This is a genomic window from Pseudomonas sp. R37(2017) (genome assembly GCF_002113375.1).
Taxonomy (GTDB): Bacteria; Pseudomonadota; Gammaproteobacteria; order Pseudomonadales; family Pseudomonadaceae; genus Aquipseudomonas.
The window spans coordinates 1-57,671 of record NZ_NEHO01000012.1 but is presented as its reverse complement, the minus strand read 5'-3'; the positions used below and the strand labels follow the sequence as shown (position 1 = coordinate 57,671).

The 57,671-nt window shown below is 60.3% G+C and carries 53 protein-coding genes and 1 pseudogene (1 of these 54 running past the window's edge); 24 read left to right on the top strand and 30 right to left on the bottom strand.

Going from position 1 to position 57,671, the window contains the following annotated elements; translation table 11 throughout:
- Together cysD and CAG47_RS19075 are read right to left on the bottom strand one after the other, a co-directional pair.
- A protein-coding gene (gene cysD, locus CAG47_RS19080) for a sulfate adenylyltransferase subunit CysD (protein WP_085726391.1) crosses the window boundary here: on the bottom strand, window positions 1–824 show its 5' portion. Its footprint begins 94 nt before the window's first position; 824 of the gene's 918 nt are visible here — the first part of the coding sequence; its start codon is at window positions 822–824; its stop codon lies off the left edge, out of view.
- Window positions 825–1,070: 246 nt separating this feature from the next.
- The gene (locus tag CAG47_RS19075) at window positions 1,071–1,829 is read right to left on the bottom strand and encodes a Nif3-like dinuclear metal center hexameric protein (RefSeq protein WP_008046198.1); all 759 of its coding nucleotides are present in this window, start codon (window positions 1,827–1,829) and stop codon (window positions 1,071–1,073) included.
- 103 nt (window positions 1,830–1,932) lie between these two features.
- Here CAG47_RS19075 and algW point away from each other — a divergent pair, with 103 nt between their 5' ends.
- Window positions 1,933–3,093, top strand: coding sequence for a Do family serine endopeptidase AlgW (algW, locus tag CAG47_RS19070; protein WP_085726390.1), 1,161 nt, complete (start codon window positions 1,933–1,935; stop codon window positions 3,091–3,093).
- A gap of 123 nt (window positions 3,094–3,216) precedes the next feature.
- On the opposite strand, the gene hisC is transcribed toward algW, so the two are convergent.
- The 10 genes from hisC to CAG47_RS19020 form a co-directional block, all read right to left on the bottom strand.
- Window positions 3,217–4,269 (bottom strand): histidinol-phosphate transaminase, encoded by a 1,053-nt coding sequence (gene hisC / locus CAG47_RS19065; protein ID WP_085726389.1) that lies wholly within the window; start codon window positions 4,267–4,269, stop codon window positions 3,217–3,219.
- 2 nt (window positions 4,270–4,271) lie between these two features.
- Complete coding sequence (gene hisD / locus CAG47_RS19060) at window positions 4,272–5,609, bottom strand: histidinol dehydrogenase (RefSeq protein ID WP_085726388.1); 1,338 nt, start codon at window positions 5,607–5,609, stop codon at window positions 4,272–4,274.
- A 126-nt stretch (window positions 5,610–5,735) separates the two neighbouring features.
- Entirely contained in the window at window positions 5,736–6,371 is a 636-nt protein-coding gene (gene hisG / locus CAG47_RS19055) for an ATP phosphoribosyltransferase (RefSeq protein ID WP_085726387.1), read from the bottom strand.
- A 125-nt stretch (window positions 6,372–6,496) separates the two neighbouring features.
- On the bottom strand, window positions 6,497–7,762 hold the full coding sequence (murA, locus tag CAG47_RS19050; protein WP_085726386.1) for a UDP-N-acetylglucosamine 1-carboxyvinyltransferase: 1,266 nt from the start codon (window positions 7,760–7,762) through the stop codon (window positions 6,497–6,499).
- Between the two features lie 22 nt (window positions 7,763–7,784).
- On the bottom strand, window positions 7,785–8,024 hold the full coding sequence (locus CAG47_RS19045; protein WP_085726385.1) for a BolA family protein: 240 nt from the start codon (window positions 8,022–8,024) through the stop codon (window positions 7,785–7,787).
- Window positions 8,025–8,138: 114 nt separating this feature from the next.
- Complete coding sequence (locus CAG47_RS19040) at window positions 8,139–8,444, bottom strand: lipid asymmetry maintenance protein MlaB (RefSeq protein ID WP_085726384.1); 306 nt, start codon at window positions 8,442–8,444, stop codon at window positions 8,139–8,141.
- Window positions 8,441–9,082, bottom strand: a complete 642-nt coding sequence (locus CAG47_RS19035; RefSeq protein WP_085726383.1) for a phospholipid-binding protein MlaC — start codon at window positions 9,080–9,082, stop codon at window positions 8,441–8,443. Before CAG47_RS19035 ends, CAG47_RS19040 begins: the two co-directional genes overlap by 4 nt.
- A gap of 11 nt (window positions 9,083–9,093) precedes the next feature.
- The gene (gene mlaD, locus CAG47_RS19030) at window positions 9,094–9,561 is read right to left on the bottom strand and encodes an outer membrane lipid asymmetry maintenance protein MlaD (RefSeq protein WP_085726382.1); all 468 of its coding nucleotides are present in this window, start codon (window positions 9,559–9,561) and stop codon (window positions 9,094–9,096) included.
- Window positions 9,561–10,358, bottom strand: a complete 798-nt coding sequence (gene mlaE / locus CAG47_RS19025; protein ID WP_085726381.1) for a lipid asymmetry maintenance ABC transporter permease subunit MlaE — start codon at window positions 10,356–10,358, stop codon at window positions 9,561–9,563. Before mlaE ends, mlaD begins: the two co-directional genes overlap by 1 nt.
- Window positions 10,358–11,167: an ATP-binding cassette domain-containing protein gene (locus tag CAG47_RS19020; RefSeq protein WP_085726380.1), complete on the bottom strand. Its 810-nt coding sequence runs from the start codon at window positions 11,165–11,167 to the stop codon at window positions 10,358–10,360. Before CAG47_RS19020 ends, mlaE begins: the two co-directional genes overlap by 1 nt.
- A 276-nt stretch (window positions 11,168–11,443) precedes the next feature.
- Here CAG47_RS19020 and CAG47_RS19015 point away from each other — a divergent pair, with 276 nt between their 5' ends.
- The 10 genes from CAG47_RS19015 (at window position 11,444) to CAG47_RS18970 (ending at window position 18,529) form a co-directional block, all read left to right on the top strand.
- Window positions 11,444–12,418, top strand: coding sequence for a KpsF/GutQ family sugar-phosphate isomerase (locus CAG47_RS19015; protein ID WP_085726379.1), 975 nt, complete (start codon window positions 11,444–11,446; stop codon window positions 12,416–12,418).
- Window positions 12,418–12,942: an HAD family hydrolase gene (locus CAG47_RS19010; protein WP_008018712.1), complete on the top strand. Its 525-nt coding sequence runs from the start codon at window positions 12,418–12,420 to the stop codon at window positions 12,940–12,942. The genes CAG47_RS19015 and CAG47_RS19010 overlap by 1 nt, the downstream gene beginning before the upstream one ends.
- Before the next feature lie 7 nt (window positions 12,943–12,949).
- Window positions 12,950–13,522, top strand: coding sequence for an LPS export ABC transporter periplasmic protein LptC (gene lptC / locus CAG47_RS19005; protein ID WP_085726378.1), 573 nt, complete (start codon window positions 12,950–12,952; stop codon window positions 13,520–13,522).
- Complete coding sequence (gene lptA, locus CAG47_RS19000) at window positions 13,509–14,057, top strand: lipopolysaccharide transport periplasmic protein LptA (protein WP_085726377.1); 549 nt, start codon at window positions 13,509–13,511, stop codon at window positions 14,055–14,057. Before lptC ends, lptA begins: the two co-directional genes overlap by 14 nt.
- Window positions 14,057–14,782, top strand: coding sequence for an LPS export ABC transporter ATP-binding protein (lptB, locus tag CAG47_RS18995; RefSeq protein WP_085726376.1), 726 nt, complete (start codon window positions 14,057–14,059; stop codon window positions 14,780–14,782). The genes lptA and lptB overlap by 1 nt, the downstream gene beginning before the upstream one ends.
- Before the next feature lie 245 nt (window positions 14,783–15,027).
- On the top strand, window positions 15,028–16,521 hold the full coding sequence (locus tag CAG47_RS18990) for an RNA polymerase factor sigma-54 (RefSeq protein WP_085726375.1): 1,494 nt from the start codon (window positions 15,028–15,030) through the stop codon (window positions 16,519–16,521).
- A gap of 74 nt (window positions 16,522–16,595) precedes the next feature.
- Entirely contained in the window at window positions 16,596–16,904 is a 309-nt protein-coding gene (gene hpf, locus CAG47_RS18985) for a ribosome hibernation-promoting factor, HPF/YfiA family (protein ID WP_007941242.1), read from the top strand.
- A 12-nt stretch (window positions 16,905–16,916) separates the two neighbouring features.
- Entirely contained in the window at window positions 16,917–17,381 is a 465-nt protein-coding gene (gene ptsN, locus CAG47_RS18980) for a PTS IIA-like nitrogen regulatory protein PtsN (protein WP_085726374.1), read from the top strand.
- A 2-nt stretch (window positions 17,382–17,383) separates the two neighbouring features.
- Window positions 17,384–18,241: an RNase adapter RapZ gene (rapZ, locus tag CAG47_RS18975; protein WP_085726373.1), complete on the top strand. Its 858-nt coding sequence runs from the start codon at window positions 17,384–17,386 to the stop codon at window positions 18,239–18,241.
- Between the two features lie 15 nt (window positions 18,242–18,256).
- Window positions 18,257–18,529, top strand: a complete 273-nt coding sequence (locus tag CAG47_RS18970; RefSeq protein ID WP_085726372.1) for an HPr family phosphocarrier protein — start codon at window positions 18,257–18,259, stop codon at window positions 18,527–18,529.
- 120 nt (window positions 18,530–18,649) lie between these two features.
- Here CAG47_RS18970 and pmbA read toward each other — a convergent pair whose 3' ends face one another.
- Window positions 18,650–19,996 carry a metalloprotease PmbA gene (gene pmbA, locus CAG47_RS18965; protein ID WP_085726371.1) on the bottom strand — a complete coding sequence of 449 codons (1,347 nt, stop codon included), beginning with the start codon at window positions 19,994–19,996 and terminating at the stop codon, window positions 18,650–18,652.
- Window positions 19,997–20,104: 108 nt separating this feature from the next.
- Here pmbA and yjgA point away from each other — a divergent pair, with 108 nt between their 5' ends.
- The gene (gene yjgA, locus CAG47_RS18960; RefSeq protein ID WP_085726370.1) at window positions 20,105–20,629 is read left to right on the top strand and encodes a ribosome biogenesis factor YjgA; all 525 of its coding nucleotides are present in this window, start codon (window positions 20,105–20,107) and stop codon (window positions 20,627–20,629) included.
- Between the two features lie 60 nt (window positions 20,630–20,689).
- On the opposite strand, the gene tldD is transcribed toward yjgA, so the two are convergent.
- The 8 genes from tldD to mreB all read right to left on the bottom strand — a co-directional run bounded on the left by tldD (window position 20,690) and on the right by mreB (window position 31,911).
- A complete protein-coding gene (gene tldD, locus CAG47_RS18955) occupies window positions 20,690–22,132 on the bottom strand; it encodes a metalloprotease TldD (protein WP_085726369.1) in 1,443 nt (480 codons plus the stop codon).
- Between the two features lie 18 nt (window positions 22,133–22,150).
- Complete coding sequence (locus tag CAG47_RS18950) at window positions 22,151–22,999, bottom strand: carbon-nitrogen hydrolase family protein (RefSeq protein WP_085726368.1); 849 nt, start codon at window positions 22,997–22,999, stop codon at window positions 22,151–22,153.
- 69 nt (window positions 23,000–23,068) lie between these two features.
- Window positions 23,069–26,872 (bottom strand): YhdP family protein, encoded by a 3,804-nt coding sequence (locus CAG47_RS18945; protein ID WP_085726367.1) that lies wholly within the window; start codon window positions 26,870–26,872, stop codon window positions 23,069–23,071.
- A 75-nt stretch (window positions 26,873–26,947) separates the two neighbouring features.
- Window positions 26,948–28,405, bottom strand: coding sequence for a ribonuclease G (rng, locus tag CAG47_RS18940; protein ID WP_007970246.1), 1,458 nt, complete (start codon window positions 28,403–28,405; stop codon window positions 26,948–26,950).
- A 57-nt stretch (window positions 28,406–28,462) separates the two neighbouring features.
- Window positions 28,463–29,059 carry a nucleoside triphosphate pyrophosphatase gene (locus tag CAG47_RS18935; protein WP_085726366.1) on the bottom strand — a complete coding sequence of 199 codons (597 nt, stop codon included), beginning with the start codon at window positions 29,057–29,059 and terminating at the stop codon, window positions 28,463–28,465.
- 37 nt (window positions 29,060–29,096) lie between these two features.
- Complete coding sequence (mreD, locus tag CAG47_RS18930; protein ID WP_085726365.1) at window positions 29,097–29,588, bottom strand: rod shape-determining protein MreD; 492 nt, start codon at window positions 29,586–29,588, stop codon at window positions 29,097–29,099.
- Complete coding sequence (mreC, locus tag CAG47_RS18925) at window positions 29,588–30,730, bottom strand: rod shape-determining protein MreC (protein WP_085726364.1); 1,143 nt, start codon at window positions 30,728–30,730, stop codon at window positions 29,588–29,590. The genes mreD and mreC overlap by 1 nt, the downstream gene beginning before the upstream one ends.
- Window positions 30,731–30,873: 143 nt before the next feature.
- Window positions 30,874–31,911, bottom strand: coding sequence for a rod shape-determining protein MreB (gene mreB / locus CAG47_RS18920; protein ID WP_002555108.1), 1,038 nt, complete (start codon window positions 31,909–31,911; stop codon window positions 30,874–30,876).
- 211 nt (window positions 31,912–32,122) lie between these two features.
- Between mreB and gatC the strand changes: the two genes are divergently transcribed.
- From gatC to CAG47_RS18890, 6 genes are all read left to right on the top strand, one after another.
- A complete protein-coding gene (gatC, locus tag CAG47_RS18915) occupies window positions 32,123–32,410 on the top strand; it encodes an Asp-tRNA(Asn)/Glu-tRNA(Gln) amidotransferase subunit GatC (protein WP_085726363.1) in 288 nt (95 codons plus the stop codon).
- Between the two features lie 16 nt (window positions 32,411–32,426).
- Window positions 32,427–33,878, top strand: coding sequence for an Asp-tRNA(Asn)/Glu-tRNA(Gln) amidotransferase subunit GatA (gatA, locus tag CAG47_RS18910; RefSeq protein WP_085726362.1), 1,452 nt, complete (start codon window positions 32,427–32,429; stop codon window positions 33,876–33,878).
- A gap of 10 nt (window positions 33,879–33,888) precedes the next feature.
- Window positions 33,889–35,334 (top strand): Asp-tRNA(Asn)/Glu-tRNA(Gln) amidotransferase subunit GatB, encoded by a 1,446-nt coding sequence (gatB, locus tag CAG47_RS18905; protein WP_085726361.1) that lies wholly within the window; start codon window positions 33,889–33,891, stop codon window positions 35,332–35,334.
- 166 nt (window positions 35,335–35,500) lie between these two features.
- Complete coding sequence (locus tag CAG47_RS18900; protein ID WP_085726360.1) at window positions 35,501–35,875, top strand: septal ring lytic transglycosylase RlpA family protein; 375 nt, start codon at window positions 35,501–35,503, stop codon at window positions 35,873–35,875.
- A 50-nt stretch (window positions 35,876–35,925) separates the two neighbouring features.
- A complete protein-coding gene (locus CAG47_RS18895) occupies window positions 35,926–36,987 on the top strand; it encodes a calcium/sodium antiporter (RefSeq protein ID WP_085726359.1) in 1,062 nt (353 codons plus the stop codon).
- Window positions 36,984–37,364, top strand: coding sequence for a carboxymuconolactone decarboxylase family protein (locus CAG47_RS18890; RefSeq protein ID WP_085726358.1), 381 nt, complete (start codon window positions 36,984–36,986; stop codon window positions 37,362–37,364). The genes CAG47_RS18895 and CAG47_RS18890 overlap by 4 nt, the downstream gene beginning before the upstream one ends.
- A gap of 106 nt (window positions 37,365–37,470) precedes the next feature.
- Here the strand turns inward: CAG47_RS18890 and CAG47_RS18885 are convergent, their stop codons facing one another.
- The 9 genes from CAG47_RS18885 to CAG47_RS18845 form a co-directional block, all read right to left on the bottom strand.
- The gene (locus tag CAG47_RS18885) at window positions 37,471–38,412 is read right to left on the bottom strand and encodes an AEC family transporter (protein ID WP_085726357.1); all 942 of its coding nucleotides are present in this window, start codon (window positions 38,410–38,412) and stop codon (window positions 37,471–37,473) included.
- A 184-nt stretch (window positions 38,413–38,596) separates the two neighbouring features.
- Complete coding sequence (gene garD, locus CAG47_RS18880) at window positions 38,597–40,150, bottom strand: galactarate dehydratase (protein WP_085726356.1); 1,554 nt, start codon at window positions 40,148–40,150, stop codon at window positions 38,597–38,599.
- A gap of 11 nt (window positions 40,151–40,161) precedes the next feature.
- Window positions 40,162–41,529 carry an MFS transporter gene (locus CAG47_RS18875; protein ID WP_085726355.1) on the bottom strand — a complete coding sequence of 456 codons (1,368 nt, stop codon included), beginning with the start codon at window positions 41,527–41,529 and terminating at the stop codon, window positions 40,162–40,164.
- Between the two features lie 199 nt (window positions 41,530–41,728).
- Window positions 41,729–43,174: an aldehyde dehydrogenase family protein gene (locus CAG47_RS18870; protein ID WP_085726354.1), complete on the bottom strand. Its 1,446-nt coding sequence runs from the start codon at window positions 43,172–43,174 to the stop codon at window positions 41,729–41,731.
- Between the two features lie 69 nt (window positions 43,175–43,243).
- Window positions 43,244–44,155 (bottom strand): 5-dehydro-4-deoxyglucarate dehydratase, encoded by a 912-nt coding sequence (kdgD, locus tag CAG47_RS18865; protein ID WP_008018738.1) that lies wholly within the window; start codon window positions 44,153–44,155, stop codon window positions 43,244–43,246.
- 418 nt (window positions 44,156–44,573) lie between these two features.
- Window positions 44,574–45,323 (bottom strand): FadR/GntR family transcriptional regulator, encoded by a 750-nt coding sequence (locus tag CAG47_RS18860; RefSeq protein ID WP_177409037.1) that lies wholly within the window; start codon window positions 45,321–45,323, stop codon window positions 44,574–44,576.
- Window positions 45,324–45,502: 179 nt separating this feature from the next.
- A complete protein-coding gene (locus CAG47_RS18855; RefSeq protein WP_085726352.1) occupies window positions 45,503–47,230 on the bottom strand; it encodes an ABC transporter ATP-binding protein/permease in 1,728 nt (575 codons plus the stop codon).
- 97 nt (window positions 47,231–47,327) lie between these two features.
- Window positions 47,328–47,888: a response regulator transcription factor gene (locus tag CAG47_RS18850; protein ID WP_007981466.1), complete on the bottom strand. Its 561-nt coding sequence runs from the start codon at window positions 47,886–47,888 to the stop codon at window positions 47,328–47,330.
- On the bottom strand, window positions 47,881–49,143 hold the full coding sequence (locus tag CAG47_RS18845) for an ATP-binding protein (protein ID WP_085726351.1): 1,263 nt from the start codon (window positions 49,141–49,143) through the stop codon (window positions 47,881–47,883). The genes CAG47_RS18850 and CAG47_RS18845 overlap by 8 nt, the downstream gene beginning before the upstream one ends.
- Before the next feature lie 344 nt (window positions 49,144–49,487).
- Between CAG47_RS18845 and CAG47_RS18840 the strand changes: the two genes are divergently transcribed.
- From CAG47_RS18840 to CAG47_RS28220, 6 genes and pseudogenes are all read left to right on the top strand, one after another.
- Entirely contained in the window at window positions 49,488–50,204 is a 717-nt protein-coding gene (locus CAG47_RS18840) for an SIMPL domain-containing protein (RefSeq protein ID WP_085726350.1), read from the top strand.
- A 449-nt stretch (window positions 50,205–50,653) separates the two neighbouring features.
- Complete coding sequence (locus CAG47_RS18835) at window positions 50,654–52,279, top strand: ABC transporter substrate-binding protein (protein WP_085726349.1); 1,626 nt, start codon at window positions 50,654–50,656, stop codon at window positions 52,277–52,279.
- A gap of 304 nt (window positions 52,280–52,583) precedes the next feature.
- On the top strand, window positions 52,584–54,185 hold the full coding sequence (locus CAG47_RS18830; protein ID WP_085726348.1) for an ABC transporter substrate-binding protein: 1,602 nt from the start codon (window positions 52,584–52,586) through the stop codon (window positions 54,183–54,185).
- 174 nt (window positions 54,186–54,359) lie between these two features.
- Complete coding sequence (locus CAG47_RS18825) at window positions 54,360–55,793, top strand: OprD family porin (protein WP_085726347.1); 1,434 nt, start codon at window positions 54,360–54,362, stop codon at window positions 55,791–55,793.
- A 79-nt stretch (window positions 55,794–55,872) separates the two neighbouring features.
- Window positions 55,873–57,468, top strand: coding sequence for an ABC transporter substrate-binding protein (locus CAG47_RS18820; protein ID WP_085726346.1), 1,596 nt, complete (start codon window positions 55,873–55,875; stop codon window positions 57,466–57,468).
- A 73-nt stretch (window positions 57,469–57,541) separates the two neighbouring features.
- Window positions 57,542–57,671 (top strand): annotated as a pseudogene (locus tag CAG47_RS28220) (peptide ABC transporter permease); the annotation flags it as partial.

Below are 57,671 nucleotides of genomic sequence, written 5' to 3'. Positions count from 1 at the left end.
ATTTCCTGAATGATGTCCGTGAGGCTTTCGGCCTCGGACTCCACCGCGCCCGTCAACGGGTAGCAACCAAGGGTACGGAAACGCACTTTCTTTTTGACGATGCGGGCTTTTTCTTCATCGCTCAGGTGTTCGAGGATGCGCTCGTCGTCGATCATGATCAGCGTGCCGTTCTTCTCGATGACTTCACGTTCGGCGGCGAAGTACAGCGGGACGATCGGGATGCCTTCCAGGTAGATGTACTGCCAGATGTCCAGCTCGGTCCAGTTCGACAGAGGGAAGACGCGGATCGACTCACCCTTGTTGACCTTGCCGTTGTAGACGTTCCACAGCTCGGGACGCTGGTTTTTCGGATCCCAGCGGTGCTTGCTGTCGCGGAACGAGTACACGCGCTCCTTGGCGCGGGACTTCTCTTCATCGCGACGGGCGCCGCCGAACGCTGCGTCGAAACCATGCTTGTCGAGTGCCTGCTTCAGGCCCTCGGTTTTCATGATGTCGGTGTGCTTGGCGCTGCCGTGGGTGAACGGGTTGATGTTCTGCGCCACGCCATCCGGATTGACGTGGGTGATCAGGTCCAAGCCCAGATCCGCAACCATCTTGTCGCGGAAGGCGTACATTTCCTGGAATTTCCAGCGAGTGTCGACATGCATCACCGGAAACGGCAGCTTGCCCGGGAAGAACGCCTTGCGTGCCAGATGCAGCATCACGGCGGAGTCTTTACCGATGGAGTACAGCATCACCGGGTTGTCGAACTCGGCGGCCACCTCGCGGATGATGTGGATGCTTTCCGCCTCCAGCTGTTTCAGATGCGTCAGTTTGTCGACCATGGCTACTCACGAAAGCTTTCTTATGAACGGCCAGCGGGCCGTGTTCGAGCGGGGATCCTAGCACAGCGACCTCTTCTAATCAGGACGCCAACTAGACCGAAAGAGCATATGAATATGCCCCTGCGTTTGGGCGCCCCTGTAGGAGCGAGCACGCTCGCGATGGTCGTCAACGATAACGCCGGGTACCTGATGCCCCGCGGTGTTCTTGCGTTCATCGCGAGCGTGCTCGCTCCTACAGGGTGAGTGTCAGATCGGGTTCGGGCAATCGATGAAGATGTGCTCCAGCGCAAAGCGTCGCGCCAGGTAATCTCCCAGCGCCTGAACGCCGTAACGCTCGGTGGCATGGTGACCGGCGGCGATGAAACTGATGTCGTTTTCCCGGGCACTGTGGAAAGTCTGCTCGGAAGCCTCGCCGCTGAGGTACAGATCGACGCCGGCCAGAATGGCCTGATCGATGTAACCCTGGCCACCGCCTGTGCACCAGCCGACGCGACGGATCATGGCGCTGCCTTCGATCAGCAGCGGCTCACGGCCCATGACTTCCTGGACGCGACGGGCGAAATCCCGGGGCATCATCGGCTCATTCAGCGAGCCGACCAGGCCGACAATTTTCAGGTTGTCCGGGTCCAGCGGGCCTTCGACGGTGATGTCGAGCTGCCGTGCGAGCTGCACGTTATTGCCGACATCCGGGTGCAGATCCAGCGGCAGGTGATAGGACAACAGGCTGATATCGTGCTTGAGCAAGGTCTTCAAGCGGCGCTGTTTCATGCCGGTGATACAAGGGTTCTCGCCCTTCCAGAAGTAACCATGATGCACCAGCACCAGGTCGGCATTGGCCTCCACGGCGGCGTCGAGCAAAGCCTGGCTGGCGGTGACGCCACTGACAATGCGCATCACTTGCGGACGGCCTTCGACCTGCAGGCCATTCGGGCAGTAATCGGCGATTTTGGCGCTGTTGAGGTAACGGTCGGCTTCTTCGACGAGGGTGCTCAGGGCGACGGCCATAAAAGACTCCTAAATATCCCGTTCAGAGGCGCGTGCGGCCTCGTATAATGCGCATCATTATGAGCGGTCTCATACCGCCTGCAACTCTCTCAGGAACTGCTTAATGCTCAAGGCGCTGCGTTTTTCCGGCTGGCCGCTGTTGGCCGGCGTGCTTGTCGCTCTTTTGATAATCCAGCGTTACCCGCAGTGGGTCGGGCTCCCGAGCCTCGACGTCAACCTGCAACAAGCGCCGCAAACCACCAGCATGCAGCAGGGTCCGGTGTCCTATGCCGACGCAGTGACCACCGCCGCGCCGTCGGTGGTGAACCTGTACACCACCAAAGTCATCAACAAACCCAATCATCCGTTGTTCGAAGATCCACAGTTCCGGCGTTTCTTCGGCGATAACTCGCCCAAGCAGAAGCGCATGGAATCGAGCCTCGGTTCCGGCGTGATCATGAGCCCGGAAGGCTACATCCTGACCAACAACCATGTGACCAGCGGCGCCGACCAGATCGTGGTGGCGCTCAAGGACGGCCGGGAAACCCTGGCACGGGTGATTGGCAGCGACCCGGAGACTGACCTCGCGGTTCTGAAAATCGACCTGAAAAACCTGCCGTCGATCACCGTGGGGCGCTCCGACAACATCCGTATCGGCGATGTCGCGCTGGCCATCGGCAACCCGTTTGGCGTCGGCCAGACCGTGACCATGGGCATCATCAGCGCCACCGGACGCAATCAACTGGGCCTGAACAACTACGAAGACTTCATCCAGACCGACGCCGCAATCAACCCCGGCAACTCCGGCGGTGCGCTGGTGGATGCCATTGGCAACCTGACCGGCATCAACACGGCGATCTTCTCCAAGTCCGGCGGTTCCCAGGGTATCGGTTTCGCGATTCCGGTGAAGCTGGCGATGGAAGTGATGAAGTCGATCATCGAGCACGGCCAGGTGATTCGTGGCTGGCTGGGTATCGAAGTGCAACCGATGACTCAGGAGTTGGCCGAATCGTTCGGTTTGTCCGGGCGCCCTGGCATTGTCGTGGCGGGGATTTTCCGCGATGGTCCGGCACAGAAAGCCGGCCTGCAACTGGGTGATGTGATTCTTGCCATCGATGGCGAACCGGCGGGAGATGGCCGACGCTCGATGAATCAGGTGGCGCGGATCAAACCGACAGACAAGGTCGTGATCGAGGTCATGCGCAACGGCAAGGAACTCAAGCTGACCGCGGAAGTCGGCTTGCGTCCGCCGCCGGCACCGACCCAGGAGAAAGAAGAAGAGTAAACAGCTAACCCGGAAACCTGTAGGAGCGAGCAAGCTCGCGATGGCGGCCTTACAGTCAACGACGATGTTGAATGTTATGGCCTCATCGCGAGCTTGCTCGCTCCTACAGGGGGCAATGGTGGCTTACAGGTCGCCGAGGCCGTCGATCAGCGCCTGGTTCTGCTCTGGCGTGCCGATGGAAATCCGCAGGAACTGCGCGATCCGCTCCTGTTTGAAGTGCCGAACGATCACGCCTTGTTCACGCAACTTCGCCGCAAGCCCTGCCGCATCGTGTTGCGGGTGACGGGCAAAGATGAAGTTCGCGGCTGACGGCAAAACCTCGAAGCCCTTCGCTTCCAACTGCGAAACGACCTTCTCGCGGTTCTCGATCACCAACCGGCAGGTCTTGTCGAAATACTCACGATCCTCGAACGCGGCAGCGGCGCCGACATTCGCCATACGGTCCAGCGGATAAGAGTTGAAGCTGTTCTTGATCCGCTCCAGCGCCTCGATCAGGTCCGGATGCCCGACTGCCAGCCCCACCCGCAGCCCCGCCAGGGAACGGGATTTGGACAGGGTCTGCGTCACAAGCAGGTTTGGATAACGATCCACCAGCGCAATCGCGGTTTCACCGCCGAAATCGATGTAAGCCTCGTCGACCACCACCACGGAGTCCGGGCTGGCCCTGAGAATCTGCTCCACCGCTTCCAGCGCCAGCAGGCAGCCCGTCGGGGCGTTCGGGTTGGGGAAAATGATCCCGCCGTTTGGCCTGGCATAGTCCGCCGGGTTGATCCGGAATTGCTCGTCCAGCGGCACCGCGTCGAACTTGATGCCGTACAACCCGCAGTAAACCGGATAGAAGCTGTAGCTGATGTCCGGGAACAACAGCGGCTGATCGTGCTGCAGCAGACCGTGGAAGATGTGCGCCAGCACTTCATCGGAGCCGTTGCCGAGGAACACTTGATTGCTTTGTACGCCGTAGTACCTGGCGACCGCATTCTTCAGCAGATCGCTGTTCGGGTCCGGGTACAGGCGCAGGTTGTCGTTCAGTTCGGTCTGCATCGCGGCCAAGGCCTTGGGCGATGGACCGTACGGGTTTTCATTGGTGTTGAGCTTTACCAGCCTGGCCAGCTTCGGCTGCTCGCCAGGGACGTAAGGCACCAGATTCTTGACGAACGGGCTCCAGAATTTACTCATGCTCAGTTCCCCTGCCCTTGTGGAAGGTCTTCGTCGACGATGCGGTATTCGGCGCTGCGCGCGTGGGCGGTCAGCGACTCGCCACGGGCCAGCACGGAAGCGGTTTTGCCCAACTCGGAAGCGCCCTGCTCGGAACAGAAGATGATCGACGAGCGTTTCTGGAAGTCGTACACACCCAGCGGCGAGGAGAAACGCGCAGTACCGGAGGTTGGCAAGACGTGGTTCGGGCCTGCGCAGTAATCACCCAGGGCTTCGGACGTGTGACGGCCCATGAAGATTGCGCCAGCGTGGCGGATCTGCGGCAGCCAGGCTTGCGGATCGGCAACCGACAACTCCAGGTGCTCCGGCGCGATGCGGTTGGCCACTTCGATGGCCTGTTCCATGTCGCGCACCTTGATCAAGGCACCTCGGCCATTGATCGAGGTTTCGATGATCGCGGAACGTTCCATGGTCGGCATCAGCCTGGCGATGCTGGCAGCGACCTTGTCGAGGAACCCGGCATCCGGGCTGACCAGAATGGCCTGGGCGTCTTCATCGTGTTCGGCCTGGGAGAACAGGTCCATGGCGATCCAGTCCGGATCGGTCTGGCCGTCGCATACCACGAGGATTTCCGAAGGGCCGGCGATCATGTCGATACCGACCTGGCCAAACACGTGGCGCTTGGCGGTCGCTACATAGATGTTGCCTGGGCCGACCACTTTATCGACCTGCGGCACGCTTTCGGTGCCATAAGCCAAAGCCGCGACGGCCTGGGCGCCACCGATGGTGAACACACGGTCGACACCGGCGATGCAGGCCGCAGCCAGCACAAGCTCGTTGACTTCACCACGCGGGGTCGGAACGACCATGACCACTTCGGCGACACCCGCGACCTTGGCCGGAATCGCGTTCATCAGTACCGACGACGGGTACGACGCCTTGCCGCCCGGCACGTACAGACCGGCACGGTCCAGCGGCGTGACCTTCTGGCCCAGTACGGTGCCGTCGGCTTCGGTGTAGCTCCAGGAGTCCTGCTTCTGCTTCTCGTGGTAGCTGCGCACGCGGGCTGCCGCCACTTCCAGTGCTTCGCGCTGAGGCACGGAGATACGAGTAAGCGCCAGTTCCAGACGCTCGCGCGGCAGGATCAGGTCGGCCATGGACTTCACGTCCAGGCCGTCGAACTGGCGGGTGAAATCCACCAGCGCCGCGTCACCACGCTCGCGCACGGCCTTGATGATGTCCAGCACTCGCTGATTGACCGAGTCGTCAGACACACTTTCCCAGCTCAGCAGATGATCCAGATGATGCGCGAAATCCGGGTCAGCAGCGTTGAGTCGGCGAATTGCAGTCGGTGCGGTCATAGCGAGAGCCTCATAGGAATGGCAAAAACTCAGGCGCCCTAACTTAGCAGTCGTTTCCGCTTGGGCACCTGAGAATTCTGGCTATGAGGCGGATAGACGGGCGCGACTCAGCGTCGCGCAGGTGAATCAGCCGCGGTGTCGAGACTCCACTGCCTTGCGCAGGGTGTCGATCAACGCCTGGATACGGGCGTGCTGCATCTTCATCGAAGCCTTGTTGACGATCAGGCGGGAGCTGATGGCCGCGATGAAATCTTGTGGCTCCAGGCCGTTGGCCCGCAGCGTGTTACCGGTGTCGACCACGTCGATGATCTTGTCCGCCAGGCCGATCAGTGGCGCCAGCTCCATCGAGCCGTAAAGCTTGATGATGTCGACCTGACGGCCCTGCTCGGCGTAGTAGCGCTTGGCGACGTTGACGAACTTGGTGGCGATGCGCAGACGCCCCTTGGGCTCGGCTGCACCGACCTTGCCGGCGGTCATCAGCTTGCACTTGGCAATTTGCAGGTCCAGTGGCTCGTACAAGCCTTGGCCACCAAATTCCATCAGCACGTCTTTACCGGCGACACCCAGATCGGCGGCACCATGCTCGACATAGGTCGGCACGTCGGTGGCACGCACGATCAACAGGCGTACATCTTCCTGGGTCGTGGGGATGATCAGCTTGCGGCTCTTGTCCGGATTCTCGGTCGGCACGATGCCCGCTTCAGCCAGAAGCGGCAGGGTGTCGTCAAGGATGCGGCCCTTGGACAGTGCGATAGTCAACATGGGAAACGTCAGTCCTTATCAAGGTACTCATGTCCGGTCGCAAATGGCGCCGGACACACATCGAGCCGGAAACCGGCTCGACTTCAACAATTCAAAGGGCACTTCCCTGTGCCCATTCAGCAGAACTAGCCCGGAACGCGACGGATCCTGGCGCCCAGCATCTGCAGTTTTTCTTCGATGCACTCGTAGCCACGGTCGATGTGGTAGATGCGGTCGATCAGGGTATCGCCCTCGGCAACCAGGGCCGAGATTACCAGGCTGGCCGAGGCACGCAGGTCGGTTGCCATCACTGGCGCGCCCTTGAGCTTCTCGGTACCGGTGACGATAGCCGTGTTGCCTTCGACCTGGATCCTGGCGCCCATGCGGTGCAGCTCGTAGACGTGCATGAAACGGTTTTCGAAGATCGTCTCGATCACAGCGCCAGTGCCTTCGGCGATGGCATTGAGGGAAATGAACTGCGCTTGCATGTCGGTCGGGAACGCCGGGTATGGAGCGGTCCGCACGTTAACGGCTTTCGGCCGCTTGCCATGCATGTCGAGCTCGATCCAGTCTTCGCCAGTGGTGATTTCGGCACCGGACTCACGGAGCTTTTCCAGAACGGCTTCGAGGATGGTCGGATCGGTATCCTTGACCTTCACACGGCCACCGGTCACCGCCGCCGCCACCAGGTAGGTGCCGGTTTCGATACGATCGGGCATCACTTTATAAGTGGTGGTGTGCAGACGCTCGACGCCATCGATGGTGATGGTATCGGTACCAGCGCCGGAAACCTTGGCGCCCATGGCGTTCAGGAAGTTCGCCAGGTCGACCACTTCTGGTTCACGGGCGGCGTTGGCCAGGACGCTGCGGCCCTTGGCCAATGCCGCGGCCATCATGATGTTTTCGGTACCGGTCACGCTGACGGTATCGAAGAAGAAGTGCGCACCGCGCAGGCCGCCTTCAGGGGCCTTGGCCTTGATGTAGCCGCCTTCGACGTCGATGATCGCGCCCATGGCTTCCAGGCCGCGGATGTGCAGGTCAACCGGACGCGAGCCGATGGCGCAACCGCCAGGCAGCGCGACTTCGGCTTCGCCGAAACGGGCGACCATCGGGCCCAGTACCAGGATCGATGCACGCATGGTTTTAACCAGTTCGTACGGAGCGACCAGGGTCTTGATGGTGCGCGGATCGATTTCGACGGCCAGTTTCTCGTCGATCACCGGCTCGATCCCCATGCGACCGAACAGTTCGATCATGGTGGTGATGTCGTGCAGGTGCGGCAGGTTGGCAACGGTTACCGGACCGTCGCACAACAGCGTGGCCGCCAGGATCGGCAGGGCAGAGTTCTTTGCCCCGGAGATGCGGATTTCGCCGTCTAGACGAGCACCACCAGTAATAATCAATTTATCCATAAGAATCTCGACGCCCTTGGGCTCAGGTGCGCTCGGCCCAGGCCGCGCTGCTGAAAAATTTCATAGTGACCGCATGGATGCTGCCATCGGTGATCCATGGGTTCAAATGGGCATAGATCTGCTGCTGACGCTTCACCGGGCTCAACGCCGCCAGTTCATCGCTAATCACGTTCAGCTGGAAATTGCAGCCTTCGCCCTCGACTTCTACTTTCGTTCCGGGCAGCTTTTCTTCAAGGAAGCTCTTAACTTCTACGGCCTGCATGCTCAACCTCAATCGGCGCCCTGTGCGCGCGGGTCGGACATCATACAAAAAAGCCCCGCGCCTGCGAACCCCGCCAAGCAGGACTCGGACGGGGGGCTTATTTATAGATGCGTGTCAGGGACGCGCCAACAGCTCGGTCAGTTCGCTGACCTGAGCAATTTCACGCATGTCTTCCGGTATCCCACGGATGCTCAGCGCCTTGCCGGCCGCCTGCGCATCGCGGATGAAGCACAGTAGCAACGACAAACCGACACTGCTGGACTTGGTCACCGCCGAGCAATCGAGCACCAGTGCCTCGGCCTTGCTGGCCTTGATCAGCGCCTTGCCCTGCTCGCGCAGGCCAGGGCCGGTGCGGTAATCCAGCACGCCGCTGAGTCGCAACTCGCCTGCTTCGTCCAACCGGATTGCCGACTCACTCATTGGGCTGGTTTCTCGGTGGATTCCTTGGCCTTGGCGACTTCCCCGGCCCAACCATTGATGGTCTTGTCCAGGTCGTTGCCATTGCGTTGCATTGCATCGGCGAACTGATCGCGGAACAGCTTGCCGATGTTGATGCCGTTGATGATGACGTTACGCAGCTTCCACTCGCCGTTGATCTTTTCCATCGTGTAGGACACCGGATAGATCGCGCCGCTGCTGCCCTTGACGGTCATGCCAACGCTGGTCCGGTCGCCGGACTCGTCCTTGGCCGGTTCAACGGTGATGCCCTGGTTGTTGTACTCCAGCAAGGCATTGCCGTAGAACTGGAACAGGCCCTTCTTGAAGTTTTCTTCGAAGGTCTTCATCTGCGCAGGCGTGGCTTTCTTCGAGTATTTGACCGTCATGATGCTCTTGGAAATACCCTCGGCATCCACCACCGGCCCGACGATGGTGTTCAGCGCCGCATAAAAATCCTGCGGATCCTGCTTGTACTTTTCTTTATTGGCCGCCAGATCGGCCAACATCCGATTAGTGGTGTCCTGTACCAGATCGTGCGCCGAAGGCGCCGCCACGGCGTTGGCTAGCAGCGGCATCGCCGCGAGCAGTACCAAAAGGCCACGTCGCAAGGTAGAGATCATTTAAAAGTTCCTCATTTAGCTTCTTTGCTAACGGTATTGAGCAGGAATTTACCGATCAGGTCCTCGAGCACCAGCGATGACTGCGTGTCACGGATGGTTCCGCCATCCTTGAGCAGGGCCTCTTCCCCGCCCACACTGATACCGATGTATTTCTCACCCAACAGGCCAGCGGTCAGGATAGATGCAGTAGAGTCTTCCGGAAGATTATCGATGCGTTTTTCCAGCTGCATGGTCACCCGACCGGTAAAACTGTCGCGATCCAGATCGATAGCCGTGACCTTGCCGATGGTCACACCGGCCATGGTCACCTTGGCTCTGACAGTCAAACCGGCGATATTGTCGAAATAGGCGTAAAGTTTATAAGTGTCAGTGTTCGGGGTCGGGGACAGGCCGCTGACCCGCAACGCCAACAAAAGCAAAGCCAGGATGCCAGCCAGCAAGAAAAGGCCGACACCGATTTCCAGGGTGCGGTTTTGCATCAGAAATCTCCAAACATCAAGGCGGTCAGAATAAAGTCCAGACCGAGTACTGCCAACGAGGCATACACGACGGTCTTGGTAGTGGCACGACTGATCCCCTCGGAAGTGGGGTCGCAGTCATAGCCCTGGAATACGGCGATCCAGGTCACGACAAAGGCAAATACGATACTTTTGATGATCCCGTTGAGCACATCGTCGGAGAACGTCACGCTGTTCTGCATGTTCGACCAGTAGGAACCTTCATAGACTCCCAGCCAGTCGACAGCCACCCACGAGCCGCCCCAGATGCCCACCACGCTGAAAATCATCGCCAGCACCGGCAGGGAAATGAATCCGGCCCACAAGCGGGGCGCGATGATGTACTTGAGCGGGTCGACGCCGATCATCTCCAGACTGGACAACTGCTCGGTGGACTTCATGTTGCCGATTTCGGCGGTCAACGCCGAACCTGCGCGCCCGGCGAACAGCAAGGCGGTCACCACCGGCCCCAGCTCACGCAGCAGCGTCAGCGCAACCATCTGCCCGACTGCCTGCTCCGAACCATAGCTTGAAAGAATGTTGAAGCCCTGCAGTGCCAGCACCATGCCGATGAACACCCCGGAGACCACGATGATCACCAGGGACATGACGCCCACCGAATGCAGTTGCTTGACCAGCAGCCCGAAGCCGCCACCGATACCGCCGCGGCCGAGCAAGGCATGGAACAGGAACAGGGTCGAACGCCCGAACACCGCCAGCGCATCGATGCCGGCCTGGCCGAAGCGACGCACGCGTTCTATCAATGAAATTCTGCGCATCAGCGCTTCCCCAGAAGATCTGCGCGGTAATCCGTCGCTGGAAAGTGGTACGGAACCGGGCCATCGGGCTCGCCAGTCATGAACTGCCGAATGCGCGGTTCATCCGAGTTCATCAACTCGTCCGGGGTCCCCTGCCCCAACACCTGACCATCGCCCACCACATAAATGTAATCGGCAATGCTCGCGGTTTCGGCCAGGTCGTGGGACACCACGATACTGGTGATGCCCAGCGCATCGTTGAGCAAACGGATCAGGCGCACCAGAACACCCATTGCAATGGGGTCCTGACCGACAAAGGGCTCGTCGTACATGAGGATCTGTGGATCGAGCGCAATCGCCCGGGCCAGCGCAACACGGCGCTTCATGCCGCCGGAAAGCTCGTCCGGCATCAGTTCGATGGCGCCGCGCAAGCCCACTGCCTGCAGTTTGAGCAGAACGATGTCGCGGATCATTTCGTCCGGCAGTTGCGTATGTACGCGCAATGGAAAAGCGACGTTCTCGAAGACATCGAGGTCAGTAAACAGTGCGCCGCTCTGAAACAGCACACCCATATGCTTGCGCGCATCGAACAGGTCGCTGCGCGACAGTGTTGGCAGGTTCTGACCGTTTACCCAGACTTCACCCTTGGTGGGACGCAACTGGGCGCCCATCAGACGCAAAAGCGTGGTCTTGCCGCACCCGGACGGCCCCATGATGCCGGTGACCTTGCCACGCGGGATACGGATATCGACATTGTTGAAAATGCTGCGCGCACCGCGCTTGAAGGAAAGCCCCTTCAGCTCGACGGCGTAGGCGTTATCGGCACTCATCTAAACTCCTTGCGATGCAGCCTCTCACTCGGACGCCTGGTTTTCCTGCGAAAGCACATACCTCCCGGGCAGGCCGAACTGGCGGCGAACTATATCACTGCAAAGGCGATGCGCCCAAGGCCAAAGCCGGCCCATGTTCAACCGCATGAGCGGTTAAAAGCCCCATTTAGAATGGTTTTCGGTATCAAGGAAGATAATGCGCGACGAACTAGCGTGAGGGATTCGATCATAACCGCTATAATCGCCGCCTTTTCATCAGGCTATACGATTTCTGACATGAGCCAATCCAGCGACCTGATTCAATCGGCACAACGCACCATCCGCCTCGAAGTAGAAGCCGTGCAAGGCTTGCTGCCCCATATCGACGCGGATTTCGTACGCGCTTGCGAGATGATTCTGGCCAGCAAAGGCCGCGTGGTCGTGGTCGGCATGGGCAAGTCGGGGCATATCGGCAACAAGATCGCCGCGACCCTGGCCAGCACCGGCACCACGGCGTTTTTTGTGCACCCGGCCGAAGCCAGCCACGGTGACATGGGCATGATTACCCGCGACGACATCATTCTGGCGCTCTCCAACTCTGGCTCCACCAATGAAATCGTGACCCTGCTGCCACTGATCAAGCGCCTGGGCATCCAGTTGATCAGCGTGACCGGCAACCCTGACTCGCCGCTGGCCAGGGCCGCCGAGGTCAACCTCAATGTTCACGTCGAACACGAAGCCTGCCCGCTGAACCTGGCCCCCACTTCGTCGACCACCGCGGCCCTGGTCATGGGTGACGCCCTGGCAGTCGCGCTGCTGGAGGCCCGTGGCTTTACCGCCGAAGATTTCGCCTTCTCCCATCCAGGTGGCGCCCTGGGCCGACGCTTGCTGCTGAAAGTTGAAAATGTCATGCACGCAGGCCAGGAACTGCCACAGGTCCAGCGCGGCACCCTGCTCAAGGATGCCCTGATGGAAATGAGCCGCAAGGGCCTGGGCATGACCGTCATTCTGGAAGCCGACGGCAAACTGGCCGGAATCTTCACCGACGGCGATTTGCGCCGCGCACTGGACCGCAGCATCGATATCCACAGCGCCATCATCGACCAGGTCATGACGGCCCACGGCAAGACCGCGCGCGCCGAGATGCTCGCCGCCGAAGCACTGAAAATCATGGAAGACCATAAAATCAGCGCGCTGGTCGTGGTCGACCGCGAAGACCGCCCGGTCGGTGCCTTGAACATGCACGACTTGCTGCGTGCAGGAGTAATGTAATGAGTGCGGACCTGTTGCAACGCGGCAAACAGATCAAGCTGGCGGTGTTCGATGTCGATGGCGTGCTGACCGATGGCCGCCTGTACTTCCTCGAAGACGGCAGCGAGTTCAAGACGTTCAACACCCTCGACGGCCAGGGCATCAAGATGCTGATGGCCGCCGGCGTACAGACGGCCATCATCAGTGGCCGCAAGACCCCGGTGGTCGAACGGCGGGCCAAAAACCTCGGTATCCCGCATCTGTATCAGGGCCGCGAAGACAAACTGGTGGTGCTCGACGAGCTGCTGGCCCAACTCAACCTGAGCTATGAACAGGTGGCTTACCTTGGCGACGACCTGCCGGACCTGCCGGTGATTCGTCGCGTCGGCCTGGGCATGGCGGTGGCCAATGCCGCCAGCTTTGTGCGTGAACACGCCCACGGCATCACCCTCGCCCGCGGCGGCGAAGGCGCCGCTCGCGAATTCTGCGAATTGATCCTGCGCGCCCAGGACCGCCTTGATGCGGCCAATGCGGCGTACCTGTGAGCCCACTATGCTGAGCAAAAAGTTTCGCAACACCCTGATGTTCAGTTGCATCGCGGCTATATTCGCTGCGGTTGGCTACTGGAACATCAGCCCGGAACGCTTTCTCGACAAGCCGGTAACGCCGGTCGATGAAAGCATGATCGACTATTACGCCATCAACGCCCACAGCGTGCAGTACCTGCCGGACGGCAAGCTGCAATATGATCTGGTCTCCGACAAGGTCGAGCACCTGAAAGCGACCGAAGTGACATTGCTGACCAACCCCGACCTGAATGTGTTCCGCGGCACGGAATACCCGTGGCACGTCCAGAGCTTGCGCGGCGAGGTCAACCCTGACGGCACGCAGGTCGAGCTGATCGATGACGTGCGCATCACGCGCTTCGACGAGAAAAACCGCAAGACCCTGATCACCAGCACCCGCATGACCGTGTTCCCGCAGCAGCAATATGCGCAGACCGAGCAAGACGTTAGAATCGACGGCGCTGGCGGTGTATCGACTGGCAAGGGAATGAAAGCGTATTTGAAAGAAAGCAGGATACACCTGCTATCGAACGTAAGAGGACAGTATGAGGCTCGTTAAAACCCTCCCGATTTTGCTCAGTCTGGGCGCAGCACTGGGAAGCGTGAGCGCCTGGGCTCTGCCGGAAGATCAACAGCAGCCTATCCGCATCCAGGCCGACGACGCCCAACTGGACGACAAGCAAGGTATTGCCACCTATAAAGGTGACGTGATCATCACCCAGGGTTCGATGAAGGTGACCGGCAATACCGTCACCATCACCCGTACTCCGACTGGCGATATCGACGTAGTGACCTCGGTGGGCAATCTGGCGTATTTCGAGCAACTGCAAACCGCTGGCGACTCCAAACCCGTCCAGGGCTGGGGTGTGACCATCCAGTATCACGCCTCACAAAACCGGGTCGTGCTGATCGACAAGGCAAAAGTTGTCGACAAGGACAACAACGTCACCCAGGGCGAGAAAATTGTCTATGACACCGTCAAGAAGCTGGCCAGCGCCGGACGCGCCACGGGTAGCAAGGTGACCGAGTCGCGCCCGCGCATCGACATGGTGATCCAGCCCAAGAAGAAAACCGACGAGAAAAAGGCGCAGTAATGGCAACTCTGAAAGCTCAGCATCTGGCCAAGAGCTACAAGAGCCGCCAGGTCGTGCGTGATGTCAGCCTGTCCATCGACAGCGGTCAGATCGTCGGCCTGCTTGGCCCGAACGGCGCAGGCAAGACAACCTGTTTCTACATGATCGTCGGCCTGGTGCATGCCGACCAGGGCCGTGTCCTGATCGACGACCTGGACGTCAGCCACCAGCCGATGCATGGCCGCGCAAAGGCTGGCATCGGCTACTTGCCGCAAGAAGCATCGATCTTCCGCAAACTGTCGGTGGCCGACAACATCATGGCCATCCTCGAGACCCGCAAGGAACTCGACAAGGCCGGTCGGCGCAAAGAGCTGGAAAGCCTGCTGCAGGAATTCCACATCAGCCACATCCGCGACAACCTCGGCATGAGCCTGTCCGGCGGTGAGCGCCGTCGCGTGGAAATCGCCCGCGCCCTGGCCACCAACCCGAAATTCATTCTCCTCGACGAACCCTTCGCCGGCGTGGACCCGATTTCGGTCGGGGACATCAAGCAGATCATTCACCACCTCAAGGCCAAGGGCATTGGCGTGCTGATCACAGACCACAACGTTCGTGAAACTCTGGATATCTGCGAAACCGCCTATATCGTCAATGACGGCCAACTGATTGCCGAAGGAGATGCCGAGACCATCCTGGCCAACCAACTGGTCAAGGAAGTGTATCTGGGCCATGAGTTCCGCCTGTAAGCACTGAGTCGCGCCCAGGCAACCGCCCGGGCAGGTGAACCGCGATACCCCAGCGCTGCATGCGAACCAGCGGGTTCAGCCCTCGGCAAGAGCAGCGCAGCAACACAATTTAATAGTTTTTTATTGTTACAGCGGTCTAGGCAAATCCTTCAGTTTCAGGCATATAATTTGCTTAAGTTTGGCGCCCCGGCGCCCTGTAGTGGATGGCGCATGTGCGCCGGCGAATAAGGTGTTAAGCCCCTGCCATGAAACCATCGCTAGTCTTGAGAATGGGCCAGCAGCTGACGATGACGCCGCAGCTGCAACAGGCCATCCGCCTGCTCCAATTGTCGACCCTGGACCTGCAACAGGAAATCCAGGAGGCCCTGGAGTCCAATCCGATGCTCGAACGCCAGGAAGAGGGCGACGACTTCGACAATTCCGACCCCATGGCCGACAACGCCGAACAAAAGACCAACACCGACATCCAGGAACCCTCCTACCAGGAAAGTGCCCCGACGGTTGACAGCCTCGACGAGGGTGACTGGAACGAGCGCATCCCCAACGAACTCCCCGTCGACACCGCGTGGGAAGACGTTTACCAGACCAGCGCCAGCAGCCTGCCCAGCAATGATGATGACGAGTGGGACTTCACCACCCGCACCTCTGCCGGTGAAAGCCTGCAAAGCCACTTGCTTTGGCAACTGAACCTGGCACCGATGTCCGACACCGATCGCCTGATCGCCGTCACCCTGATCGACTGCATCAACAATCAGGGCTATCTGGACGAAACCCTCGAGGAAATCCTCGAAGCCTTCGACCCGGAACTGGACATCGAACTGGACGAGATCGAAGCCGTCCTGCACCGTATCCAGCAATTCGAGCCCGCCGGCATCGGCGCCCGCAACCTGGGCGAATGCCTGCTGCTGCAATTGCGCCAGCTGCCTGCCAAGACCCCCTGGCTGGCCGAGGCCAAGCGCCTGGTCACCGATTACATCGACCTGCTTGGCAGCCGCGACTACAGCCAGTTGATGCGCCGCATGAAGCTCAAGGAAGATGAGCTGCGCCAGGTCATAGAGCTGGTCCAGAGCCTCAACCCGCGCCCGGGCTCGCAGATCGAATCCACCGAAGCCGAGTACGTCGTTCCTGACGTTATCGTGCGCAAGGATAACGAGCGCTGGCTGGTGGAATTGAATCAGGAGTCGGTGCCACGACTGCGGGTCAATGCCCAATACGCCGGCTTCGTGCGCCGTGCCGACACCAGCGCCGACAACACCTTCATGCGCAATCAGTTGCAAGAGGCCCGCTGGTTCATCAAGAGCCTGCAAAGCCGCAACGAAACCCTGATGAAGGTTGCCACCCAGATCGTCGAGCATCAGCGCGGGTTCCTCGAATATGGCGACGAAGCCATGAAGCCGCTGGTCCTGCATGACATCGCCGAAGCCGTCGGCATGCATGAGTCGACGATTTCACGGGTGACGACTCAGAAATTCATGCATACCCCTCGGGGTATCTATGAACTGAAATACTTTTTCTCCAGCCATGTCAGCACCTCCGAAGGCGGCGAATGCTCGTCCACGGCGATCCGCGCGATCATCAAAAAACTGGTTGCCGCGGAAAATCAGAAAAAGCCGTTGAGTGACAGCAAGATCGCTGGTTTACTGGAGGCACAAGGCATTCAAGTGGCTCGCCGCACCGTCGCCAAGTACCGCGAATCCCTGGGGATCGCACCTTCGAGCGAACGCAAGCGGTTGATGTAGGGCCACGCCACAGCGTTCCAGTGGTAGATCAGTTGATCTACCGCTTTATGCACTGGCAACGAAGGAGAAGCTGTATGCAAGTCAACATCAGTGGACACCAACTGGAAGTGACCGAACCTCTTCGCACCTACATCGGCGAAAAACTCGAACGATTGGAGCGACACTTCGACAAGATCACTAACGTACAGGTCACGATGACCGTCGAAAAGCTGAAGCAGAAAATCGAAGCCACGCTGCATATTCCCGGGAATGAAGTGGTCGCAAACGCGGAACATACCGATATGTACGCCGCGATCGACGCACTCACCGACAAGCTGGATAAACAACTCAAAAAGCATAAGGAAAAGACCCAGAGCCTCCTTCAGGGCGCGACCGGTCGTTAACACTCCCAATCCATGATCCGACTTGAAAGTATCCTGACCCCCGGCCGTTCCCTGGTGAACGTGCCGGGTGGCAGTAAAAAGAAAGCCCTCGAGCAAATTGCCAACCTTATCCACCGCAGTTTTCCGGATCTGGAGATGCAAGCTGTCTTCGAAGCGCTGATTGCCCGTGAAAAACTCGGCTCTACCGGTTTTGGCAACGGCATCGCCATTCCACATTGCCGTCTCAAGGGCTGTGTTTCGCCCATCAGTGCATTGATGCACCTGGACGCCCCTATCGATTTCGACGCCATCGACGGCGCACCGGTTGACCTGCTGTTCGTACTTCTGGTCCCGGAAGCGGCTACCGATGCGCACCTTGAGCTGCTGCGACAGATCGCCAGCATGCTCGACCGCAAGGAAGTTCGCGAAAGACTGCGTAATGCTGCAAGTAATGAAGCCCTGTATCAGGTTGTCCTGGACGAGCAAAACGGTCAGTAATCATGCGCTTGATCATCGTCAGTGGCCGCTCCGGCTCAGGTAAAAGTACCGCCCTCAACGTACTTGAGGACAATGGCTACTACTGCATCGACAATTTGCCCGCGGGGCTGCTCCCGGAACTGGCCGAGCGAGCGTTGATTCATACCGAGATGATGCAGCCGCTGGTCGCCGTTTCCATCGACGCCCGCAACCTGCCCAGTCACCTTTCAAGATTCCCCGACCTGCTCGAGGAAGTCCGCAGCCGCCACATCCAGTGCGATGTCCTGTACCTGGATGCCGACGAAGAAACCCTGCTCAAGCGTTTCTCGGAAACCCGTCGACGGCACCCCCTGAGCAACGCCAATCGTTCGCTGGCCGAAGCCATCAGCGTCGAGAGCATCCTGCTCGGGCCGATTGCCGACCTCGCCGATCTCAAGATCAACACCACCAGCCTGAACCTGTACCAACTGCGCGACGCCATCAAGCTGCGCCTGTTGAATCAGCCGGAACCCGGCACTGCGTTCCTGGTGGAATCCTTCGGATTCAAGCGTGGCATGCCGGTGGACGCCGACCTGGTGTTCGATGTGCGCTGCCTGCCCAACCCTTACTGGAAACCGGAGTTGCGTGAGCAGTCCGGGCTCGACCAACCGGTTGCCGAGTATCTGGCGGCACAGCCGGATGTCGAAGAGATGTTCCAGGACATTTCCACATACCTGCTGAAGTGGCTGCCTCGTTTTGCCGCCAGCAACCGCGCATACGTCACCATTGCCATCGGTTGCACTGGCGGACATCACCGCTCCGTCTATCTGACCGAGCGCCTGGGGCAGATGCTGCAAAAATCACTGAAGAACGTCCAGGTTCGCCACCGCGACCTCACCTAAAGGATTCACACCGCGATGCCTGCTCTGGAAATCGAAATCATCAACAAGCTGGGCCTGCATGCCCGTGCTTCTGCAAAATTCGTTGGGGTGGCAGGTCAGTTCCCGTGCCAGATCCGCGCCGGACGCACGCCGGAATCAATGGTCGATGGCAAAAGCATCATGGCGATGATGATGCTGGCCGCCGGCAAAGGCACCACGATTCACTTGAGCACAGAAGGCGAGCAGGCACAGGAAGCGCTGGACGCGCTGGTAGCGTTGATCAACAACTTCTTTGACGAAGGCGAATAAACAGGCACCACCCTGTAGCAAAGGGCTTGTCGGAACACCGAGGCGCCTCGCTCGGGGACAAAGCCAACGAAAAAGGCGCGCTACCCATAGGGTGGCGCGCCTTTTGTGTCTCTGGGAGGGTTAGCTGCCCGCGACGGTCATCCGCTCGATCAGCACCGAACCAGTACGAATGTTGCTGCGCAGCTCCAGATCGTTACCCACGGCGACGATCTGCTTGAACATGTCGCGCATGTTGCCGGCGATGGTCACTTCCTGCACCGCGAACTGGATTTCGCCATTCTCGACCCAGTAACCGGCCGCGCCCCGGGAGTAATCGCCGGTGACCATGTTCAGCCCCTGCCCCATCAACTCGGTGACCAACAGCCCGCGCCCCATGCGCCGCAGCAAGGCCGCCTGATCGTCATCGCCATGGGTGACGAACAGGTTGTGCACGCCGCCAGCGTTGGCGGTGCTCGGCATGCCGAGCTTGCGGCCGGAGTAGGTGCCGAGGACGTACGACACCAACTCACCTTTTTCGACGAACGGTTTGGCGTAGGTTGCCAAACCATCACCGTCGAACGCTGCGCTGCCCAAGGCTCGCATCAGGTGCGGGCGCTCGTCGATGGTCAGCCACTCTGGAAACAGCTTCTGACCGAGTGTGCCCTCGAGAAACGAAGACTTGCGATACAGGCTGCCGCCGGAAATCGCCGACAGGAAACTGCCGAACAGGCCCCCGGCCAACTCTGCGGAAAACAGTACCGGCACCTCGCAGGTCGGTACCGGCCGCGCACCCAGACGGCTCGCCGCCCGTTGTGCGGCACGCTGGCCGATGCTGACCGGATCGGCCAGCAAATTGCCCTGCCGATTCACGTCGTACCAGTAATCACGCTGCATCTGGCCGTCCGCTTCGGCGATCATCACGCAGCTCAAGCTGTGCCGAGTCGATGCGTAACCACCGATAAAACCGTGACTGTTGCCGTAAACGCGGCAGCCCTGATGGGTGCTGAGGGTGGTGCCGTCGGCATTCTTGATCCGACTGTCGGCGGCAAAGGCCGCGGCTTCGCAGGCCAGAGCCTGCTCGATGGCCTGCTCCGGCGTGATGTCCCACTGGTGAAACAGGTCGAAATCCTGAACATCCCGGGCCATCAGCGCGGCATCCGCCAGGCCCGAGGCTTCATCTTCCGAAGTGTGCCGGGCGATGGCCAGTGCAGCGGCGACGGTTTCGCGAATCGCCTCCGGACCACTGGCCGAGGTACTGGCCGAGCCCTTGCGCTGACCGACGTACAGAGTGATGCCAAAACCCTGATCGCGGTTGAATTCAACGGTTTCGACTTCACGCTGGCGCACCGAAGTCGACAAGCCCTGCTCCAGCGACACCGCCACTTCACAGGCGCTGGCCCCCTGGCGCCTGGCTTCAGCGATGATCTGCTCGACTTGTTCCTGCAGTGCCGGCAACGCTTGTGGGCCGACGCTTTCAACTGCACTCATGCTGTTCTCCACTCAAATTCTGCTTTCGGTGACGGTCATCGAGCGACCGGGCCGGACAAGCGGCCCCCGACTGGTTATCATGGCGGCGTTTCTTAGCGGACTGCCACCATGGTTGATTCTTACGACGACTCCCTCGATACGGGAGAAAAAAGCAAATCCCAGGTCAAACGCGAGCTGCATGCTCTGGTTGACCTTGGCGAGCGCCTTACAACACTCAAGCCTGACTTGCTGGCCAAACTGCCGTTGACCGACGCCTTGCGCCGGGCCCTGGCCGAAGCGCCAAAGCACGTTGCGCACATCGCACGCAAGCGGCACCTCCAGTTCATCGGCAAACTGATGCGCGATCAGGACACTGACGCCATTCTGGTCTTGCTCGATCAACTCGATGCCTCCACTCGCCAGTACAACGAACGCTTCCACAACCTGGAGCGTTGGCGTGATCGTCTGATTGCCGGTGACGATGCCACACTGGAAAAATTCGTCATCGATTATCCAGACGCTGACCGCCAGCAACTGCGTTCCTTGATCCGTCAGGCCCAGCATGAGGTTGCGCACAACAAGCCTCCTGCTTCCAGCCGTAAAATCTTCAAGTACATCCGTGAGCTGGACGAGACTCAACGCGGTCTGCGTTGAATCCCTGATCGGGTGAGTTGCCCCGCAACTCACCCGAAGCTTCACAGCACCAAAAGCCGCTTACGCGCCCGTGCCACCCACAGTGATCGCATCGATCTTCAGCGTTGGCTGGCCGACACCCACCGGCACCGACTGCCCATCCTTGCCACACGTGCCCACGCCGCTGTCCAGCGACAGGTCGTTACCGACCATCGACACCTTGCTCATGGCTTCCGGCCCGTTGCCGATCAGCGTCGCACCCTTGACCGGCGCAGTGATCTTGCCGTCCTCGATCAGGTAAGCCTCGCTGGTGGAGAACACGAACTTGCCGCTGGTGATGTCTACTTGACCACCACCGAGGTTGGCGCAGTAGATGCCGCGTTTTACCGAGGCGATGATTTCCGCCGGATCGCTTTCGCCGGCGAGCATGTAGGTGTTGGTCATGCGCGGCATCGGCAAGTGCGCGTAGGATTCGCGACGACCGTTGCCGGTACGCGCCACGCCCATCAGACGGGCGTTGAGCTTGTCCTGCATGTAGCCCTTGAGCACGCCGTTTTCGATCAGCGTGGTGCACTCGGTCGGCGTGCCTTCATCATCGACGCTCAATGAGCCGCGACGACCGGCCAGGGTGCCGTCATCGACAATGGTGCACAGCTTCGACGCAACCATCTCGCCCATGCGACCGCTGTAGGCCGAACTGCCCTTGCGGTTGAAGTCGCCTTCCAGACCATGACCGACCGCCTCGTGCAGCAGCACGCCCGACCAACCGGAACCGAGTACCACCGGCAAAGTACCGGCAGGTGCCGGAATGGCTTCGAGGTTGACCAGTGCCTGGCGCAACGCTTCACGGGCATAGCTCATGGCACGGTCTTCGCCGAGGAAATAACGGTAATCGGTGCGACCGCCACCGCCATGGCCACCGCGCTCGCGACGACCGTTCTGCTCGACGATCACGCTGACGTTGAAGCGCACCAGCGGCCGCACATCCGCCGCCAGACCGCCGTCGGTGGAAGCCACCAGAATCCGCTCCCAGACACCGGCCATGCTCACGGTGACTTGCTGGATGCGCGGATCGAGGGCGCGGGTCGCGGCGTCGACTCGCTTGAGCAAATCGACTTTCTCGGCGCGGGTCAGCACTTCCAGCGGATTGTCCGGCGCATACAACTGCGCGACATCCTGGCTGGTGAACGCCTTTACGGTGCCGTGTTGCCCGGCCCGGGAAATCGAACGGGCGGCACGCGCCGCCGCGCCCAGGGCTTCAAGGGTGATGGCATTGCTGTAGGCAAAACCGGTTTTTTCGCCTGATTGCGCGCGCACGCCCACACCTTGGTCAAGGTTGAAGCTGCCTTCCTTGACGATGCCGTCTTCCAGCGCCCAGGACTCGGAGATCTGCCCCTGGAAATACAGGTCGGCCGCATCGATGCCCGGCCCGGCCAGATCGCCGAGCACGCCTTGCAGGCTCTCGATCGTGACGCCACCGGGCGCCAGCAGGTGTTCACTGACTGAGGACAACAACTCGCTCATATGCTTTACGCCTTAAATTCATCGTTCCGATGCAGGTCGCTGGGCGCCCTGCGAGAAAAAGCGCCGGTGGCTGGACACCGGCATCCGCGCCCGGATGGACGCCTGTTCGCTGCTGTCGCGCTCGGCCAGCAGCACGGCCTCGCCTTGATCCTGTTGCGCCAGCACACGCCCCCAGGGGTCGACGATGGCGGCATGGCCAAAGGTTTCCCGCGGCCCCGGATGCGTCCCGCCCTGGGCAGCCGCGAGCACGTAGCATTGCGTCTCGATGGCCCGCGCGCGAATCAGCACATCCCAGTGCGCCGCGCCGGTCACCGCCGTGAAGGCCGAAGGGGCGGTAATCAGCTCCGCGCCGGCAGCGCGCAGTTCGCTGTACAGCTCGGGAAAACGCAGGTCATAGCAGACTGTCAGCCCGACCCGGCCAACCGGCGTGTCCGCCACGACCACCCCGCTGCCATAAGCATAGTCATCGGATTCACGATAACGGCCACGATTGTCCGCCACGTCGACGTCGAACAGGTGCAGCTTGTCGTAGCGCGCCACCGTTTCGCCCTGGTCATCGACCAGCAACGAGCAGGCATGTGCCTTGGCCGTCGGCTGATCCACCGGCGGCAACGGCAATGTGCCGGCCACTATCCATAACCTGAGGTCGCGTGCGGTCTGTTTCAACCACGGCAGGATCGGGCCTTCGCCCAGTGCTTCGGCGCGTCCGATGTCAGCAACGTCGCGCCGGCCCATGGCGGCGAAGTTTTCCGGCAAAACCGCCAGTTTCGCGCCACCGACGGCCGCCTGTTCGAGCAGACGACGGGCCTGGGCCAGATTGGCCAGCACATCGCTCTGGCTGACCATTTGAATCACCGCTACAGACATGGCGCACTCCTGCAATTGTATGCGGCCATGCTACTCCATAGGCTTGCCGAGTGCCTTTTCAATAAGACCTCAAAAAGCCTTGTCGAAGGTGATTTTCGGTTCTTTCCACGGCCCCTTGACGGTGTACTTCACACTGGCGAAACGGGCCACCCGGTCTCCGATCAGCTTGTCGATCAGGAACAGCGCCCCGCCGACCGCCGGCGCACCGACTATCAGTGCGGCAATCGGCAAGTTGTTGGTCACCGGCAAAGTCACCATCAGTTTCGCATCGATCTGATCGGCCACCATGTTCAGGGTGCCGTTGAGTTCAATCGTGCTCGAAGGTCCCGTCAGCTGGATCGGCTCGCGGGTGACATACACGCCATTCGTCCCGACGAGCAGGCCTTTGACCCGGTCGTAACTCAGGCCTTTGCCGAACAGGTCGGAGAAGTCCAGGCGCAAGCGCCGGCCGATGGAGTTGAAGTTGAGCAAACCAAATACCCGCAGCGCCTGGGCACTGCCTTCGACCTCGACGAACTGGCCCTGATTGAGCGTCGCATCGAGCGTGCCGGAGAAGCGCTTGGTCGCCACCCAGGCCGGCGAGCCCGGCCAGTTGCCATCGACATCCATGTAAAAATCCTGGCTGGTGACACTCGGCGCAAACCCCCAGCCCTTGAGCACATCGGCCAGGTTCTTGCCGCTGATGCGCCCCTTGTACCAACTGTTGCTGGCGCCGGGCACGCCTTCCCAACCACCGCTGCCCACCAACAGAATGCCCTTGAGCCCCAGGTCCAGCGAATTGAACACGATACCCTTGGCCGTCGGACGAATTTTCAGCGACCAGCCCCCCACCAGATCCTGGCCCTGGAACAACTGATTGATGGTGATATCCATCGCGGGAATTTTCGTCGGGTCCACCGACGCCAGCGGATCCGGCGAGTTTTCGTCGGCCTGCACGGCCGGGTCCGGTGCGGGCAGGCGCACGGTTTGCAGATTGATCGCGATTGGCGTGGCCTGCGAGTCGGGAAGACTGGCACTGCCCTTGATCTGCTGGCTGTCGAGTTGCAGCGCCCAAGCGGAAGGCTTGCGCGTCACCTGGATAGAAGCCTGATCGAGGGTGGTGCCGATACCGCTGAGCTTGCCCACCTTGAAATCCGCGCCACTGAGCAATTGCTTGGCACTGCCACCGGGATCCTGTCCGGCGTATTTATCCACCAGATCCTTCCAAGGGCCAACGTCCAGCTCCGACAGCACGCCCCGGACCCGCAGGCCTTTGGTGCCAGGCAACACAGCCTCGCCGCCACCGAGGAACAATTCCCCGCGACCATCGACGAAATTGCCGGCCGGGGCTGCGAACGTGAAACTCGCCAGGTTCCCGTAGTTGACCCAATAGCGCCGCTCGTCGCCCTGCAAGGTCATGCGGAACGTCGTGTCGCGCCCGGCATCGGTGGTCATGCCGAACGGTGCAGGCAAATCGACGGCCACGCCCTTGAGGCTGGAATTGACCAGCAATTGGCTGTCGGCGCCATTCAGGGTCAGTTGCAGTTGATAAGGGATCACGCCGCTCACCGGCAGAGGCTGGGTCACCAGCAGCCAGTCCGTCAGCTTCTTGACCTCGACCTGGCCCGACGCAGTCACCCGGGTATTGAGTCTGCCCGGACCGCCATCGGCATAAATCTGAGCGGTGACCGGCTTGTCGAACGCCCGTGCGCTGATGTTCTGCCCGCTCAGGCCCTTGCTGCTGTCGAAACGGAAGTCACCTTTGAGCTGAGTCAGTTCCAGCACAGGTTCGGCCAGTTTCAAGCGTGCCTTGGCGGTCTTGAAATCGACGAGAATCTTCGGCTCTTCGCCTTTTGCCAGGGGAATGTCCAGCTTCAACTTGCCTTGCAGGTCCCCCTCGCCTTCCCAGCCGGCGAAGGTTGCTCCCGTGCCGATCGGCGCTTGCTGGAGGATTTTCAGGCCATCGCCCAAACCGCCGGCGAATCCGCCATCGAGGAACAAATGAACGTTCTGCTCGGCAGGCACATGGGGAATGTTGACGTAGACATCGTTGACCTGTGTGTCGAGCAATTGGCCCGTGCTGGCCAGAATCCGCACGCCGCTGTCTTCGACAAACACATCGCCGCTGACCTTGCTGACATGGGGCCAGCCTGGCTGGAAGGCCAGTTCGGCATCGTGAACCTTGAAGTACAGGCTGATGCTGCGATCCTCGTCCGCGGCAGCGTGGTTGAGCGACCCTTGATACTGGAAGAAGCCTTGGTCGACCGCGCCTTTGAGAATCGCTGTGCGCAGCCATTCGTCCAACGCCGGACCGAGGACCGCCGGCAAGTACTTGGCGGTGTAACGACCGTCGCCGTCCACCAGGCCGACACGCAGGTCCATGTAGTCTTCCTGGGTGTGATCGAAATGCAGGCGAATCAGGAAGTCGCCGGCAATCTTGCCTTCCTCGCCCAGCACTTTCAGGTAGGGCGCGATCAGGGTGAAACCCTCTTTATCGAGCTTCCAGGTCAGCCGCGCATTGGCCTGAATGTACTGCCATGGCTTGGCGAAGATCGGGTCCAGGTGCAGCATGAAATCCTTGCTGTCCATGCGCAGTTCGCCGTGCCCCAGGTCACCGCTGATGCTGCCGCTGACATTGCGTGCCGCCGGCGCACCGTGATAGGCATCGAAGCCTACCTGGTCGAGGTTGGCGGCAAAGCTGAACTTGCTGTCGTCGGTTGCATTGGGACGGAGGTCGACCAGCACATTACGCAGCCCCCCCGTGACTTTGAGGCGATCGACGACCGTGGCGAAGCCTTCCGGCAACGGCGCAAGGGCATTGAGAAGCGGCGTGAGCGGGGTCAGGTCGACGCGGTCGGCTTGCAGTTGCCAAAGCTCTTCGGTCTTGTCGGTGGCGGCGCTTTGCTTGAGCTGCAAATGCGTTTCCCAGCGGGTTTCGCCGAGGTTCATCGCCAGGGAATCCAGGATCACCTGCACACCTTGGGCACTGCGCTGGAAGTAACCATTGAGCGCCAGATTATTGATCTGGATCGGCTTGCGCTCGGCGTAGGCGCCCTTGAGTTGTGGCGCGTTCAAGCGCACCGCGGCGCTTTGCAAGGTGCCTTTGCCCCAGGTCAGCCACAGCTCGCCACCGGCCTTGATCTCGGAAAAACTCCACTCCTGGGTCAGACGTTCAGGCAACCACTTCGACCAGTCGCTTTGCGGCAGGCTCAGGTAGATCTCGGCTTCAGCGTCCTTCCATTGGCTGGCACGAATGCGCGTGCGCAGGCTCATGGCCACCGGCTGCCCGTCAGGCAGGGTCAGTCGTGCGTCGAGCCGCTGCCGCGACACCCCGGTTTTCAGATTCAGGCCGACATAAGTCAGGGTCAGCGGCGACTCGCCGAACGCTTGCAAGGTCACCTGGCTGTCGAGTACCGACAGTTGCTGGAGCATCTGCATCTGATTGAGCAATTGTTCAGGATCGCTGGACTGGTCCTGTCGCACCGGCAAGCCTTCCAGTGCCCACTGACCGCCCTCATCTTGCTTGAGGTTGATCTTGAGGCCGCTGAGTTCCAGGTGAGCAATGCGCGGCTGACGGGCCAGCAGGCTGGCCCACAGGTCCGGCACGGCGCGCACCTGATCCAGGTGCAGGGCGTTCCCGCCGTCGCCAACCGTCACGTCGCGGGCCATCAATATGGGGGCAAATCCACTCCAGTTGCCTTCGAGCTCGCCGATCTGCAACGGCATGCCCAAGGCATCGCTGGCTTTGGATTCAATGTCGGCACGGTACTCGGCGACCAGCGGCGTCAGCTCCCGGCCAAGGCTGACGTACAGCGCCATCAACACCAAAACCAACGCGCACAGGCCCAGACCCCAGCGGGTCAGTGCGGCCAGAATGCGTGTCAGACGCTCCATGTCAGGTGGCTCCCATGGCAAAAGTTTTGCAAAAAGCTGAGGCCAGCCATTCTCGAGCAATCAAAACGAAACGCTTCAGAGCAGCACCACGTCGTATTGTTCCTGGGAATACATGGTTTCGACCTGGAAGCGAATGGTGCGCCCGATAAACCCTTCCAGCTCGGCGACGTTGCCCGACTCTTCGTCGAGCAGGCGGTCGACGACTTTCTGGTTTGCCAATACACGATAGCCTTCTGCCTGATAGGCGCGAGCCTCACGCAGGATTTCGCGGAAGATTTCGTAACAAACGGTCTCCGGAGTCTTGAGCTTGCCGCGCCCCTGGCAGGCGTTGCACGGTTCGCACAGGACTTGCTCGAGGCTTTCGCGGGTGCGCTTGCGGGTCATCTGCACCAGGCCCAGCTCGGTAATGCCGATGATGTTGGTCTTGGCGTGATCGCGCTCGAGCTGTTTCTCCAGCGTGCGCAATACCTGTCTCTGGTGTTCTTCATCTTCCATGTCGATGAAGTCGATGATGATGATCCCGCCGAGATTGCGCAGGCGCAATTGCCGGGCAATGGCCGTAGCGGCCTCGAGGTTGGTCTTGAAGATGGTTTCTTCGAGGTTGCGATGGCCGACGAACGCACCGGTGTTCACGTCGATGGTGCTCATGGCTTCCGCCGGGTCGACCACCAGATAACCACCGGACTTGAGCGGGACCTTGCGTTCGAGCGCCTTCTGGATTTCGTCTTCGACGCCATACAGGTCGAAAATCGGCCGTTCGCCCGGGTAATGTTCCAGACGGTCGGCAATCTCGGGCATCAATTCGGCGACGAACTGCGTGGTTTTCTGGAAGGTTTCCCGGGAGTCGATGCGGATCTTCTCGATTTTCGGGCTCACCAGGTCACGCAGGGTGCGCAGCGCCAGGCCGAGGTCTTCATAGATCACACTGGGTGCGCTGATGGTTTTGATCTGGGCGCTGATCTGATCCCAGAGCCTGCGCAGGTAGCGGATGTCCATGAGGATTTCATCGGCGCCGGCACCTTCGGCAGCCGTGCGCAGAATGAAACCGCCGGCCTCCTTGATCCCTTCCTTGGCCACGCAATCAGTGACCACTTGCTTGAGGCGCTCGCGCTCGGCTTCGTCTTCGATCTTCAGGGAAATGCCGACATGGGCCGTGCGTGGCATGTACACCAGGTAACGCGAAGGGATCGACAACTGCGTGGTCAGGCGAGCGCCCTTGGAACCGATCGGGTCCTTGGTGACTTGCACCACCAGGCTCTGGCCTTCGTGCACCAAGGCACTGATGCTCTCCACCGCCGGGCCTTCGCGCAGGGAAATTTCCGACGCATGAATGAAAGCGGCACGATCCAGGCCGATGTCGACGAATGCCGCCTGCATCCCCGGCAAGACCCGTACGACTTTGCCTTTATAGATGTTGCCGACGATCCCGCGCTTTTGCGTACGCTCGACGTGGACCTCTTGCAGGACACCGTTTTCGACCACCGCCACGCGCGACTCCATCGGCGTGATGTTGATCAGAATCTCTTCACTCATGGCAGGGTCTCGTTCAGGCATGTTCACGATAATGGCCGCATCTGTTCAGGACGACGCTTAAAGCGCGTTCCGGGGTTGCCAACAGGGTATGCCGAAATGGCCGAGCAGTTCCGCGGTTTCGCACAGCGGTAGTCCGACCACCGCCGAATAACTTCCATCGAGCCCGGCGACAAACACCGCACCCAGTCCTTGAATGCCATAACCGCCCGCCTTGTCCCTTGGTTCACCGCTGGCCCAGTAGGCGGCGGCCTCGTCACGACTGATAGCACGAAAGCGCACGCGACTGGTGACCACCCGGGACTCGCACCGTTCGCCATCGAGCACGGCAATCGCGGTCAGGACTTCATGTTCGCACCCTGACAACATCATCAGCATGGCGCAGGCATCCGCCTGATCAACCGGTTTGCCGAGAATTTTTCCATCAAGCACCACGGCGGTATCGGCGCCGAGCACGCAGAACGGTTCGCCGGACACGACAACGCCGCGCCCGGCCTCGGCCTTGCCGCGTGCCAGACGCTCGACATAGGCCGATGGGGACTCTTGAGGTACAGGGGTTTCATCGATATCCGCACTGACGGTGCGGAACGGAACGCCGATCTGCGTGAGCAGTTCACGCCGACGTGGCGAGCCAGAGGCGAGGTACAACCGTTTCATCAAGACCTCTCCCTGTCTGATCCAGTGCCTGAGCGAATTAATTGATTTTGTAGCGTCGACGCAGTCCGCGCAAACCGAAACTGATCCAGGGCCAGAGCAATGCGCTGACCAGTGCCGGCAGTACCAGCGCCAGCGTCGGCTGGCGATTGCCGGTCAACGCGCTGAGCCACAGTTGTACAAGCTGGGCGAGGCCGAAGATGACCAGGATGACCAGGCTCTGCTGCCACATCGGGAACATCCGCAGACGTTGCTGCAGCGCCAGTACCAGGTAGGTGATGAGGGTCAGGATCAAGGCGTTCTGCCCCAGGAGCGTGCCGTAGAGCACGTCCTCGGCCAGGCCCAGGCACCACGCGGTGACCATCCCGACCTTTTGCGGCAGGGCCAATGCCCAGAATGCCAACAGCAGGCCGAGCCACAGCGGGCGCAGGATTTCCATGAATTGCGGCAATGGTGAAACACTGAGCAGCAGGCCGACGAGAAACGTCAGCCAGACCATCCAACCGTTTCGGGACGCTTTTACACCGCCCATTATTCTCTCCCCACAGGAGTGGCCGGCTCGGAGGCTGGCGGCTTGGCAGCAGGCTTCGCAGCAGCGGGCTTGGCGGCCGGCGGTTTGGCGGTCGCCGGTTTCGCTGAAGTGGCGGCCGGTGTGGTGGCTGGCTTGGCAGGCTTGGCTGGCGCAGTGGCTGCAGGCGCCGCCGCGGCAGGCGTTGCCGGTGCGGCGGCCGACGCAGCGGGAACTGCCGGATTGACCAGTTTCGGCACCGTCGCCGGAATGACCGGCCCGCCGCCCTGTGCATCAAGGTTTTCCTGGGCCTGGGCCGCATCGTTGGCGCGTTCTTCCGGAGTTCGGGTGTCGCTGAACACCAGCAGCAGGTAACGGCTGCGATTCAATGCAGCAGTCGGTATCGCGCGGACGATGGCAAACGGCTGGCCGGAATCGTGGATCACTTCCTTGACCGTCGCTACCGGGTAACCCGCCGGAAAACGCTGACCGAGACCGGAGCTGACGAGCAAGTCGCCTTCCTTGATGTCAGCGGTGTCGGCCACGTGACGCAGTTCCAGGCGTTCCGGATTGCCGGTCCCGCTGGCAATCGCCCGCAGACCGTTACGGTTTACCTGCACGGGAATGCTATGAGTGGAGTCGGTCAGCAGCAGAACACGGGAGGTATAAGGCATCAGCTCAACCACCTGCCCCATCAGGCCACGGGCATCGAGCACCGGTTGGCCGAGGACCACGCCGTCACGCTCACCTTTGTTGATGATGATGCGATGGGTGAAAGGGTTGGGGTCCATGCCGATCAACTCGGCCACTTCGACCTTTTCATTGACCAGGGCCGAGGAGTTGAGCAACTCGCGCAGCCGAACGTTCTGCTCGGTCAGGGAGGCGAGCTTCTGCATGCGCCCCTGCAACAGCAGGTTTTCGCTTTTGAGTTTTTCGTTTTCGGCGACGAGCTCGGTCCGGCTGCCAAACTGACTGGCAACGCCTTCCCACAGTCGTCCAGGCAGATCGGTGATCCAGTAGGCGTCCATCAGCACCAGCGACATCTGGCTGCGTGCAGGCTTGAGCAGACTGAAACGGGCATCGACCACCATCAGCGCGACCGATAGCACGACCAGCACCAACAGGCGCACGCCCAGTGAAGGGCCCTTGGTGAAAAGCGGTTTAATAAGCCGCTCCTCCCAGGCAAATGTTCTGTTTATTCATACGGCAGCAATCCGGCCTGGATGCAGACTGACAGAAGATAAACGCGAACAGGCAGCACTGCAAAGTGCCGCCTGCGCGCTCAACAGCATAGAGGCAATCCGGCGACTTATTCGCTGGAAAGCAGATCCATGGTGTGTTTATCCATCATTTCCAATGCACGGCCACCGCCGCGAGCAACGCAGGTCAACGGGTCTTCGGCAACGATCACCGGCAGACCGGTTTCCTGGGCCAGCAATTTGTCCAGGTCACGCAACAGGGCGCCACCACCGGTCAGCACCAGGCCACGCTCAGCGATGTCGGAAGCCAGCTCCGGAGGCGATTGCTCCAGGGCGCTTTTCACCGCTTGAACGATGGTTGCCAGGGACTCTTGCAGGGCCTCCAGCACTTCGTTGGAGTTCAGGGTGAATGCCCGTGGAACGCCTTCGGCCAGGTTACGGCCGCGAACGTCGACTTCGCGAACTTCGCCGCCCGGGTAGGCAGTGCCGATTTCCTGCTTGATGCGCTCGGCGGTGGATTCGCCGATCAGGCTGCCGTAGTTGCGACGCACGTAGGTGATGATCGCTTCGTCGAAGCGGTCGCCGCCAACACGAACGGACTCGGCGTAAACCACACCATTCAGGGAGATCAGCGCGATTTCGGTGGTACCGCCACCGATATCCACGACCATCGAACCGCGAGCTTCTTCAACCGGCAGGCCGGCACCGATCGCAGCGGCCATTGGCTCTTCGATCAGGAACACTTCACGGGCACCGGCACCGAGGGCCGATTCGCGGATGGCGCGACGCTCAACCTGGGTGGATTTGCATGGAACGCAGATCAACACGCGCGGGCTAGGCTGCAGGAAGCTGTTTTCGTGAACTTTGTTGATAAAGTACTGCAGCATTTTTTCGCACACGCTGAAGTCGGCAATCACGCCATCCTTCATCGGACGAATGGCAGCAATGTTGCCCGGTGTACGGCCGAGCATGCGCTTGGCTTCGGTGCCGACAGCAACGACACTTTTCTGGTTACCGTGTGTCCGAATGGCCACGACGGAGGGCTCATTCAGGACGATACCGCGCTCGCGCACGTAAATAAGGGTGTTGGCAGTGCCCAGGTCAATGGAAAGATCGCTGGAAAACATGCCACGCAGTTTCTTGAACATGGGAAAGGGACCCTAGGCAACGCGTGGGTAAAAAAGTGCGGCAAACTCTAACAACGACAGGGATTTTGGGCAAGGCGCCAATATGTTAAATTGGCCGCTTTTCTGTGCACCAAGCCCCACAATCGCGGCCTTATGACCGTAGAAGTGCGGTAGTGTTCCGACAAATTAACACACGGACGCCGTCCGTCCTGTTTTCCACTGGAGAACCCCAATGGCTCTAGAACGCTCCGACGTGGAAAAAATCGCTCATCTGGCCTGCCTTGGCCTCAATGAAGCCGATCTTCCAAACGTCACTTCGGCCCTCAACAGCATTCTCGGACTGGTCGACGAAATGCAGGCTGTCAATACCGACGGTATCGAACCGCTGGCCCACCCACTGGAAGCCAGCCAGCGCCTGCGTGCGGACGTCGTGACCGAGACCAATAATCGCGAGGCCTACCAGTCCATCGCACCAGCGGTCGAAAACGGCCTGTACCTGGTTCCGAAAGTCATCGACTAAAGGGAAAGAGCCTGCAATGCATCAATTGACTCTGGCCGAGATCGCCCGCGGACTCGCCGACAAGAAGTTTTCCTCCGAAGAGCTGACCAAAGTCCTGCTGGCGCGCATCGCCCAGCTCGATCCGCAGCTCAACAGTTTCATCAGCCTCACCGAGGACCTGGCGCTCACGCAGGCAAAAGCCGCTGACGCCCGTCGGGCCAATGGTGAGAGCGGCGCCCTGCTCGGCGCGCCGATCGCCCATAAAGACCTGTTCTGCACCCAGGGCATTCGCACCAGTTGCGGCTCGAAGATGCTCGACAACTTCAAGGCACCCTACGATGCCACCGTTGTCGCCAAGCTGGCCGCTGCCGGCGCCGTGACCCTGGGCAAGACCAACATGGACGAATTCGCCATGGGTTCGGCCAACGAGTCGAGCTACTACGGCGCAGTGAAAAACCCGTGGAACCTGGAACACGTTCCGGGCGGTTCGTCCGGCGGATCCGCTGCGGCGGTTGCCGCTCGCCTGTTGCCGGCGGCCACCGGCACCGACACCGGCGGTTCGATCCGCCAGCCTGCGGCCCTGACCAACCTCACCGGCCTGAAACCGACGTACGGTCGTGTTTCGCGCTGGGGCATGATCGCTTACGCCTCCAGCCTCGATCAGGGCGGCCCATTGGCGCGCACTGCCGAAGACTGCGCAATATTGTTGCAAGGTATGGCCGGCTTCGATCCGAACGACTCCACCAGCATCGATGAACCCGTGCCGGACTACAGCGCCAGCCTCAATGGCTCGCTGCAAGGCCTGCGCATCGGCGTGCCGAAAGAGTATTTCAGCGCCGGTCTCGATCCGCGCATCGCCGAGCTGATCCACAACAGCGTCAAGGAGCTGGAAAAGCTCGGTGCCGTGGTCAAGGAAATCAGCCTGCCGAACATGCAGCACGCAATCCCCGCGTACTACGTGATCGCCCCGGCGGAAGCCTCGTCCAACCTGTCGCGTTTCGATGGCGTGCGCTTCGGCTACCGCTGCGAAAACCCGGTCAACCTGAGCGACCTGTACAAGCGCTCCCGTGGCGAAGGGTTCGGCGCGGAAGTGCAGCGGCGCATCATGGTCGGCGCCTATGCGCTGTCCGCCGGTTACTACGACGCCTACTACCTCAAGGCGCAGAAGATCCGTCGCTTGATCAAGAACGACTTCATGGCGGCCTTCAATGAGGTCGACATCATCCTCGGCCCAACCACGCCGAACCCGGCCTGGAAGCTCGGCGCCAAGAACAGCGACCCGGTTGCCGCGTACCTGGAAGACGTCTACACCATCACCGCCAACCTCGCCGGCCTGCCAGGCCTGTCGATGCCCGCCGGTTTTGTCGATGGTCTGCCGGTCGGCGTGCAACTGCTCGCCCCGTATTTCCAGGAAGGCCGCCTGCTCAACGTTGCGCACCAGTACCAGTTGAACACTGACTGGCACACCCGCACCCCAACCGGCTTCTGAGGAGACACACATGCAATGGGAAGTCGTGATCGGTCTGGAGATTCACACCCAGCTCACCACCCGGTCGAAAATCTTTTCCGGTAGTTCCACCACCTTCGGTTCCGAGCCGAACACCCAGGCCAGCCTGATCGACCTGGGCATGCCCGGCGTGCTGCCGGTGCTGAACCAGGAAGCGGTGCGCATGGCGGTGATGTTCGGCCTGGCGATTGACGCCGAGATCGGCCAGCACAACGTGTTCGCCCGTAAAAACTATTTCTACCCGGACCTGCCCAAGGGCTACCAGATCAGCCAGATGGAGTTGCCGATCGTCGGCAAGGGCCACCTGGACATCGCCCTGGAAGACGGCACCGTCAAACGCGTCGGCATCACCCGCGCGCACCTGGAAGAAGACGCCGGCAAGAGCCTGCACGAAGAATTCAGCGGCGCCAGCGGCATCGACCTGAACCGTGCCGGTACGCCGTTGCTGGAAATCGTCTCCGAGCCGGACATGCGCAGCGCCAAGGAAGCCGTGGCTTACGTCAAGGCGATCCACGCGCTGGTGCGTTACCTGGGCATCTGCGACGGCAACATGGCCGAAGGCTCGCTGCGTTGCGACTGCAACGTGTCGATCCGCCCCAAAGGCCAGGCCGAGTTCGGCACTCGCTGCGAGATCAAGAACGTCAACTCCTTCCGCTTCATCGAGAAGGCGATCAACTCCGAGATCCAGCGTCAGATCGAGCTGATCGAAGACGGCGGCAAAGTGGTCCAGCAGACCCGCCTGTACGATCCGAACAAGGACGAAACCCGTCCGATGCGCAGCAAGGAAGAAGCCAACGACTACCGTTACTTCCCCGATCCGGACCTGCTGCCGGTCGTGATCGAGAACTCGTTCCTCGATGACGTGCGCGCCACGCTGCCAGAATTGCCACCGCAGAAACGCGAGCGCTTCCAGAGCCAGTTCGGCCTGTCGGCCTATGACGCCAACGTGCTGGCCACCAGCCGTGAGCAAGCCGACTACTTCGAGCAAGTCGCGAGCATCGGCGGCGACGCCAAACTGGCGGCGAACTGGGTGATGGTCGAGTTGGGCAGCCTGCTCAACAAGCAAAGCCTGGACATCGAAGACTCGCCGGTTTCCGCCGAGCAACTGGGTGGCATGCTGCTGCGCATCAAGGACAACACCATCTCCGGCAAGATCGCCAAGGTGGTGTTCGAAGCGATGGCCAACGGCGAAGGCAGCGCAGACGAGATCATCGACAAGCGCGGCCTCAAGCAAGTGACCGACACCGGCGCCATCTCGGCGGTGCTGGACGAAATGCTCGCGGCCAACGCCGAGCAGGTCGAGCAATACCGTGCGGCGGACGAAGCCAAGCGCGGCAAGATGTTCGGCTTCTTCGTCGGCCAGGCCATGAAAGCCTCCAAAGGCAAGGCCAACCCGCAGCAAGTGAACGAACTGCTGAAAAGCAAGCTCGAAGGCTGACAGAGATGGAGCCAGTTTTTAAACCTGGCTCTACCCCCTGTGGGAGCGAGCCTGCTCGCGAAAGCGGTATGACAGTCAACAAAGATGTTGAATGTAGCGCCCTCTTCGCGAGCAGGTCGGACCGCCGCACCGTCGCTCCCACAATTGTTTTTTGGGAGCCTTTGAAATGAAACGTCTACTCAGTGCCTGCGCCCTCCTCTCGCTGCTCACCGGTTGCGCCAGCACCGACACCGTCGATCCGCACGGCTACGACAAAACCGGTGTGGCTTCGTACTACGGCGCCAAACACCAGGGCAAACGCACCGCCAGCGGTGAGCGTTTCGACAAGAATTCCATGACCGCCGCCCATCGCCAGCTACCCTTCGGTACGCGGGTGAAGGTGACCAATCTGAATAACGACAAATCCTGCGTGGTCCGCATCAATGACCGCGGACCCCACACCCGTGGTCGCCTGATCGACCTGTCCCAGGAAGCCGCCGAGCGCCTGGGCATGCTGCGCAGCGGCACCGCGCGGGTTCGCGTACAAGCCCTCGACGACTGACCGATGGAGCCCCGACCATTTTCGGATTAGCCGATTTACCCCTGATCAGCGTGATCGAATTGCTCAGCGGATTAGTCCTGCTGATTGTCGGCGCCGAACTGATGGTACGCGCCGCCGTACGCATTGCCGCGCGGCTGCACATACGACCGCTGATCATCGGCCTGACCATCGTCGCCCTCGGCAGCAGCGCGCCGCAGATGGCGGTCAGCTTGCAAGCGACCCTGGCACACAACGCCGACATCGCCGTTGGCAGCGTGATCGGCAGCAGCATTTTCAACATCCTCGTCACCCTTGGGTTGTCCGCGCTGATCATTCCGCTGCGAGTTTCCCGGCAACTGGTGCGCCTGGATATTCCGTTGATGATCGGCGCCAGCCTGTTGGTCTTCGTACTCGCCTGGAATGAAGAGCTGACCCGTGTCGACGGCGTGATGTTGCTGACGGCACTGGTAATTTACCTGGGGTTGTTGCTGCGCCAGTCACGGCATTCGGGACGGCCGGTATCGAGCCATGACCATCATGCGCAAGCGCCATGGCTGAGCAGCCTGCTGATGATCGTCGCCGGGCTGGCGATGCTGGTGTACGCCGGGCACTTGCTGTTGGGTGCCGCCGTTGCGGTCGCCACCGATCTTGGGTTGTCGGAGCGGATCATCGGCCTGACCATCGTCGCTGTCGGCACCTCACTGCCAGAACTCGCCACTTCGTTGATCGCCGCAATGCGCGGTGAGCGCGAAATTGCCGTGGGCAACGTGATTGGCAGCAACCTGTTCAACCTTTTGGGCGTGCTCGGCTTTACCGCGCTGGTGGCGCCGTCGCCCCTGTCGGTGTCGCCCAACGCTCTGGACTTCGACCTGCCGGTGATGCTCGGCGTAGCGATGCTGTGCCTGCCGATGTTCTACTCCGGCTACCGGGTAACACGCGCCGAAGGCCTGCTGTTTCTGGGCTTGTACCTGGCGTATGGGCTGCACGTGGTGTCGTTCACCACCGGCATGCCACTGGCCGGCAAGCTGGAACACTTGATGCTGTTTTTCGTCCTGCCGGCGCTGGTGGCGTTCTTGCTGTTCACGTCGCTGCGCGCCTGGCGCCGCCAACACCATAAGAGGGAAGCCCCATGACCGAGAATAAAAAAACCGGCGTTGAAGTTCGTCGCCAAGTGATGGGCGACGCCTTCGTCGACCGCGCACTGGGCAACGCCACCGAGTTCACCCAGCCGCTGCAGGACTTCGTCAATGAACACGCCTGGGGCGGCGTGTGGAATCGCGAAGGTCTGCCGCTGAAGACCCGCAGCCTGATCACCCTCGCTGCGCTGACCGCACTCAAGTGCCCGCAGGAATTGAAAGGCCACGTACGCGGTGCGCTGAACAACGGCTGCACTGTGGATGAGATTCGCGAGGCACTGCTGCATTGCGCGGTGTATGCCGGTGTGCCGGCGGCGATCGATGCGTTCCGGGCGGCGCAGGAAGTGATCGACAGTTACCAGAAATCCGAGTGAGTGATCTGACGCTTTCGCGAGCAGGCTCGCTCCCACATTTGAAGTGCAATCCCCGTGGGAGCGAGCCTGCTCGCGAATGGCTCGAAAGAACACCGCCTGAGCCAGGCTAGATCCACCCGCCCCACTGCAAAAAGAAGATCCCGACGTTGGTAGTGACCGCCGCCATCAGCGTGGTGATCACGATGATCGCCGCCGCCAGTTCATGGTTGCCATCGGCCGCCCTGGCCATGACGAAACTGGCGGCGGCGGTCGGGCTGCCGAAGTACAAAAACAGAATCCCCAGCTCCGCCCCACGAAATCCCCACAGCCATGCCCCCAGCGTCGCCAGCACCGGCAGGCCGATCATCTTCACCAGGCTTGAACTCAGCGCCATGTTGCCACTTTTGCGCAGTGCCGCCAGGGACAGGGTTCCGCCGATGCAGATCAGCGCCAGTGGCAAGGTGGTTTGCGCCAGATACCGGCCGGACGTTTCCAGCCATCCCGGCAAGCCGATATTGAAATAGGCGAACGGCGCCGCCGCAATCACGCTGATGATCAGCGGATTGCTGAACACGCTTTTGCAGATGCTCCAGGGATCGGACTTGATCACCGGGCTGTACACCGCCAGCACGATGGTCGAGAGGGTGTTGTAAAACAGGATCACCAGTGCCGCGAGAATCGCCCCGAGAGAAATCCCGTAGTCGCCGTACATGCTTGCCGCCAGCGCCAGGCCGATGACCCCGTTGTTGCCACGAAAGGCACCCTGGGTGTAGATCCCTCGATCTTCCCGCGGGCACTTCCAGATCGCCCAGCCCCAGGCGATGGCAAAACACACCAGCGTCGCGAGGGAGAAGTAAATCAGCAGCGCCGGTTGCAACGCCGCGTGCAGGTCGGCATGCAGGATGCCCAGAAACAGCAACGCCGGCATGGTGACGTTGAACACCAGTGCCGACGCCGTGTGGATGAAATTGTCGTTGATCCAGTCGATACGCTTGAGCAACACCCCGAGAAACAGCATGGCAAACACCGGTGCGGTGATGTTCAGGGTTTCGAGGAAAATAGCCAGCATGCCGGGGGGACCTTGGGGTGGACGTCGTTAGGGGGCTAATGATAAGCCACCCGGGACGTTGGCGTCTGGTAGATCGCCTTCGCGAGCAGGCTCGCTCCCACATTGGATCTGTGGTGAACAAATGATTTGTATCCACCAGGATCCCTGTGGGAGCGAGCCTGCTCGCGAAGCAGGCGACTCGGTCTCAGGTAATCGGCGCCGGGTTGAACAGGGTGATGTCGTTATGCAGTTTGTGCTGCTCGGCCCACGTCTGTTTCTTGCCGCTGGCCACATCCAGGTAGTAGTGAAACAGCTCCCAGCCCAGCTCCTCGATCGATGCTCGCCCGGTAGCAATGCGCCCGGCGTCGATGTCGATCAGGTCCGGCCAGCGTTGTGCCAGTTCGGTCCGGGTGGAAACCTTCACGACCGGCGCCATGGCCAACCCGTAAGGCGTGCCGCGACCGGTGGTGAACACATGCAGGTTCATCCCCGCCGCCAGTTGCAGCGTCCCGCAGACAAAGTCGCTGGCCGGGGTCGCACAGAAGATCAGGCCTTTGCGCTTGAAACGCTCGCCCGGGCCAAGCACGCCATTGATCGCGCTACTGCCGGACTTGACGATCGACCCCAGGGACTTCTCGACAATGTTCGACAACCCGCCCTTCTTGTTGCCCGGGGTGGTATTGGCACTGCGATCCGCCTCCCCCTTGGCCAGGTAGCGGTCGTACCAGTCCATTTCCCGCACCAGTTCCTGGGCGACTTCCTGGTTTTCCGCGCGGGAAGTCAGCAGATAAATGGCATCGCGCACTTCGGTGACTTCGGAGAACATCACCGTCGCACCGGCCCGCAGCAGCAGGTCAGAGGCATAACCGAGCGCCGGGTTGGCGGTGATGCCGGAGAACGCATCACTGCCGCCGCACTGCATGCCGAGGATCAGCTCGGACGCCGGCACGGTTTCCCGACGGCGTTGATCGAGCTTCTTCAAACGGGTTTCAGCCAGTTCCATGATCTGCTCGATCATTTCGCTGAAGCCATGGCTGGAATCCTGCAAGCGGTACAGCCACGGCTCGCTGAGATCCACCGAGCTGTCGTTGTCGTGCATCACCTGCCCGGCCTGCAATTTCTCGCAACCCAGGCTGATCACCAGCGCTTCGCCGCCCAGGTTCGGGTTGCGCGCCAGATTGCGCACAGTGCGGATCGGGATATAGGCGTCGGTGGCGGTGATGGCCACGCCGCAGCCGTAGCTGTGGGTCAGCGCCACCACGTCATCGACGTGCGGGTATTTGGGCAGCAACTCGGCCTTGATGCGCTTGACCGCATGATCGAGTACGCCGGTCACGCATTGCACGGTGGTGGTGATGCCGAGAATGTTGCGCGTACCAACGGTGCCGTCGGCGTTGCGATAACCCTCGAAGGTGAAGCCTTCCAGCGGTGCTTGCGCGGCCGGTACGTCAGTGGACAGCGGCAGGCTGTCCAGCGGCGGCGCGGTCGGCATGCGCAGTTGATCTTCCTTGACCCAGCTGCCGCGTGGAATTGGCTGCAAGGCGTAGCCAATGACCTGGCCGTAACGAATCACCTGGCCACCCTCGGGAATGTCCTCCAGGGTGACCTTGTGGCTCTGTGGCACGAAGTCCACGGTGACCAGGCCGTCCGAAAACTCGGTGCCGGCCGGCACACCCTGATCGTTGACCACAATCACCACGTTATCCCGCTCGTGCAAGCGGATGTAGCGCGGCGAGTCGGAATGTTCAATCAACTGCATGACGCCGCTCCTCAGGAATGCGCTTGAGACAATTTGCCAGGGGCTTCAGAACCGTTCGCTGGTGGCTCTTTGAGCACCACACGCTTGATCGGGCCGACGATGACCAGATAGCTGAACACCGCGACCAAAGCGTTGCAACCGACAAACACCAGTGCCCACTTGAACGAACCGGTGGAGCTGATGATGTAGCCGATGACGATCGGCGTGGTGATGGAAGCGAGGTTACCGAAGGTGTTGAACAAGCCACCGCTCAGGCCGGCGATTTGCTTCGGCGAGGTATCGGACACCACGGCCCAGCCCAATGCGCCCACGCCTTTGCCGAAGAACGCCAGGGCCATGAAGCCGACGACCATCCATTCAATGTCCACATAGTTGCAGGCCACGATGCTGCTGGACACCAGCAGTCCGGCAATGATCGGCGCCTTGCGGGCGAAGGTCAGCGAATGGCCTTTGCGCAGCAGGTAATCGGAAATCACCCCGCCGAGCACACCACCGATAAAACCGCAGATCGCCGGCAAGGAGGCAATGAAACCGGCCTTGAGGATAGTCATGCCACGCTCCTGCACCAGGTACACCGGGAACCAGGTCAGGAAGAAGTAGGTAATGCCGTTGATGCAGTATTGCCCCAGGTACACGCCGAGCATCATGCGGTTGGTCAGCAGTTGACGGATATAGTCCCACTTCGGACCGTCGGTCTTCTTGCCTTTGCCCTTGTCCTGGTCCATGTCGACCATGCCGCCGTTGTCGGCGATGTGCTTGAACTCGGCGTCATTGATCATCGGATGCTGGCGCGGGCTGTGGATAACTTTCAGCCAGATGCCCGAGAAGATGATGCCGATCACACCCATGACGATGAACACATGCTGCCAGCCGAAGCTGTAGACGATCCAGCCCATCAGCGGCGCGAACAACACGGTGGCAAAGTATTGCGCCGAGTTGAAGATCGCCGAGGCAGTGCCGCGTTCAGCGGTCGGGAACCAGGCCGCCACGATACGCGCGTTGCCAGGGAAGGACGGCGCTTCGGCCAGGCCTACCAGGAAGCGCAGCATGAACAGCGCAACCACCGCCGTGGACATGCCGAACTCGCCGACATACCCCTGCAGCACGGTGAACAGCGACCAGGTGAAAATGCTCAGCGCGTAGATTTTTTTCGAACCAAAGCGGTCAAGCAGCCAGCCACCGGGGATTTGCCCGGCCACGTAGGCCCAACCGAATGCGGAAAAGATGTAGCCAAGGGTGACGGCGTCAATGCCCAGGTCTTTCTGCAGGCTGGAGCCTGCAATTGCGATGGTAGCCCGGTCGGCGTAATTGATCGTGGTCACCAGAAACAGCATGAGCAGAATCAAATAGCGGACGTGAGTCGGCTTGGTCGATTGCATGTAGATGTACTCCCACTGATTATTTTTATGCGGGTAATAACGATGTAGCTGTATCTGTAGGAGCGAGCACGCTCGCGATGGTGGTCAACGATGACGCGGGGCATCAGGCGAACTTTCGCGACCTTAAGTCCATCGCGAGCAAGCTCGCTCCTACAGAAACAGGGGTGCGGTATCGATGTCGATACCGCAGGGTGTTCCGTTACGAACCGATGTAGCTGGTCTTTACGACCGTGTAGAACTCTTGCGCATAGCGACCTTGCTCACGTGATCCATAGGATGAACCTTTACGCCCACCGAACGGAACGTGGTAATCCACACCGGCGGTCGGCAGGTTGACCATCACCATCCCGGCCTGGGAGTGGCGCTTGAAGTGGTTGGCGTACTTCAACGACGTGGTAGCGATACCCGCCGACAGACCGAACTCGGTGTCGTTGGCCATGGCCAGCGCCGCTTCGTAATCGGCCACGCGGACGATGTTGGCCACCGGGCCGAAAATTTCTTCCTGGCTGATGCGCATCGAGGCTTCGCTGTCGGCAAACAGGGTTGGCGCGAGGAAGTAGCCCTCGGTGTCGCAGGTCACCAGGCCACCGCCGCTGACCAGGCGCGCACCTTCGGACTGGCCGATGTCGATGTACTTCATGTCCTGTTCAAGCTGCGCCTGCGAGACCACCGGGCCGATATCGGTACCAGCCTTCAAGGCATGACCGACCTTGATCGACTTCATGCGCTCGGCCATGGCCTCGACGAACCTGTCGTGGATACCCGCGGTGACGATAAAACGACTGGAAGCGGTGCAGCGCTGGCCGGTGGAGTAGAACGCACTCTGCACCGACAGCTCGACCGCTTGCTTGAGATCGGCATCGTCGAGAATGATCTGCGGGTTCTTGCCACCCATTTCCAGCTGGACTTTGGCCTGACGCGACACACAGCTCACGGCGATCTGGCGACCGACACCCACGGAACCGGTGAAGCTGATGCCGTCGACTTTCGAGCTGTGGACCAGCGCATCGCCAACCACACGACCGCTGCCCATCACCAGGTTGAACACGCCGGCCGGGAAGCCCGCGCGGGAGATGATTTCGGCCAGGGCCCAGGCGCACCCGGGAACCAGGTCCGCGGGTTTCAACACGACGCAGTTGCCGTAGGCCAGGGCCGGAGCGATTTTCCACGCCGGAATGGCAATCGGGAAGTTCCACGGGGTGATCAGACCGACCACACCCAACGCTTCGCGAGTCACTTCAACGTTGACGCCCGGACGCACCGACGGCAGATAGTCGCCGGACAGGCGCAGGCACTCGCCGGCGAAGAACTTGAAAATGTTGCCGGCGCGGGTCACTTCGCCGATGGCTTCAGGCAAGGTCTTGCCCTCTTCCCGGGCCAGCAGGGTGCCGAGCTCTTCACGACGGGCGAGGATTTCCGTACCCACTTTATCCAGGGAATCATGACGGGCCTGAATGCCCGACACCGACCACGCCGGGAACGCAGCACGGGCGGCGTCGATGGCGGCGTGGACCTGAGCCAGGTCAGCCTTGGCGTAGTCGCCGATGGCATCGGTCAGTTCGGATGGGTTGATGTTGGTCGAATAGTCGCCGCCGGCAACCCATTCGCCGTTGATGTAGTTATCGAAACGCTTTGAATCAGCCACGGCTTGCCCTCTTGGGAGTCCTCACGCAAAAAGCCGCCGATGACTCAGCGGCCCTGGTTTTATCGGGTATTACTGCGCGCCCTGCTTGTCGATCAGCGCGGCGAGCATTTCGTACTCTTCGCCGGTCAGATCGGTCAGCGGTGCACGCACAGGACCTGCGTCGTAGCCGGCAATCTTTGCCCCGGCCTTGACGATGCTCACGGCGTAGCCGGCCTTGCGGTTACGGATGTCCAGGTACGGCAGGAAGAAGTCGTCGATGATCTTGCCGACAGTGGCGTGATCTTCACGAGCGATCGCGTGGTAGAAGTCCATCGCGGTTTTCGGGATGAAGTTGAACACCGCCGAGGAGTAGACCGGCACGCCCAGGGCCTTGTAGGCCGCGGCGTAGACTTCGGCGGTCGGCAAGCCACCCAGGTAGCTGAAGCGATCGCCGAGGCGGCGACGGATCGACACCATCAACTCGATATCACCCAGACCGTCCTTGTAACCGATCAGGTTCGGGCAGCGCTCGGCCAGACGCTCCAGCAGCGGTGCGTTCAGGCGGCAGACGTTACGGTTGTAGACCACCACGCCGATGTTGACCGATTTACACACGGCTTCAACGTGGGCGGCAACGCCATCCTGGCTGGCTTCGGTCAGGTAGTGCGGCAGCAGCAACAGGCCTTTGGCGCCCAGGCGCTCGGCTTCCTGAGCGTATTCGATGGCCTGGCGGGTCGAACCGCCCACACCGGCCAGGATTGGCACGCTGGAAGCGCAGGTGTCGACGGCCGTCTTGATGATTTCCGAATATTCGCTGGCTGCCAGAGAGAAGAACTCACCGGTGCCGCCCGCGGCGAACAAAGCCGAGGCGCCGTATGGCGCCAGCCATTCGAGACGCTTGATATAGCCCGCGCGATTGAAGTCGCCCTGTGCATTGAAATCGGTGACCGGGAAAGACAGCAGACCGGCAGAGAGGATGGACTTCAGTTCTTGTGGATTCATTATTCGAACACCCTGGATAGCGACGTTGTGGGAGAAAACCGTTCAGCCTGCGCCGAAGTTGTAGGTCATCGTACAACTTAAAATACAACCGTCAACTGCATTTCATCGTCAGGGGTGAAAATTGTTCGACAAGAATACGCTGAGACCTCGCTCTAGAGGGCTTGTGCGTAGGGAGCAGGAAAAATAACACCTGGATAAACGGTGTTCATGAGATACGTTGTCGGAAGATAGCTGGGCTGGACCCGTTTTCAGGGCAGGAAGTACGTTTGTGATATGGCGGTGCCCCCTTCGCGAGCAGGCTCGCTCCCACATTGGATCGGGAGCGCCCCCAGTATCCGGGAATATCCACAATCAACAGTGGGAGCGAGCCTGCTCGCGAAGGCGGAAGATCAGACGATGAATCGCATGAAGCAGAAAACTAACCCCGCTGCGCCTCAGCCTCTTCATGGGCATGACGCAGCCGCTCACGACTGTTGGTCAGGTGCAGGCGCATCGCCGCGCGGGCCGCATCGGAGTCCTGGCGGGCAATGGCGTCGTAGATTTCCTCGTGCTCACGGCTCAGGCGCCCCATGTAGTGCTGCTGGTCGTCATGGGCCAGGCGCGCGGAGTTCAGCCGGGTGCGCGGAATGATACTGGTGCCCAGGTGGGTCATGATGTCGGTGAAATAGCGGTTGCCGGTGGACAGCGCGATTTCGAGGTGGAAAGCGAAATCCGACGCCACGGCGTCACTGGCGTGAGCGGCGCTTTCATTCAACGCATCGAGGGCGGCGCGCATGTTGGCCAGTTGTTCCGGGCTGCGGCGTTGCGCCGCCAGCCCGGCAGACTCCACTTCCAGACTGATGCGCAGTTCCAGGATCGCCAGCACATCACGCAAGGTCACCACGGTCGCCGGGTCGATACGGAAACCACTCGGGCTCGGGGCGTCGAGCACGAAGGTGCCGATACCGTGACGGGTTTCCACCTGCCCTGCCGCCTGCAAACGGGAAATCGCCTCGCGCACCACCGTGCGGCTGACGCCATGGGCATCCATGATGGCCGACTCGGTAGGCAACTTGTCGCCACGCTTGAGATGACCGTCACGGATCTGCTCGGACAGCACCGTCACCAGTTCCTGAGCGAGGCTGCGGCGCTTGCGAGGGAGGCGTGGTGTGTCGTTCAGGTTTTCCATGGTGAACATCTGTCTCGAAAAATTCGGTTACTGAAAGCGCATCATAGCGCAACGCGGTTGTACGATCACCTCACCCTGTAGGAGCGAGCATGCTCGCGATGGCTGACTGACATTCAACGACGATGTTGCCTGCCAGAATGTCGTCGCGAGCATGCTCGCTCCTACAGGGTCTTCGTTGTTCAAGCGGTCACGGCCTGGTCCACCAGGTGGCCATTTTCGATACGGATGTGCCGTGGATGGAAGCGCTTCAGGCTGCTGCGATGGCCGACGCTGACAATGCTCAAGCCCGGCAACTCATCGATCAGCGCCTGATACAGCGACGCTTCATCCTCCTCGTCCATCGCCGAAGTCGCTTCGTCCATGTACAACCATTGCGGCGCATAAAGCAGTGCACGGGCAAAGGCCAGGCGCTGCTGCTCACCCGGCGACAACATGCGCTGCCAGTGGTTGGCCTCGTCGAGACGGGCGATCAGGTGCGGCAGGCGACAGGTTTCCAGCACCTGCACATAGCGTTCGTTCGGATAGGTATCGCCAGGTTGTGGATAACTGAGGACATCGCGCAGGGTGCCAATCGGCAAGTAGGGTTTTTGCGGCAGGAACAGGTAGCGCGCCGCTGGCAGGCGGATACTGCCGTGGCCGGCCGGCCACAGATGCCCCATCGCCCGCAGCAGGGTCGACTTGCCGCTGCCGGAACGACCGCTGAGCATCACACGCTCGCCCTCCTCCACGGTCATGTCGGCGTTGCTCAGCAGGTGACGACCTCCAGCCAGGTCGAGACCGAGATTGTGCACTTCAAGCGCGGAGCCCGAGTTTTGTACGTCGATGGCCGGCGCACGCTCTTCGTTGTCAGCCATGGCCTGGTGGAAGCTCAGCAGACGATCGCAGGTGGCGCGCCAGGAGGCGAGGCTCTGGTACGCACTGATAAACCAGCTGAAGCTTTCCTGCACATTGCCGAACGCCGAGCTGATTTGCATCAGTTCGCCGAGCTCGATCTTGCCGGAAAGGTAGCGCGGCGAAGCAACGATGAACGGGAAGATAATGGCAGCCTGGCTGTAACCGGCGGTGAAGAACGTCAGGCGCTTGGACACCTTCATGATCTCCCAGAAGTTATGCCAGACCATCCCGAAGCGATTGCTCAACCGGCGATTTTCGTTCGTTTCGCCGTTGTACAACGCGATGCTTTCGGCATTCTCGCGAATTCGCACCATGGAGAAACGCAGGTCGGCTTCGAAGCGTTGTTGTTGGTTGTTCAGACCGATCAGGCGACGACCGATCAAGTGCGTCAACCAACTGCCCACCACCGCGTAAACCAGTACGCACCAGAACATGTAGCCGGGAATGGTGATGCCGAATACCTCGATACTGCCCGACACGCCCCACAGAATGATCGAGAACGACACCAGGCTGACGATATTGCGCAGCAACCCGATACCCAGTTCAAGCGTATTGGAGGTGAAGTTGTTGAGGTCTTCGGAAATCCGCTGGTCCGGGTTATCGGTGTAACCGCCCTGTTCCAGCTGGTAGTAATTCTTGTCGGCGAGCCAGCGCGCAAAGTGCTTTTCCGTCAGCCATGCCCGCCAGCGGATCGTCAGCATCTGGGTCAGGTAGAGCCGGTACACCGCGCCGACAATCGCCACCGCCGCAATCGCGCAGAAGTACAGGATCAGTTGCCAGAACGCCGCTTCGTCCTTCTTTTGCAGGGCGTTGTAGAAGTCCTTGTACCAGGTGTTGAACCACACCGAGATCCCCACGCTGATCAACGACAGCGCAATCACCGCGATCAGCAGCGTCCAGGCCTTGACCCTCTCCTCACTGCGCCAGTAAGGCGTGATCATCGCCCACACTTTGCGAAAAAACTGCCCGCGCACGGCGTCGTTGACCGCGGAATACTCAGCGTTCTGATTCATGGATAAGGCTCGATAGAGAAAAGTGCACACACGAACCGATCATAGATGATCGGTTCGGTTTGTCGCGAGAAACGGCCCGCATTCGTTCAGCGCAGGTTCAGCGGCGAACGGGGCGCTTCTGCAGTTTGCGCTGCAGGGTGCGGCGGTGCATGCCCAGGGCACGGGCAGTGGCAGAGATATTGCCTTCGTGCTCGGTCAGCACGCGCTGGATATGCTCCCACTGCAGGCGGTCCACGGACATCGGGTTTTCCGGTACCAGGCTGTCGAGGTCGGCGTGTTCGGACAGCAACGCCGCCAGCACGTCGTCCGCATCCGCCGGTTTGCACAGGTAATTGCAGGCACCGCGCTTGATCGCCTCGACGGCAGTGGCAATGCTCGAATAGCCGGTGAGGATCACCACGCGCATTTCCGGGTCCATTTCCAGCAACTTGGGCAACAGCACCAGGCCGGAATCACCGTCCATCTTCAAGTCCAGCGCGGCGTAATCCGGCAGATCGGCCTTGGCCAGCTCCAGGCCTTCCTCGGCGGAACTCGCGGTGCTGACGCGAAAACCCCGGCGGGCCATGGCGCGGGCCATGACGCGGGTAAATGTGGCGTCGTCATCGACCAGCAACAAATGCGGCAGTTCTTCGCCTTCGACTTGGATCTCTTCACTCATGTTCGTCTCCTCGGGCGACACGGGGCAGGCGCAGCTCGGTGAGCGTTCCACCTTCCTCATGACTGTAGAGTTTCACTGAGCCGCCGGCGCGTGTCACGCTGGCCTTGCTCAAAAACAGGCCCAGGCCGAAACCTTTGCCCTTGGTGGTAAAAAACGGCTTGCCGATTTGCTCGGCGATGGCCAGCGGCACACCAGCGCCGTGGTCACGAATGCTGATGATGAGGTTTTCCCAATCCCAGTCCAGCGTCACTTGCAGCCCTTCCGGGCAGGCATCGGCGGCGTTGTTCAGCAGATTCAGCAACGCCTGGGTCAGATCGGGCGGCGGCGCCATGCGAGGGACCGGGCCCTGGCCAAGGCGCTGGAAGCGATAACTGGCTTCCGGGCGCATCAGGTGCCAGCGATTGAGCGCTTCATCGAGCCAATCGGTGACGTCCTGCATCTCCACCGCCAGCCGGCGATTGGCCTCGGCGGCACGCACCAGTTGCTGCAAGGTCTCTTTGCACAGCTTGACCTGATCCTGCAGCACGCTCAGGTCGTCCTGCAACATCGGGTCATGGTGATCCTGACGCATTTCGTTGAGCAGCACACTCATGGTCGCCAGCGGCGTGCCCAGCTCATGGGCTGCACCAGCGGCCTGGGTGGCGACGGCCAGCAGTTGCTGATCGCGCAGACCCTCTTCGCGGCGAATGGCGCGCAATTCTTCCTGGCGGCGCAGCTCCTCGGCCATGCGCGCGGCGAAGAAGGTGATCACGGCGGCGGCGAGGGCAAAGCTCAACCACATCCCGTACACCTGCAGGTTTTCCCGAGCGATGGGGAAGGTTTGCAGCGGGTAGAACTGCGCCAGCAACAGCGTGTACATCGTCAGCGCGATACCCGACAGGATCACCGAATAACGCCATGGCAACGTCACCGCGGCAATGGTCAGCGGCACCAGGTAATAGGAGACGAAGGGGTTGGTCGAGCCGCCGGAGAAAAACAGCAATGCGCTGTGGATAAACAGGTCGCAAGCCAGTTGCACAGCGTATTCGAGCTCAGTCACCGGCCACGAGGTGCGCAGGCGAATCGCCGTGAACACGCACAACAGCATTGAACATGCGAGCGTCGCGGCCAGCTGAAACCAGGGCAGCGGCAACAATTCGAGCCAGTAGGCCAGGCCCACGGAACCGGCCTGGGCGGCCAGCACCAACGTGCGGATAAACGTCAGGCGCCAGAGGTTCTGGCGAGTAGCGGAAGTGATTTGTACGGGGGCGAGCATGAGCTCTCCTGATGAGCGCTCCAGGCGGATCGCTGGGAGTATAACCAAGCACGGGGGCTGACAGGCAAAAGTGCGGCAAACGGCCACAGCCTGTGGCGAGGGGGCTTGCCCCCGTTGGACTGCGAAGCAGTCCCAAAACCTGCCACCGCATTTTTCTCGGTCAGACCACGTGAGGCAATCGCGACTGCTTCGCAGCCGAACGGGGGCAAGCCCCCTCGCCACAGGGCCACTTTTGCACAATCTGTATAGAAGTTGTAACTGTGCGAACCGGAACATCAAAGCTAGAGTCTGATGGTTTCACGCAGGACCGGATCATACCCCTGCGCACCTTTCAAGGAGCCTTCATGCACACTTTCCGCCGCAGCGCCGTTCTTCTCGCCCTGGGCCTTGGCACCGTCGCCAGCCTCCCGACCCTGGCCGCCGACGAGCTTCATTACAACCAGATATCCCTGCGCGCCGAAGTCAGTCAGGAAGTAGCCCGCGACCTGATGATCGTGACGCTCTATACCGAAGAACAGAACAGCGACCCGGCCAAACTCGCCGCCGACGTCAGCACCACCATGAACAAGGCGCTGGCCCAGGCCAAGCAAGTCAAGGACATCACCCTGCGTCAGGGCAGTCGCAACAGCTATCCGATCTATGACACCAAGGGCCAGAAAATCACCGGCTGGCGCGAGCGCGCCGAGTTGCGCCTGGAAAGCTCGAACTTTGCCGCGTTGTCGAAGCTGACCGGCGAACTGCTCACCGACCTGAAAATGGGCGGCATGGACTTCGCCATCGCCACCCCGACCCGCAAGGCCAGCGAAGACGCCCTGCTCAAGGACGCTGTGACCGCCTTCAAGGCCCGCGCCCAGCTTGCCACCGATGCCCTCGGCGGCAAGAGCTACAAAATCGTCAACCTGAACCTCAACAGCAACGGTTATCCACAGCCTTACCTGCGCGCCCCCATGATGATGAAAGCCGCCGCCATGGACGCCGCGCCGGTGACGCCGGATGTCGAGGCCGGCACCAGCCAGGTGAGCATGACCGCCGATGGCTCGATTGAAGTGCTGATGCCTTGAGTCGATAGGCGCTGAACAGAAAACGGCGATCATTCACATGATCGCCGTTTTTTTTGGGCAGTTTTCCGGCATGAGCTATAACTGGATAGGTCCACCCGAGAAAAGCCGTCGATTGGCCACTATCGGTGCAACAATAACCACTCTTATTCACGCCATACCCACCCCACGATCCGGGGTATGAATAAGTAACACCCCCGCCCCACGCGGGAGCAACCCGATTCAGGAGCGCACTGTAAAAGTGCGCCTTTTGCACCGTAAAAACGCCGCGCAAACGGTCAAATGCGTCAGGACTTACACAAATGCGACATTAAGGTACGTTCGTGCCACCGTTTAAGGCTTGTAGTCACTCTGGATCTTGCATTGGGTATGGCCCCTGCATAAGTATCCGCAGGCACGACTCACGAGGTCGTCCTCTAATTCCAAAAATGACAACAAATCATGAGGCCACCATGCTTAAACAAGCGGTCATTCCGTTTTTAGTTGGCGCAAGCTTGCTAGCCAGCGCACCGTTCGCCCAAGCAGCGACTAACCTGGTGTTCTGCTCCGAAGGGAGCCCGGCCGGTTTCGATCCAGGTCAATACACCACCGGAACCGACTTCGACGCCTCAGCAGAAACCATGTTCAACCGCCTCACCCAGTTCGAGCGCGGCGGCACCGCCGTCATTCCTGGCCTGGCGACCAGCTGGGACGTCTCCGAAGACGGCCTGACCTACACCTTCCACCTGCGCGACGGCGTCAAGTTCCACACCACCCCGTACTTCAAGCCGACTCGTGAGTTCAACGCCGACGACGTGCTGTTCACCTTCAATCGCATGATTAACAAGGATGACCCGTTCCGCAAAGCGTACCCGACCGAATTCCCGTACTTCACCGACATGGGGATGGACACCAACATCACCAAGATCGATAAAGTCGACGACAAGACCGTCAAGTTCACCCTCAAAGACGTTGATGCCGCGTTCATCCAGAACATGGCCATGAGCTTCGCCTCGATCCAGTCCGCCGAGTACGCTGCCCAGTTGCTCAAGGAAGGCAAGGCCGCCGACATCAACCAGAAGCCGGTCGGTACTGGCCCGTTCGTGTTCAAGAGCTACCAGAAAGACTCCAACATCCGCTACACCGGGAACAAGGACTACTGGAAGCCTGACGACGTGAAGGTCGACAACCTGATCTTCGCCATCACCACCGACCCGTCGGTACGTATCCAGAAGCTGAAGAAAAACGAGTGCCAGATCACTCTGTTCCCTCGTCCGGCCGACCTGAAGGCGCTGCGTGAAGACAAGGCCCTGAAGCTGCCAGACCAGGCGGGTTTCAACCTGGGTTACATCGCCTACAACGTGATGCCCAAGGTCAAGGGTCAAACCGATGCGAACCCGTTGGCCGACCTGAAAGTGCGCCAGGCACTGGACATGGCGGTCAACAAGCAGCAGATCATCGATTCGGTGTACCAGGGCGCCGGCCAAATGGCGGTCAACGCCATGCCACCGACCCAATGGTCCTACGACACCACCATCAAGGATGCGCCGTACAACCCTGAGAAAGCCAAGGAGCTGCTCAAGGAAGCCGGCGTGAAGGAAGGCACCGAAATCGTTCTGTGGGCGATGCCGGTACAGCGTCCTTACAACCCGAACGCCAAGCTGATGGCAGAAATGCTGCAGTCCGACTGGGCCAAGATCGGCCTCAAGGTCAAGATCCAGAGCTACGAGTGGGGCGAGTACATCAAGCGCTCCAAGGGTGGCGAGAACCAGGCGATGCTGATTGGCTGGAGTGGTGACAATGGTGACCCCGACAACTGGCTGAACGTGCTGTTCGGCTGCGACTCGCTGGAAGGCAACAACTTCTCCAAGTGGTGCTACAAGCCGTTTGACGACATCGTCAAGCAAGCCAAGCGCACCTCGGATCAGGCCAAGCGCACCGAACTGTACAAGCAGGCGCAACACATCCTCAAAGATCAGACTCCAATGACACCTATCGCTCACTCGACGGTGTTCCAACCCATGCGCGCCGAAGTGCAGGACTTCAAGATCAGCCCATTTGGCTTGAACTCCTTCTACGGCGTCAGCGTCAGCAAGTAAGACATTGCAACGGCGACGTTTCTGACGTCGCCGTTGCTTTATCTACCGAGCAAGCAGGAATTTGCCTACATCCAAATCCGCAGCTGACCACAGCATCGGGTAAGGACGCGTTGCCATTTCCTACGAGTCATTAGGACTCTACGCATTTACTGCCGGACCCGAGGCTCATACCGTCGGGATCCGACCAGTGCATGCGTGGGTCATCGGTTACTGCTGCGTGCATGGCTTGAAATCAGTGATGCCTCTACGTCCACGGAACGGGACGACGGCTCATTGACAACACTTTCAGAAAAAAGGGAGCGTTATGCGCCATACCTTGGTTTTATCCGCATTGCTGGGCACCGGCCTGTTGGCCGCCACTTCCATCAGCCAGGCCGCCAACAACAGCCTGGTGTTCTGCTCCGAAGGCAGTCCCGCCGGTTTCGACACGGCGCAGTACACCACTGCGACCGACAACGACGCCGCCGAGCCGCTGTACAACCGGTTGGCAGAATTCGAGAAAGGCGCGACCAACGTCGTACCGGGCCTGGCCACGAGCTGGGAAATTTCCGAGGACGGCCTCAAATACACCTTTCACCTGCGCGAAGGGGTGAAGTTTCACACCACCAAGTACTTCACGCCGACCCGCGACTTCAATGCCGATGACGTGCTGTTCACGTTCAATCGCATGCTCGATCCACAACACCCCTTCCGTAAGGCTTATCCGACAGAGTTTCCGTATTTCAACGGCATGAGCCTGAACAAGAACATCGCCAAGGTCGAAAAGACCGGGCCGTTGACCGTGGAATTTACGCTCAACAGCGTGGACGCCGCGTTCATCCAGAACATCGCCATGAGCTTCGCCGCCATCCTTTCGGCCGAGTACGCCGACAAGCTGCTGGCCGAAGGCAAACCGAGCGACATCAACCAGAAGCCGGTCGGCACCGGGCCGTTCGTGTTCAAGAGCTATCAGAAAGACTCGAACATCCGTTACACCGGTAACAAGCATTACTGGGACCCGAGCCGGGTAAAGCTCGACAACCTGATTTTCGCCATCAACACCGATGCGTCGGTGCGAGTACAGAAACTCAAGGCCGGCGAATGCCAGGTCACCCTGCACCCGCGCCCTGCCGATGTGCCCGCGCTGAAGAACGACCCGGCCCTGCAACTGATCGAGAAGCCTGGCTTCAACCTCGGCTACATCGCCTACAACGTGCGCCACAAACCCTTCGATCAGCTCGAAGTACGTCAGGCGCTGGACATGGCGGTGAACAAGCAGGGCATTCTCAATGCCGTTTACCAGGGCGCAGGGCAACTGGCGGTCAACGCCATGCCGCCGACCCAATGGTCCTACGACGACACGATCAAGGACGCCGCCTACAACCCGGAAAAGGCCAGGGAATTGCTCAAGGCCGCCGGCGTCAAGGAAGGCACTGAAATCACCCTCTGGGCCATGCCGGTCCAGCGTCCGTACAACCCCAATGCCAAATTGATGGCCGAGATGCTCCAGGCTGACTGGGCGAAGATCGGCCTCAAGGTCAAGATCGTCAGCTATGAGTGGGGCGAGTACATCAAGCGCACCAAGAATGGCGAGCACGACATCAGCCTGATCGGTTGGACCGGTGACAACGGTGATCCGGACAACTGGCTGGGCACGCTCTACAGTTGCGACGCCATTGGCGGTAACAACTACTCGATGTGGTGTGATCCGGCTTACGACAAGTTGATCAAGCAGGCCAAGGTCGTCACCGACCGGGACCAGCGCACCCAGCTCTACAAACAGGCGCAACAGTTGCTCAAGCAGCAAGTGCCGATCACGCCAGTCGCCCACTCAACGGTCAACCAGCCGCTGAGCGCCAAAATCGAAGGGTTCAAGGTGAGCCCGTTCGGCCGCAATGTTTTCTCGGGTGTCAGCATAGAAAAGTAACCGACCAGCCAGAAATGCCGGGGGACGGATTTTCCGTCCTCACGCAGACGCTTTGCCGTCTTTTGCCGATTTGGCTGACAGCAAACGTTTGCCTTGCCGTGAATGAGTTCTAAACCAATAGCCGGATCACCCAAAAAGACCGGTATAAAAAAAAGAAAGTAAGGAGCTTTACCCATGAAACTGAGCAACACCGCGTTATTGGCCCTGGCCATCAGCAGCGTAACCGCCTCGGCTTACGCAGAAACCCAAAGCCAGGCTTTCACCCCGGTTACCGTGAACGAGAAAAACGCCCAGAGCGAAGCCACCGGCTTTGTCGAAGGTCAGTCGATCACCGGCACCACGCGTAACTGGTACGCCAACGAGCAACTGAAACGCGGTGCCAAGTTCAAGTACAACGACCACGGCACCCTGGCCGATACCGATCGCCGTATCAACTGGGTCCAGGGCACTATCATCAAGTACAACTCGGGCTTCACCGAGGGAACCGTCGGTTTCAGCACTGAAGTGGCGGCTTACAACGCTGTCGCCCTGGAACGCGATCGCGAAAACCTGGCCTCCGGCAACGGTGGCGCACCAGGATCCCGGCCTAGCGCAGGCAACAACCGTACCCTGACCAAAGAAGGCGGCGACGCTCAAGGCCAATGGAGCAAACTGGGCCTGGCCAACGTCAAGGCCCGTGTCTCCAACACCACCCTGACTGCCGGCCGCATGAACTTCAGCAGCCCGATGGTCGATGTGATCGGTAACCGTGCCCTGCCTTCGAGCTTCCAGGGTGTGGCCGTCCACAGCGAAGAGCTGAACAACCTGGCCTTCGACCTGGCCACCTTCGATCGCAACTCGCCGCGTACCGAAGAAAGCCTGCGCAAATTCCGCACCGAATACGCCAACGGCATCGTCGAGACCGACCACGTCTACACCGGCGGCCTGACCTACACCCCATTTGCCAGCCTGACCACCAGCCTCTGGGCGACCCAGGCTGAAGACATCTGGAACCAGTACTACTTTGGCGCTTCCCACGTTCTGGGCGATAGCCAGGTACTGAGCCTGACCACCGGCCTGAACTATTACAAAACCCAGGAAACCGGCAAGGCCCTGATCGGAGACATCGACAACGACACCTATTCCCTGTCGTTCGGCCTGACTCATCAGGCCCACACCCTGACCTTCTCGTACCAGGAAGTGAACGGCAACGAGTACTTCGACTACCTGCACGAAACCAACGGCATCTACCTGGCCAACTCCCTGCTCTCGGACTTCAACGGCCCGAACGAAAAATCGTTCCAGGTCGCCTACGGCCTGAACATGGCCGAATACGGCGTGCCGGGCCTGAAGTTCAACATCTACCAGGCGCGCGGCTGGGGCATCGACGGTACTCACTACACCGGCAACGGCGACGTGGCAGGCAAGGGTTACGACGGCATCCAGTCCCAGGATGGCGAACACCACTATGAATACGGCATCGGCGCGACCTACGCCGTGCAGAGCGGCCCGCTCAAGGCCACCACGATCCGCGGTACCTACACGGCGCACCGCGCCAGCGAAAACCAGGCTGACGGCAGCATCAACGAGTTCCGTCTTGTGACCACGATTCCGTTCAACATCCTGTAATGCCACTGCCGAACGGCCGGTTCCGCGATGAATCGGCCGTTCGGCTTTTGTCCTTTAACTGATTGCAGAGGGTTTCTTGATGAAAATGCTTCCCCTACGTGCGGCCATCGCGGCTGCGTTGCTCAGTGTCGCTGTCGGTGTCTCGGCCAAGCCCCTGGTGGTTTGCACCGAAGCCAGCCCCGAAGGCTTCGACATGGTCCAGTACACGACTGCAGTCACCGCCGATGCCGTGGCCGAAACCATCTTCAATCGCCTGGCAGACTTCAAACCGGGTACCACCGAGGTGATTCCGGCACTGGCCGACTCCTGGGACATCAGCGAAGACGGCCTGAGCTACACGTTCCATCTGCGTAAAGGCGTCAAGTTCCACACCACCGATTACTTCAAGCCGACCCGCGACATGAATGCCGATGACGTGGTCTGGAGCTTCCAGCGCCAGCTGGACCCGAATCATCCATGGCACAAACTGTCGAGCGTGGGTTTCCCGTATTTTGAAAGCATGGGCTTCAAGGAACTGCTGAAAAGCGTAGAGAAAGTCGACGACAACACGGTCAAGTTCACCCTGACCCGTCGCGAAGCACCGTTTTTGGCCGACATCGCCATGGCCTTCTCCTCGATCTACTCCGCCGAGTACGCCGACCAGTTGCTCAAGGCCAACAAAACCGGCGACCTGAACAACAAGCCTATCGGCACCGGCCCGTTCGTCTTCCAGCGTTACAACAAGGACGCTCAGGTTCGCTTCAAGGCCAATCCGGATTACTTCCGTGGCAAGCCGCCTGCCGACTCCCTGATCCTGGCCATCGCGACCGACAACAACGTGCGCCTGCAGAAGGTCAAGGCCAATGAGTGCCAGATCGCACTGTATCCAAAGCCGGATGACATCCCGAGCATCAAGAAAGACCCGAATCTGAAGGTCGACGAACTGAACGCGATGACCGTTTCCTACATCGCCATGAACACCACGCACAAGTACATGAGTGACGTGCGAGTGCGCAAAGCCATCGACATCGCCTTCGACAAGGAGGCGTACGTCAATGCGTTGTTCGGCAAGGGCAATGCAACGGTCGGGGTCAACCCGTACCCTGACACCTTGCTGGGCTACAACCACACCCTGAAGAACCCGGCCCATGACCTGGACAAGGCTCGCGCCCTGCTCAAGGAAGCCGGTGTTCCGGAAGGCACCACCTTCACCCTGTTCACCCGAAACGGTGGCGGTCCGACCAACCCGAACCCGATGCTCGGCGCGCAGATGATGCAAGCCGACCTGGCCAAGGTCGGCATCAAGATCGACATCCGCGTGATGGAATGGGGTGAAATGCTCAAACGCGCCAAAAACGGCGAGCACGACATGGTTTCCGCCGGATGGGCGGGCGACAACGGCGACCCGGATAACTTCCTGACGCCTATGCTCAGTTGTGAGGCGGCCAAGAACGGAGAAAACTACGCCCGCTGGTGCAATGACAAGTTCCAGGCGCTGATCGACCAGGCTCGGGAAAAAACCGATCCGGTCGAGCGTGCAGCGCTCTACGAGCAGGCCCAGGTTATTTTTAACCAGGACCAGCCATGGATCAGCATGGCACACACTAGAATGTTTACCGCTATGCGCAACAACGTAGAGGGCTACCACATTAGCCCCCTCACCACGAATAACTTCGCCACCACCCAGGTGAAGTAGATAAGAAAACTCCCGGCATGCCTGACCCTGGCATGCCGGGCACGCCTAACCGGCTGATGAGGTACACCTTACGATGTTTAGTTTTATTGCCCGCCGACTGGGGTTGTTGATCCCCACGTTCTTCGGCATCACCCTGCTGACATTCGCGTTGATTCGCATGATCCCCGGCGACCCCGTGGAAGTCATGATGGGCGAACGCCGAG

Coding starts and splice junctions, on each gene's coding strand:
- CAG47_RS19075 (WP_008046198.1), bottom strand. CDS start 1,829: ATGGCCGTCGCCCTGAGCACCCTCGTCGAAGAAGCCGACCGTTACCTC.
- algW (WP_085726390.1), top strand. CDS start 1,933: ATGCTCAAGGCGCTGCGTTTTTCCGGCTGGCCGCTGTTGGCCGGCGTG.
- hisC (WP_085726389.1), bottom strand. CDS start 4,269: ATGAGTAAATTCTGGAGCCCGTTCGTCAAGAATCTGGTGCCTTACGTC.
- hisD (WP_085726388.1), bottom strand. CDS start 5,609: ATGACCGCACCGACTGCAATTCGCCGACTCAACGCTGCTGACCCGGAT.
- hisG (WP_085726387.1), bottom strand. CDS start 6,371: ATGTTGACTATCGCACTGTCCAAGGGCCGCATCCTTGACGACACCCTG.
- murA (WP_085726386.1), bottom strand. CDS start 7,762: ATGGATAAATTGATTATTACTGGTGGTGCTCGTCTAGACGGCGAAATC.
- CAG47_RS19045 (WP_085726385.1), bottom strand. CDS start 8,024: ATGCAGGCCGTAGAAGTTAAGAGCTTCCTTGAAGAAAAGCTGCCCGGA.
- CAG47_RS19040 (WP_085726384.1), bottom strand. CDS start 8,444: ATGAGTGAGTCGGCAATCCGGTTGGACGAAGCAGGCGAGTTGCGACTC.
- CAG47_RS19035 (WP_085726383.1), bottom strand. CDS start 9,082: ATGATCTCTACCTTGCGACGTGGCCTTTTGGTACTGCTCGCGGCGATG.
- mlaD (WP_085726382.1), bottom strand. CDS start 9,561: ATGCAAAACCGCACCCTGGAAATCGGTGTCGGCCTTTTCTTGCTGGCT.
- mlaE (WP_085726381.1), bottom strand. CDS start 10,358: ATGCGCAGAATTTCATTGATAGAACGCGTGCGTCGCTTCGGCCAGGCC.
- CAG47_RS19020 (WP_085726380.1), bottom strand. CDS start 11,167: ATGAGTGCCGATAACGCCTACGCCGTCGAGCTGAAGGGGCTTTCCTTC.
- CAG47_RS19015 (WP_085726379.1), top strand. CDS start 11,444: ATGAGCCAATCCAGCGACCTGATTCAATCGGCACAACGCACCATCCGC.
- CAG47_RS19010 (WP_008018712.1), top strand. CDS start 12,418: ATGAGTGCGGACCTGTTGCAACGCGGCAAACAGATCAAGCTGGCGGTG.
- lptC (WP_085726378.1), top strand. CDS start 12,950: ATGCTGAGCAAAAAGTTTCGCAACACCCTGATGTTCAGTTGCATCGCG.
- lptA (WP_085726377.1), top strand. CDS start 13,509: ATGAGGCTCGTTAAAACCCTCCCGATTTTGCTCAGTCTGGGCGCAGCA.
- lptB (WP_085726376.1), top strand. CDS start 14,057: ATGGCAACTCTGAAAGCTCAGCATCTGGCCAAGAGCTACAAGAGCCGC.
- CAG47_RS18990 (WP_085726375.1), top strand. CDS start 15,028: ATGAAACCATCGCTAGTCTTGAGAATGGGCCAGCAGCTGACGATGACG.
- hpf (WP_007941242.1), top strand. CDS start 16,596: ATGCAAGTCAACATCAGTGGACACCAACTGGAAGTGACCGAACCTCTT.
- ptsN (WP_085726374.1), top strand. CDS start 16,917: ATGATCCGACTTGAAAGTATCCTGACCCCCGGCCGTTCCCTGGTGAAC.
- rapZ (WP_085726373.1), top strand. CDS start 17,384: ATGCGCTTGATCATCGTCAGTGGCCGCTCCGGCTCAGGTAAAAGTACC.
- CAG47_RS18970 (WP_085726372.1), top strand. CDS start 18,257: ATGCCTGCTCTGGAAATCGAAATCATCAACAAGCTGGGCCTGCATGCC.
- pmbA (WP_085726371.1), bottom strand. CDS start 19,996: ATGAGTGCAGTTGAAAGCGTCGGCCCACAAGCGTTGCCGGCACTGCAG.
- yjgA (WP_085726370.1), top strand. CDS start 20,105: ATGGTTGATTCTTACGACGACTCCCTCGATACGGGAGAAAAAAGCAAA.
- tldD (WP_085726369.1), bottom strand. CDS start 22,132: ATGAGCGAGTTGTTGTCCTCAGTCAGTGAACACCTGCTGGCGCCCGGT.
- CAG47_RS18950 (WP_085726368.1), bottom strand. CDS start 22,999: ATGTCTGTAGCGGTGATTCAAATGGTCAGCCAGAGCGATGTGCTGGCC.
- CAG47_RS18945 (WP_085726367.1), bottom strand. CDS start 26,872: ATGGAGCGTCTGACACGCATTCTGGCCGCACTGACCCGCTGGGGTCTG.
- rng (WP_007970246.1), bottom strand. CDS start 28,405: ATGAGTGAAGAGATTCTGATCAACATCACGCCGATGGAGTCGCGCGTG.
- CAG47_RS18935 (WP_085726366.1), bottom strand. CDS start 29,059: ATGAAACGGTTGTACCTCGCCTCTGGCTCGCCACGTCGGCGTGAACTG.
- mreD (WP_085726365.1), bottom strand. CDS start 29,588: ATGGGCGGTGTAAAAGCGTCCCGAAACGGTTGGATGGTCTGGCTGACG.
- mreB (WP_002555108.1), bottom strand. CDS start 31,911: ATGTTCAAGAAACTGCGTGGCATGTTTTCCAGCGATCTTTCCATTGAC.
- gatC (WP_085726363.1), top strand. CDS start 32,123: ATGGCTCTAGAACGCTCCGACGTGGAAAAAATCGCTCATCTGGCCTGC.
- gatA (WP_085726362.1), top strand. CDS start 32,427: ATGCATCAATTGACTCTGGCCGAGATCGCCCGCGGACTCGCCGACAAG.
- gatB (WP_085726361.1), top strand. CDS start 33,889: ATGCAATGGGAAGTCGTGATCGGTCTGGAGATTCACACCCAGCTCACC.
- CAG47_RS18900 (WP_085726360.1), top strand. CDS start 35,501: ATGAAACGTCTACTCAGTGCCTGCGCCCTCCTCTCGCTGCTCACCGGT.
- CAG47_RS18890 (WP_085726358.1), top strand. CDS start 36,984: ATGACCGAGAATAAAAAAACCGGCGTTGAAGTTCGTCGCCAAGTGATG.
- CAG47_RS18885 (WP_085726357.1), bottom strand. CDS start 38,412: ATGCTGGCTATTTTCCTCGAAACCCTGAACATCACCGCACCGGTGTTT.
- garD (WP_085726356.1), bottom strand. CDS start 40,150: ATGCAGTTGATTGAACATTCCGACTCGCCGCGCTACATCCGCTTGCAC.
- CAG47_RS18875 (WP_085726355.1), bottom strand. CDS start 41,529: ATGCAATCGACCAAGCCGACTCACGTCCGCTATTTGATTCTGCTCATG.
- kdgD (WP_008018738.1), bottom strand. CDS start 44,155: ATGAATCCACAAGAACTGAAGTCCATCCTCTCTGCCGGTCTGCTGTCT.
- CAG47_RS18860 (WP_177409037.1), bottom strand. CDS start 45,323: ATGGAAAACCTGAACGACACACCACGCCTCCCTCGCAAGCGCCGCAGC.
- CAG47_RS18855 (WP_085726352.1), bottom strand. CDS start 47,230: ATGAATCAGAACGCTGAGTATTCCGCGGTCAACGACGCCGTGCGCGGG.
- CAG47_RS18850 (WP_007981466.1), bottom strand. CDS start 47,888: ATGAGTGAAGAGATCCAAGTCGAAGGCGAAGAACTGCCGCATTTGTTG.
- CAG47_RS18845 (WP_085726351.1), bottom strand. CDS start 49,143: ATGCTCGCCCCCGTACAAATCACTTCCGCTACTCGCCAGAACCTCTGG.
- CAG47_RS18840 (WP_085726350.1), top strand. CDS start 49,488: ATGCACACTTTCCGCCGCAGCGCCGTTCTTCTCGCCCTGGGCCTTGGC.
- CAG47_RS18835 (WP_085726349.1), top strand. CDS start 50,654: ATGCTTAAACAAGCGGTCATTCCGTTTTTAGTTGGCGCAAGCTTGCTA.
- CAG47_RS18830 (WP_085726348.1), top strand. CDS start 52,584: ATGCGCCATACCTTGGTTTTATCCGCATTGCTGGGCACCGGCCTGTTG.
- CAG47_RS18825 (WP_085726347.1), top strand. CDS start 54,360: ATGAAACTGAGCAACACCGCGTTATTGGCCCTGGCCATCAGCAGCGTA.
- CAG47_RS18820 (WP_085726346.1), top strand. CDS start 55,873: ATGAAAATGCTTCCCCTACGTGCGGCCATCGCGGCTGCGTTGCTCAGT.